The organism is Brevibacillus migulae (assembly GCF_004521915.1).
In the GTDB taxonomy this organism is placed as follows: Bacteria; Bacillota; Bacilli; order Brevibacillales; family Brevibacillaceae; genus Brevibacillus_F; species Brevibacillus_F migulae.
The window spans coordinates 56,113-113,783 of record NZ_SDKD01000004.1; the positions used below are offsets into that span (position 1 = coordinate 56,113).

Genomic DNA, 57,671 nt, shown 5'->3' on the forward strand with positions numbered 1-57,671 from the left:
TTTTGGTAGACAAGAATTTATAAAAATTCTTGTCTATATAAGTGCAACTAATGCTCCGCCAAAGGCTTGGCGAAGCCAAGTTTTCTAAATGCCATCATCTATAAGCATTCCTTATGATTGGCATAACTGATGCTAATTGCTCGTATTCGCCTATTTGTGAGATAGTTATAAAAAACTAAGTTGATCAAATTACTCGGAATAATTTGTCCTGTGCGAGGTGCATATCGTTGGTACTTAAGGTGACAGACAGTCCTTTCAGTCAGGAACAAGTGGAGCTCCTGAATCGGCTCTTGCCCACGCTGACAGAGGTGCAAAAGGTTTGGCTGAGCGGATATCTGGCGGCTCTTGCCAAAACGGAAACACCGGTGGCCGCTGCGCCACAAGCTGCGCCAGTCATTTCCAAAGAGGTGACGGTGCTTTTCGGTTCCCAATCCGGAAACAGCCAAAAGCTGGCCAAGAAGCTGTCCGGAAAGCTCCAGGAGCAGGGCTTCCAGGTAGCGCTCTCCTCCATGAGCGACTTTAAAACGAATACGTTGAAAAAGGTGCAAAACTTGGCTCTCGTGGTCAGTACACACGGGGAAGGCGAGCCGCCGGACAACGCTCTCTCATTCCATGAATTCCTGCACAGCAAAAGAGCGCCGCAATTGGAGGGGCTGCGTTTCTCCGTACTGGCTCTGGGAGATACCTCGTATGAATTTTTCTGTCAGACCGGAAAGGACTTCGACAAGCGGCTGGAAGATCTTGGCGGCAAGCGTCTAACTCCGCGTGTCGATTGTGATGTAGATTTCGAAGAGTCAGCTACAGAGTGGATGAATCAAGTCCTGGCTAGCCTCAGTGAAGCGTCGGCCTCACAGGTTCCTGCAAGCGTCGGAGGCTCGGCGATCGCAAGTGGTACGGAGACTGAATATTCACGCGCCAATCCGTTTCAAGCTACAGTGCTCGAAAACTTGAATCTGAACGGACGCGGGTCGGATCGGGAAACTCGTCACTTGGAACTCTCCTTGGAGGGATCCAATCTCTACTATGAACCAGGTGACTGTCTGGGAGTCTATCCCCAGAATCATCCCCGCCTCGTCCAAGAACTGATCGAAGCGATGGGCTGGAAACCGGAAGAGCTCGTACCGGTCAATAAGAACGGAGAAGAGCGGCCTTTAGAAGAGGCGCTTGCTAGCCATTATGAGATCACGGTTCTGACAAAGCCCCTCCTGGAACAAGCGGTGAAGCTTGCTACCGGAAACGGGCTACAGCCGTTGCTTGCAGAAGGACGGGAGCAGGAGCTTCGGGAGTATATCCGTAATCGGGATTTGCTGGATCTGGTGCAAGACTACGGTCTAAAAGGTGTATCTGCAAAAGAATTCGTTTCCATCCTCAGAAAGCTGCCGCCTCGTCTCTATTCGATTTCCAGCAGCTTGAAAGCCTACCCGGACGAGGTGCATCTGACCATTCGCAAGGTGCAATATGAGGCGCATGGACGTGAGCGGTACGGCGTCTGTTCGAGCTATGTCGCCGATCGTCTGGAAGCGGGGGATACGCTGCCGGTATTTGTCCAGCACAACCCGAACTTTAAGCTTCCACAGAACCCGGACACACCGCTGATCATGATCGGGCCGGGTACCGGTGTCGCTCCGTTCCGCTCCTTCCTGGGAGAACGTCAGGAGACTGGGGCGAGCGGCAAGACGTGGCTATTCTACGGCGATCAGCATTTCTCCACGGACTTCCTCTACCAGACCGAATGGCAGCGTTGGCTCAAAGAGGGTGTCCTGACACGCATGGATGTCGCCTTCTCTCGTGATACGGCGCAAAAAGTGTACGTCCAGCACCGGATGCTGGAGAAGAGCAAGGAGCTCTACCTATGGCTGCAGGACGGGGCACACGTATACGTATGCGGAGACGAGAAGAGAATGGCGCACGACGTTCACGCTGCACTGGTCACCATCCTCCAGCAAGAGGGCGGACTTGGCGCGGAGGAAGCGGTTGAGTATTTGAAACGGATGCAGCAGGAAAAACGTTACCAACGAGATGTCTACTGAGTTCAGATAAAGAAAAGCGAGAGGAGATAGAAGCATGTCCGAAAATCATTTGCTTTCGCCAAACAGTGCTCCTCACAGCGATGTAGAGGAGATTAAAAAACGAAGCAATTACCTGCGGGGAAGCTTGGCGGAGACACTGGAAGACCGGATTACGGGGTCCATCCCCGAGGACGATAACCGATTGATGAAATTCCATGGAAGCTACATGCAGGATGACCGGGATCTCCGCAATGAACGGAATAAACAGAAGCTGGAGCCGGCCTATCAATTCATGGTGCGTGTGCGGGCAGCCGGGGGGATCGTCACGCCGGAGCAATGGCTCACGATCGACCGCATCGCCCAGCAATTGGCCAATGGGACGATCCGCCTGACGACCCGTCAATCGTTCCAGCTGCACGGCGTGATCAAGTGGAATATGAAGAGTGTGATCCAGGAAGTAAACGAAGCCTTGCTATCCACACTGGCTGCTTGCGGGGACGTGAACCGCAACGTCATGTGCAACCCGAATCCGTATCAGTCGGAAGTCCATGAAGAGGTTTATGAATGGGCTAAAAAAGTAAGCAATCATCTTGATCCCCGGACCCGTGCCTATCATGAAATCTGGCTGGACGAAGAGAAGGTTGTCGACAGCCGGGACGGGATCGAGGAAGAACCGATCTACGGGCCTGTCTATCTGCCGCGCAAGTTCAAGATCGGCATCGCGGTACCGCCTGCCAATGAAGTAGACGTCTTCTCCCAGGACTTGGGGTTCATTGCCATCCATGAGGGCGGACGGCTATTGGGCTTCAATGTAGCCGTTGGCGGCGGAATGGGAATGAGCCACGGCGATCCGAAGACCTATCCTCAGGTGGGACGGGTGATTGGCTTCATCACGCCGGAGCAAATCGTGGATGTCGCCGAGAAGACGGTCACGATCCAGAGAGACTACGGAGATCGCGCAGTGAGGAAGCATGCCCGATTCAAATATACGATTGATGACCGCGGCATCGAATGGTTCATCGATGAGCTCGAGCAGCGTCTGGGCTGGAAGCTGCAGGAAACGCGTCCTTACCATTTCGATCATAATGGCGATCGCTACGGCTGGGTGAAAGGAAGCAACGATCAGTGGCATTATACGGTGTTTATCCAAAATGGCCGAGTGAAGGACGAGGATAATTACCCCCTGATGACAGGCTTACGGGAAATTGCCAAAGTGCATACGGGGGATTTCCGCCTGACGCCGAATCAGAACCTCATCATCGGGAATGTAACCAGTGAGAAGAAGCAGGAAATCGAACAACTCATTCAAGCATACGGGCTAAACGATGGAACCGCCTATTCCGCGCTGCGGAGAAACTCGATGGCCTGTGTGGCTTTGCCGACTTGCGGACTGGCGATGGCGGAGTCGGAACGTTACCTGCCTACGCTGCTGGATAAGATCGAGTTGATCTTGGATGAGGCGGGTCTGCGCGAAGAGGAGATCGTCATCCGGATGACAGGATGTCCAAATGGCTGCGCCCGACCAGCATTGGCGGAGATTGCGTTTATCGGGAAAGCGGTCGGCAAATACAACATGTATTTGGGCGGCGGCTTCGCGGGAAATCGCTTGAACAAGCTGTACCGTGAAAACATCGGCGAGGCAGAAATCCTGGAGGAGCTGCGGCCGATCTTGAACCGGTATGCCAAGGAACGTCAGGAAGGCGAACATTTCGGTGATTTCGTCATTCGCGCGGGGTATGTGAAAGAAGTTCGTTCGGGACTCGATTTTCACGAGTAGTTTGATATAGAAGATAGAGAGAAGGTCATCCCCTCCGGATGGCCTTTTTCATTCGGTTCGCTGTCCGGAGCAGCCATACACTCTTCCAGAAAAGTAGGATTTTGAGGTGCAGCTGGCAGTTCCCCGTCTGCATGCAAGCTGATTCGATACAGGTTGCGGTAAATCATGGAACCCTGCATACCTTTTAGGACATGCAGGTTCCTTCTCCATCCTTTCGTTGCCGATTCTCAACGGTTCTTTATACACACATGGTCGAAATCTACTGACTCTGTTTGCTAATAGGAAGGAATTCCTTGTAGAAGGATAAGAATACAGGGTGGTAGATTGGACTTATACAAAAAATGATTGAAAATGGAAAGCTATGGGTATTTATGCTTGAGCGATAGGCGGTTGTGAAATGCAAAGAAACGGGTTGAAGCCGGTGGAAAGACAAAATGTACACTTCCAAACGATTCTCAATGCGAGCCCTGATATTATCGTCCTCAAGGATGCTCAAGGCCGTTGGGTGGAGGCAAATAAAAGAACGCTTGAAATCTTTCAGATTGACGAAGAGGTGTATCGGGGAAAGACAGAATTGCAATTAGGGGAAATATACCCGCATTTTGAAATATATGTACCCTACTTTATAGAGTCTGATCGCCTGGCATGGGTAACGGGCGATCAGATTCAAGCCGAAGAGTATGTAATCATTGATGGGGAAGAACATGTTTTCAATGTAGTCAAGGTTCCAATCTATGATTCGAATGGGGAGCCAGATGCCCTTGTTGTGATCGGACGGGATATTACGGAAATAAGAAAAAGCGAACAAATCTACAAATCTATCTTTTCGGATCATCCGGAAGGCGTTTACTCCCTTGATAAAGAAGGGAATTTTTTGGACATCAACAAAGAGGCACAGAGGATCAGCGGCTACAGCAGGGAAGAATTGTTGCAAACCGATTTCCAAAAGCTGATTGCTCCCGACAAGCTTCCCGCCGTTCTCGAGCGCTTTGAGCAAGTGCTAAAAGGACAGCGGAAAGCACAGATAACCCAACTTGTTCGTAAAGATGGACAAGTACGGGATATACAACTTACCACGATTCCAGCAACTCTGAATGGCAAAGTGATCGGAATTCATGGTGTTGCCCAAGATGTAACGGAAACGAAAAGACTAGAGGTACTGCGGGAAAAGGAAACGTTTATTCTTGCAAAAATCGCGTCTGGGGACACTTTGGAGGAGGTAATCAATCACATTATCGAGATTGTGGAGAAGCTGTCGCAAGGGGTTTGCTCCATCATGTTCTATGAGAAAGAGCAAAATTGGCTGCGTTTTGGCTATGGACCCGGATTGAATCCCGAATTTGTCGAAAAGATTGATAAATTCCCAGTGGGGCCGGATCTCGCTTCTTGTGGGCATGCGGCATATGTCAAAGAATTGACGATCGTATCGGATATCGAAACGAACCCCGCTTGGGCAGAGTGGAGCGAGATCGCCCTCAGGCATGGAATGCGATCTTGTTGGTCGGTGCCTGTTCTTTCCGCGAGTGGGTCTCTGCTTGGCACTTTTGCCGTCTATTATCACGATTCCCGCGAACCCGACGACATTGAAATTAGCATGCTGAGAGTGTTTGCTTACGTAACGGGTCTTGCGATGGATCGAACTCAACACATACAGGAAATTCAGTATCTCGCGAATCACGATGTACTGACAAACCTGCCCAATCTGCGCTATTTGAAAGAGCTCTTTGAACAGTGGATCCAGGAAACAAATGAGCTGGCCGTCATGTTTTTGGACTTGGATCACTTTAAGACGCTCAACGATACGTTCGGTCACGATTTTGGGGATATACTGATTCAGGAAATAGCCGGCAGAATCCAAAAAACAATCGGGGAAGCGAACGTAGTTGCACGGATGGGTGGAGATGAGTTTGTAATTTTGATCAGAAACGTAACAGACCGGCAAATGGTACGCGAAGTGGCAGAACACATACTCACGTCGATCGAAAAGCCAATATTCATTATGGACCGTGACTTCCATGTGACCGCAAGCATCGGAATCAGCATGTATGGAGAGCATGGAAGCACAATTGAAGCTTTGATGAAAAATGCGGATGTGGCGATGTATTCGGTAAAAGATGCGGGAGGAAACGGTAGCAGGATTTACGACCCCGCGATGAATGAGAAGGCATACGAACTGTATATGCTGCAAGGAGAGTTTCGAAAAGCGTTGGAACAGGAGCAGTTTCAGCTTTATTACCAGCCTAAATATGACATCAGGACGGGGGCAATCACCGGTTTGGAAGCGTTGGTTCGCTGGATCCATCCGGAAAAAGGGGTGATCAGCCCGGCTACCTTTATTCCACTTGCAGAAGAAAGCGGCTTTATTATCGAGCTGGGCGCTTGGGTACTTCGCAGGGCATGCCAGCAGGTAAAGGAATGGAAAGACGAATCAAACATTGAGATGAGAGTGGCTGTCAACGTATCTGTCAAACAATTTATCAAACAGGACATAGCCGCTTATGTGAAAGCTACGCTGGATGAATTGAAACTCGATCCCGGCTGTCTGGAATTGGAAATCACAGAAAGCGTACTCAGCAGACATGAGTTTCTCATCCAAGAAACCGTTGGCGAACTGCAACGGATCGGAGTAAAAGTATCCATTGACGATTTTGGGACGGGATATGCTTCCTTAACGTACCTGAAGCAATTCAGAGCAAATACCATTAAAATTGACCGTTCCTTTATTCAATTGCTTCCCCAAAATGAGGAGGATTCCGCAATCGTGACAGCCATCATCACTCTTGCCAATCAGTTGAACATGAGTGTGATTGCGGAAGGGGTGGAAACTAAGGAGCAGCTGGATTTTTTACGGAGCAAAGGATGCAATGAAGTTCAGGGCTATTACTTCAGCCCGCCTCTCCCAGTTGAAAAGATGTATCACATGTTGAAAGAGAATCGTCTTTCAGGCGGTAATAAGGCGTAAAAATGAGTTCAACGATTAGATCGTTCCATGCTGAAAGAAGCGTCAACGGACAACACAATGTCCAATGGCGCTTCTTTTTTCATTTGTGTTTACATTAAACTCACTCTCTTCAAACATGAAGACAATGTCAAAACCTTTAAGCTTCATTTAAGGTTTCTCCCCTAAGATAGGAGCATGGAACGACGGAAACATGACAATACGGGAAAGGAGCTGCACCAAATGGCGATTGAAGTGTTCAACCGTTATGAAAACAAATACTTGCTGGATGATCAGGCATTTTACGCGTTCTACAACCGACTGCTTGCATATATGGAACCTGATGAATACAACAAACAGCACGGATTCTACTCCATCAGCAACATCTATTTCGACACGCCGCACGATACCTTGATCAGAACAAGCATTGCAAAGCCGAAGTACAAGGAAAAGCTCCGGCTAAGGGCCTATGGCGTCCCCAAGCATGATGCAAAGGTATACCTGGAGCTCAAGAAAAAGGTATTCGGCCTGGTTAACAAAAGAAGAACAGCGATTCACCTGCAGGAAGCTTACGACTATGTCAGCAAAGGCATACAACCAGCCACGCAGGACTTCATGAACAAACAGGTCAAGCAGGAAATCGACTACTTCCTGCAGCGCTATGACCTGGAGCCGAAGGTATACCTGGCGTATGAGAGAAAAGCGCTCTTTTGCAAAGGGAACCGGGATTTGCGCATCACTTTTGACACCAACATCCGCTCCCGGCGCTATGATCTCAGGCTCGAGCTCGGCGACCACGGCGAACCGCTGCTGGAGCAGGGACGATGGCTGATGGAGGTCAAAGCCGAAAACACCATCCCCATGTGGCTTGTCCGACTGCTGTCCGAGCATCACATGTTTCGCACCAGCTTCTCCAAGTATGGCAATGAATACAAAAAAATGATGAGAAGCCACAACCACAACCAACAAACAGTAAGGGAGAGTATCAAATATGCTTGAATCATTGCTAACCACCGTTACCAATACCGATCTGACGATGGCCCAGGCGCTTTTGACCATCGCTGTCTCCGTCGGATTAGGAGCCATCATCAGTTTCACTTATATGAAAACGAGCAATGCGCATGGATACACGCAAAACTTCATGCTCACCACGATCTTGCTGCCTGCCATCGTAGCCATCATCGTGCTGCTGATCGGCAACAACATCGCCCGAGCTTTCAGCCTTGCCGGTGCATTTTCGATCATCCGCTTCAGAAGCGCCGCCGGGGATCCAAAAGATATCGCGTTCGTCCTGTTCACCATGGCAGCCGGACTAGCCTGCGGGGTCGGGGCATTCGGGTACGGGGTGTTGTTCACCGCAGCGCTTTGCTTGCTGATGTTTATCCTGAAGGCAACCAATTTTGGCGCCAAAAAAGCAACGCAAAAAATCCTGAAAGTGACGGTTCCCGAGGATCTCGGCTACGAGGAAGCTTTTGAAGAAGTGTTTGCCCGATTCCAGATAGGTCACGAGCTGAAAAAAGTGAAAACTACCGAGCTGGGAAGTCTTTATGAAGTCGTCTATACCGTCACGATGGACCGCTCTATCAACCAAAAAGAATTCCTCGATGCGATCCGATGCCGAAATGGCAACCTGGATATCTCGTTGACGATGAGTCCGACTGCAACAGACTATATCTAAGAAAGAAAAGGAGAGATGAACATGAATAAGCATGCAAATAAATTGGTGGTATTCCTCTTGAGCATGTCCGTCTTGACGGCATGCAGCAGCGCGACGGCCTTACAGGCAAACACCTCGTCGACTACGGCAGCAGCCACGACCGAGTCCAGCTCGACGCCTGTAGATGATACGATTACGAAAATCAGTCAAATCGTGAAAGTTGAGGATAACGACAGCTATACGGACTTTAACACGGATTCGGCTAACCAGATTCAATTGAACGGCAATACAGCGAGCGTCCAAGGCTCAGGGGCGGAAGCGAAGGAGGGCTCCGTTACGATTCAAAAAGCAGGGACCTATGTCGTGAGCGGGTCGCTTGCGGACGGACAGATTGTGGTGGATGTGCCGGATAAGGGCGTGGTCCGCCTAGTGTTAAACGGAGTGAACATCCAAAACAGCGACAGCTCGCCGATTTACGTAAAGCAGGCAGGAAAAACGATCATTTCCTTGCCGGAAGGAACGGAGAACATCATCTCGGATGGAAAAACGTATGCGAAGTCTGATGCCTCGACCGATGTACCAAACGCGGCCATCTACAGTGACAATGATCTGACCTTTAACGGAACCGGAAAGCTCATCGTACGCGGGAATTACAACAACGGGATTACGAGTAAAGATGATTTGAAAATCATGGGCGGAACATACGAAGTGCATGCCATCGATGATGCGATCATGGGACGGGATCTGGTTGCGGTAAAAGACGGTACGATTACGGTGGAGGCCGGAGGAGACGGTATCAAAACAACATACGATACGGATACCGAAAAAGGATATGTAGCGCTTGAAGCGGGGACCTATACCATCACATCAGGCAGCGATGGCATCCAAGCCTCGCAATCAGTGCTGATTGACGGGGGGACCTATACGATTGTATCCGGTGGCGGCAGTCAAAACGGCGAGGTCAAACGAACGGACGACCGGGGCAGACCAGGGGAAATGGCAGCGGCACCATCCACTGCGGAGTCCAGCGAAACGGATACGAAAAGCGCGAAAGGCATAAAAGCAGCAGGGAATCTGATCGTCAACAACGGAACCTTCCAGATCGATTCCGCGGATGATTCCGTCCACAGTAACCATGGCATTACGATCAATGGCGGACAGTTTGCGATCATTTCCGGAGACGATGGCATTCACGCGGATACGGCCATTACGGTTGCAGGCGGCACCATCGATATCTCAAAGAGCTATGAAGGCATTGAAAGTGCAAATATCACGCTGGCGAATGGGGAGATTCACGTAACGGCCAGCGACGACGGCATCAATGTAGGGGGAGGCAATGACGGCTCCTCCATCAATGGACGACCGGGGCAAAATCAGTTTTCTACCGCTGACAGCGGCAACCGCAAGCTGACGATCACGGGCGGACATATAACGGTTGATTCTGAGGGTGACGGTTTGGATGCGAACGGCTCGATTGCGATGTCCGGTGGTACCGTCATCGTCAGTGGGCCGACTTCAAACGGCAACGGCGCGTTGGACTACGACAGCACCTTCCAAATGAGCGGAGGCACTCTGATTGCTGCAGGCAGTGCCGGCATGGCGCAAGGACCGTCCGAGGAATCCGCACAAAACGCGATTGTCATGACGTATCCGGAAACACAAAAGGCGGGAACCTTGGTTCACTTGCAAGACAGCACGGGCAAAACGATCGCTACTTTTGCACCTGCGAAGGATTATGAAACAGTCGTAATCAGCTTACCTGAACTGAAAAAGGATGCGACTTACACACTTTATTCCGGCGGTGCGGCAAACGGCAGCCCGGTAGATGGCCTCTATGACGGCGGTACCTATGAGGGAGGCACAAAGGTAGTAGAATTTACGACTTCGAGCAATGTCACGTGGGTGAATGAGTCCGGTGTTACCACGGCGAGAAGCGGTCACGGAGGGCCACCGAACGGACGTCCGTTTCCGGGAAAATAAATAGCTGATTGGAAGAAAGAATCGTAGGGCACTCTTGTTAAGAAGGGTGCCCTATCTTTTTAACTACATATGAAAGTTTGTAAACGGTTTAAAATCCCATATTGACATACATGTATATACAAGTTAAGATGAAAACGCAAACAAACATGTATATACAAGTTGTTTGAAAGCGTAATCATCTTTCATCTAGCAAAATAGATATCTCGTCATAGAGGGGGAGAAACATGAGCAAGTACACAGAAACTGCCCAAGACTTACTCAAGTACATTGGCAGCAGTGAAAACATCACCGTCGTTACCCATTGCGCAACGAGAATGCGTTTTGTATTGAAAGATCCCGGAAAAGCGGACGTAGAAAAAATTAAAGCGCTGAAATTGGTAAAGGGAACCTTTACACAAGCGGGTCAGTTCCAGGTCATCATCGGTAATGAAGTCTCTACGTTCTACAATGAATTTGTGAAAATCGCAGGTGTGAGTGACACCTCGAAGGAAGAGGCAAAAGAGGCTGCGAAGCAGAACATGAACGTCCTGCAGCGAATCATGGCCCACCTGGCGGACATTTTCACACCGCTGATTCCAGCGATCGTGGTCGGGGGTTTGATTCTCGGCTTCCGAAATATCATTGGCGATATTAAACTGCTAGAGGACGGTACGAAGACCATCATTGAAGTCTCTCAATTTTGGAAAGGCGTGCATTCCTTCCTCTGGTTGATCGGGGAAGCGATCTTCCACTTCCTGCCGGTCGGGATTACATGGGCGGTTGCGAGAAAGATGGGGGCAACTCAAATCCTCGGGATCGTGCTCGGGATCACCCTGGTGTCTCCGCAGCTGTTGAACGCTTATGCCGTAGCTAATGCGAAAGAGATTCCATTCTGGGATTTTGGCTTCGCACAGGTGCAGATGATCGGTTACCAGGCACAGGTGATTCCAGCGATCCTGGCAGGTCTCTTGCTGTCCTTCCTGGAGCTGAGATTGCGTAAAATCGTTCCGAATGCCATTTCCATGATCGTCGTGCCATTCCTGGCATTGGTTCCAACCGTATTGATCGCGCACACCATTCTCGGCCCACTCGGCTGGCAAATCGGTTCCTTCATCTCTCATGTCGTGCATTCCGGTTTGACATCCTCGTTTGGCTGGCTGTTTGCAGCGGTATTTGGCTTTGCCTACGCACCGCTGGTCATCACAGGCTTGCACCATATGACTAACGCGATCGACCTGCAGCTGATGAGCGAGCTCGGCGGCACCAACCTGTGGCCGATGATCGCCTTGTCCAATATCGCACAAGGGTCTGCCGTACTTGCGATGATCTACATCAACCGCAAAAATGAAGAGGAAAAGCAGATTTCCATTCCGGCTACCATCTCTTGCTACCTGGGTGTAACCGAGCCCGCGATGTTCGGGATCAATTTGAAATACGGCTATCCGTTCCTGGCAGCGATGATTGGCTCCATGGCAGCAGCCATCGTTTCCGTAGGCAGCGATGTGATGGCCAACTCGATCGGGGTAGGCGGATTGCCTGGCATCTTATCCATCCAACCGCAGCATATGGGCATGTTCGCGATCTCGATGCTGGTTGCGATCGTCGTGCCGATGATTTTGACCTTCGCCTTTGCAAAAGCAAACGTGGGGAATCTCTCACTGAAAAGAAAATAGGGCATGGGAACGAAAAGCGGGATAAAAGGCAAGGGGGACATAGGCTATGTCTCCTTTTCCTGTTAAAAGAAACACGCAACGTTCTGTGGAGAACAATCACAAGAAAGATGGTGGGGACATGGCACAACCATGGTGGAAGAAATCGACTGTTTATCAAATATATCCGAAGAGCTTCTATGATACGACCGGCAATGGGGTCGGCGATCTCCAGGGGATCATCGAGAAGTTGGATTATCTCAAGGAATTGGGGGTAGATGTGCTGTGGCTGACACCCATCTATGAATCCCCGCAAAAAGATAATGGCTATGATATCAGCGACTATTACAAGATCTATGAAGAATACGGAACCATGGAGGACTTTGAGCGCCTTCTCGAGGAAGCGCATGATCGGGATTTGAAAATCATCATGGACATCGTCGTGAATCACACGTCAACCGAACACGAGTGGTTCAAGCAGTCCCAGTCCTCCAAGGACAATCCGTACCGTGATTTCTATATTTGGAAAGACGGGCAGGATGGCGAGGAACCGACAAATTGGCAGTCGAAATTCGGGGGATCGGCATGGGCGTTTGATGAAAAAACCGGACAGTATTACTTGCACCTGTTTGATCTCACCCAAGCAGACTTGAACTGGGAAAACGAGCAAGTGCGAAGAGCAGTATACGACATGATGAAGTACTGGCTGGATAAAGGTGTAGACGGTTTCCGGCTGGATGTCATCAACCTGATTTCGAAGGATCAGCGCTTCCTGAGTGATGACGGTTCAATCGCTCCGGGAGACGGACGCAAATATTACACAGACGGCCCGCGAATCCATGAATTTTTGCAGGAAATGAACCAAGAGGTATTTTCCCGGTATGAGATGATGACAGTGGGCGAAATGTCATCTACTACGATTGACAATTGCATCAAGTATACAGAGCCAAGCCGAAAAGAATTGGATATGACGTTCAGCTTCCACCATTTGAAGGTCGATTATCCGAATGGAGAAAAGTGGGCCAAGGCCGATTTCGATTTTCTGCAATTGAAAAAAATCCTGTCGACGTGGCAGGTGGAAATGAACAAGGGCGGCGGCTGGAATGCCCTGTTCTGGTGCAACCATGATCAGCCCCGTGTCGTGTCCCGTTTTGGCGATGACGGTGAATTCCATAAAGAATCCGCCAAGATGCTGGCCACGACCATTCACATGATGCAAGGAACGCCTTATGTGTATCAGGGAGAGGAATTCGGCATGACGAATCCGCACTTTGACAAAATCGAGGATTACCGCGATGTGGAATCGTTGAACATGTATGAAATCATGAAGCAGCAGGGCAAGCAGGAAGCGGAGATTCTCGAGATCTTGAAGCAAAAATCAAGAGACAACTCGCGAACGCCTGTCCAATGGAACGCTTCTGCAAACGCCGGATTTACCGCAGGCACACCGTGGATCAAAACGGCGGATAACTATCCATCGATCAATGCAGAAAAAGCCTTGGCCGACAAGGATTCGATTTTCTATCATTACAAAAAACTGATCCAGCTGCGAAAAGACTACGACATCATTACGGATGGCCGATATGAATTGATTCTGCCAGAGCATGATGATATTTTTAGTTATATACGAGTCACGGAAAAGGAAAAGCTGCTCGTGGTGAATAATTTCCGGAAGAAAACAACGGTCTTTACGCTCCCCGACCAGGTAGATGTAGACGGCTTTTCCAGTGAGATTCTGCTCTCCAACTATCCGGACAGCGATGAGAATTTCCGCCAGTTTACCCTGCGCCCGTACGAATCCGTCGTATTCTATCTTACAAAATAAAGTGGAGTCTGCTTATGACCAACAAGTATTTAACGATCCATAATGACATCGTCCAGCAAATCGAAACAGGGGAGATCAAGCCAAACTCCTTGCTTCCTTCAGAGAATGAACTGAAGGATCGTTACAATACTTCCAGAGAGACGATCAGAAAGGCGCTGAATCTGCTTTCGCAAAACGGATATATCCAAAAGGTGCGTGGAAAAGGTTCGATTGTGATCAAAGGCGCAAAGCTGAATTTCCCCGTATCCGGTCTGGTCAGCTTTAAAGAGCTGGCGGACAAAATGGGGGAGAAGCCAATCACCATTGTCCATGAGCTGGAACTGTGGAAGCCCGATGAATATATCAGGCAGCAGCTGAACCTATCGAACAAGGATACCGTATGGAAAATTAGCAGAATCCGTGAATTTGGCGGAGAAAAGATCATCTTGGATAAAGATTATTTGAACACGAAGATCGTTCCGCATATCACCAAGGAAATCTGTGAATCCTCCATCTTTTATTATCTCGAACATGAGCTGAACCTATCGATCAGCTTCGCCAAAAAGGAGATTGTCATCGAAGAGCCGACGGAAGAAGACCGGGCCTTGCTGGACCTTGAAGGATTCCATAATGTCGTCAATATCAAAAACTACGTATATTTGGAGGATGCGACGCTCTTTCAATATACGGAATCGAGACACAGGCCGGACAAATTCCGTTTTGTTGACTTTGCCCGCAGAAATCCTCTGTAAGAGTAACCATTTGGAGTGGTTACTCTTTTTTTGGTCGATGAGAATTTATAGAATTCTTATCGACATAAGAGCAACTAAGCTCCGCCAAAGACTTGGCGTAGCCAGTTTTCTCTAATGCCGGGATCAGCCGTGAAACGAGAGATACGACCAAAATGTTTATTTGTAACCTATTTTTAATTTTTGCTCAATCAGAAAGTATTGATTTACCAAATGTTTTTCTGAGACATACATTTGTATTTACTAGAAAAACATATTACAATACAAGTAATTCTGAAAAGATATTACGGAGAAATGGCTGAAAAAGCAGCACGAGAAAGGAAGAGAACCAGAGTGGAAAACAAAGAGTTGAAGAGAGGCCTGGAAGCGCGTCATATTCAAATGATTGCTCTGGGCGGCACCATTGGAGTCGGGTTATTCATGGGTTCGGCGAGCACGATCAAATGGACAGGCCCATCCGTCATGCTTGCCTATGCAATTGTAGGAATTTTCATCTTTTTCATCATGCGGGCAATGGGAGAGATGCTGTATGTTGAGCCAAGCGCAGGTTCTTTTGCGACCTTTGGCCACAAATACATCCATCCGTTAGCGGGTTATCTGACGGCCTGGAGCAACTGGTTTCAGTGGGTTGTCGTCGGGATGGCAGAGATTATTGCGGTAGGAACCTATATGAAGTACTGGTTTCCCGATTTGCCGGCGTGGATACCGGGATTGATCGCCATGGTGATTCTCGGTGCAGCGAACTTGGTTTCGGTAAAATCATTTGGTGAATTTGAGTTTTGGTTTGCCATGATCAAGATCGTGACCATCGTATTGATGATCATCGCCGGGATCGGGCTGATCTTCTTCGGATTCGGCAATGGGGGAGCAGCGATCGGATTATCGAACCTGTGGGAACACGGGGGATTCTTTACCGGTGGCTGGACCGGGTTCTTCTTTGCCCTGTCATTGGTGATTGGAGCCTATCAAGGCGTGGAGCTGATTGGGATTACCGCCGGAGAGGCAAAAGATCCTCGCAAAACCTTAACGAGTGCGATTCAAAGCATCATTTGGCGGATATTGATCTTCTACATCGGTGCCATCTTTGTCATTGTGACGGTATATCCATGGGATCAGCTGCAAGCGATCGGCAGCCCGTTCGTTGCCACTTTTGCGAAAATTGGTATTACTGTGGCGGCGGGGTTGATCAACTTTGTCGTCATTACGGCCGCCATGTCTGGCTGCAACAGCGGGATTTATAGCGCCGGGCGCATGCTTTATACTTTGGGAGTAAACGGGCAAGCGCCGAAAATGTTTACGAAGCTTTCTCATAATGGTGTCCCATTGCTCGGAACGATTGGTGTGCTTGTGGGATTGGCTGTGGGCGTCATCTTGAGTTATATCGCGCCAGAAAATCTGTTTGTGTACGTATACAGTGCAAGTGTGCTTCCCGGCATGGTGCCTTGGTTTGTGATTCTGATCAGCCAAATCCGCTTCAGAAAAGCTAAAGCGGCCGAATTGGTGAACCATCCTTTTAAAATGCCGCTTGCCCCCGTGTCAAACTACGTTACCATCGCCTTTTTGATCATGGTACTGATCGGAATGTGGTTCAATGATGAAACGCGAGTCTCTCTCATTGCGGGGATCGTTTTCTTAGGTATCGTAGTCATGAGCTTTTATGCTTTTGGAGTGGGCAAGGGGTCTTCAACCGATTCGAATAGAAGGGTCTAAAACATAAAATCGTTTGAATAGGAGAGGAAAAAAGTATTCTTGAACAGGGACAATGGATAGACAATGTCCCTGTTTTGTATTTGTCTCAGCAGCTGAAGCCACGATACCATATCCGATGGTTGATTATTTGGAGATGCGGAGCAGGGATGTTTAAAGATGTAAAAAAGAGGGTATAAGTTCCTTATATTCTCTATAAAAAAGCGAGGAAAACAAATTAACAATGAATGAACTGCGCACGTTTGGTTGGTATGCTACTAGGATAACCCCACATTTACCGAAAGAAGCGTTTTCCCCGGCTCCATCACGGCTTTGGGGTGGTCTCCTATATCTGCTTGTTGCAACATTGGGCATTGTCGTCATAGGCATCCTTGCTTTACCCGTGTGGGCAAATGGATTGATCAGCTTGGTCATTGGCATTTGCTTCAGTGGAATGAGCTGCTTGGGGCACGAGATATTACACGGAACCGTCGTGAGAAAGCGATGGATTCGCAACTGGCTCGGCGCTATTGCTTTTATGCCATTAAGCGTAGGTCCGTATCTCTGGACGAAATGGCATAATCAGACACACCACATCCATACGCAAGTAGAGGAAAAGGATCCCGATCATTGGGCGACCTATGAACAATTGCTAGATAGACCGATTTTCCACCAGATGTACAAGCTCCCCTTGGTTGTCCGTTCTATTGTCCATTTTTGCTCGTTGCTCATTCTCTTTACGATCTTTTCTACGAAAATGTTTTTTAACTTCATAGGGGCTTTTAAAAGGAAAAAGCAACCGTTTGTCTATATGCAATTCATCATTCCATGGGCCATTTGGATTGGATTGCTGCTATGTATGGGACCCGTAAAATGGTTGTTTGCCTATTTGATTCCTTTGCTCATCACCAATTTCATCTTGATGTGCTATATATCAACCCAACACAATTTAAACCCGTTAGGTGATGTAAACGACCCGTTGGTGAACACGCTTTCCGTTACCGTTCCCAAATGGGTAGATTTCCTGCACTTTAACTTTTCCTACCATACGGAGCATCATATTTTTCCCGGCATGAGCTCGAAATACTATCCGTTGGTAAAGGAACAAATAAAGAGGATGTGGCCAGAGAGCTATCATGAATTGCCGTTTGGAAAGGCTCTTCTAGCAATCTTCAAGACTCCTCGCGTATACGCGGGAAACACGGAATTGATTGACCCCCATCAGAAGAAAGTGTACGGATTACTGGGACATGGTCTTGATCCTAGGAACATTCGGCCCAAAGAATACAAATAGCGCTCGTTTGTTGTGAAAGAGGCAATCCCTGCCAGAGGGATTGCCTTTTTGCATTAGGATGGCGTCGATATAAGGCAAACGGCTTGTCCAGATTTCGTATAGATTCCTTTGGTACAATTTTCCGCATTGCCCTAAACGCTGGAAGGGAGATTGGAGTGTGATAGATGAAAGCAGCCATCAGCAAAAAAGGCGTAGATTGATCGTAAGCGTAGCGATGTGGGTTTCTTTGCTGTCTGGCCTCTCTCTCATTGGCTATCCGTTTTACGACAGAGCAGTGCAGGAAAGAGAGCAAGCGATTTTGTTAAGCAAATGGCAAAGCATCAGCAGCAGACCAAGTGAACAGGCGCAAGTCGTTTACCCCGCATCAGCGAAGGCGTCAGACTCGATACATACCCCAAAAAAGATAAACGGGTTTGACATCATGGGGACCATCTCCATTCACAAGATTGGACTGGAAGAAGTGATCATCAATGGCGTTGGCGATAAAGAGCTGCGTCTGGGTATTGGCAGTCTGACACCGGAGCGAAGCCCGGGACAGCTTGGAAATGTTGCGCTAGCGGGCCATCGCAGCTGGACGTATGGGAAGCACTTCAGCCGTTTGGGAGAGCTAACGTTGGGAGATGAGGTCGACATTCAGACGGATTCCGGTACCTTCACGTATCGCGTGACGGATTCCTTCTTGGTCACCCCTGACCAAATCAGCGTGCTTGCCAACACGGACCAACGCGCGGAGTTGACGTTAATCACCTGCGAGCCAGCGAGAAACCCCACCCACCGACTTATTGTGAAGGCACAATTAGTCGATCAATAAAACGATTGGAGGGATACGGAATTTTTATGAGGTTCTTGAGAAGAGTACCCATGCTGCTGCTAGTGTTCTTACTTGTCGTACAGACAGTAACGCCCGGTATGGCAGCACTGGCAGCAGAAGAATTCATCCATCTACAGATGGTAGTGAATAAAGAGGAAGTAAAGCCAGGCGAAATATTTGAATACCAGATCAGCTATGATTCATCCGTTCGGGAAGAGCGCTTCACCGATTCCCAAATTACATTGAAGCTCCCTGAGCTGGTAGAGTACGTGGACGCTAGGTCGGATAGCCACACAGAGGTTACCTTCCACAGTGATACGCGTACGGTAGAGTTTACGTTCACTGACGGAATCTTGGAGGCAAACACCAGCGGTCAGCTGATTGTCCAAGCGAAATTCCCGGAAGATGCTACGACTGCTACAACTGCTACAGCAAGTAGTACGTTTAAGGGAACGATCGTAACGGAAACATCGGACGACGGGGGTACCGATGGCACGGACGGCGGTACCGATGGCACGGACGGGGGTACCGATGGCACGGACGGGGGTACCGATGGCACGGACGGGGGTACCGATGGCTCGGACGGCGGTACCGATGGCACGGACGGGGGTACCGATGGCACGGACGGCGGTACCGATGACACGGACGGCAGTACCGATGGCACGGATGGCAGTACCGATGGCACGGACGGCAGTACCGATGGCACGGACGGCAGTACCGATGGCACGGACGGCAGTACCGATGGCACGGACGGCAGTACCGATGGCACGGACGGCAGTACCGATGGCACGGACGGCAGTACCGATGGCACGGACGGCAGTACCGATGGCACGGACGGCAGTACCGATGGCACGGACGGCAGTACCGATGGCACGGACGGCAGTACCGATGGCACGGACGGCAGTACCGATGGCACGGACGGCAGTACCGATGGCACGGACGGCAGTACCGATGGCACGGACGGCAGTACCGATGGCACGGACGGCAGTACCGATGGCACGGACGGCAGTACCGATGGCACGGACGGCAGTACCGATGGCACGGACGGCAGTACCGATGGCACGGACGGCAGTACCGATGGCACGGACGGCAGTACCGATGGCACGGACGGCAGTACCGATGGCACGGACGGCAGTACCGATGGCACGGACGGCAGTACCGATGGCACGGACGGCAGTACCGATGGCACGGACGGCAGTACCGATGGCACGGACGGCAGTACCGATGGCACGGACGGCAGTACCGATGGCACGGACGGCAGTACCGATGGCACGGACGGCACGGACGGCAGCACGGATGGCAGTACCGACGGCTCAGACGGCAGCACGGACGGCTCAGATGGCAACACGGATGGCACGGACGGCAGCACGGACGCTCCAGACAGCAGCGCGACGGTTAACCAAGAAGACGCTGCGGACACCGAAGATCAGCCACAAAGCACCGAAGACTCCCAGAACACCACCCTTCACTCGCAAGAAATCACTCAAACCACCGAAGAAGCAACTCAGAGCTCAAATGAAGTAACCGTTTCCCTAATCACCGAAGATGCACCGACAGAACCAACTGACGAACTGATCATTTTACAATTAAAAACAGATAAAACAGAAGCAGAAGCTGGCGAAGTATTTACGTACAAGATCAGCTACAGCGCATCAAAGCTGGACTCTGATTTCACAGATCCGAAGCTCATACTCCCTCTGCCCGACGAAGTGGAGTATGTCGGCAATACGGACAGCAGTATCGCCACAGGCAGCTACGATCCAGCCACTCATACGATTACGTATACATTCAAAAATAATGTACTGCCTGCCGGTTCAACTGGGGAAATTACCGTAAAAGCCAAATTCCCGAACTACCGCACACCAAACGGTACGGAGGCAAAGGTTCATTGCTGGTTTGAAGCGGTCGTGAAACCAGGTGAGCCACCCGCAAAACAAGATTCCGACGAAATTACGGTCATATCCAAGGCCGAGGCCAAATGGAATCTGAAAAAAGAAAAGATACGCCCGATCCCCGATCCGGTGAAAGGCTCCGAAGTCGAGTACGAGATTACGCTGGAAAATACGCCGGCCGGCAACGGACAGTTGGGCATTAACGATGTCATCATTGTGGATACCTTGCCAGTTGGGGCCGAATTTGTTTCCGCTTCGAACGGAGGCACTTATGATGCCGGAACGGGAAAAGTTACTTGGGATCTGGGAGATAACATCACAGCTACCAAGAAAGTACGCATTAAGGTCAAGTATCCGGAAACCTTTGAAGGAACAGAAGCAACCAATACAGCCGATGTGACGTTCGTTCCAATCGGCGGAGTGGAGCTCACGGATACGGCTTCCATTACCCTTCCATTTGTAGAGGGGGGAGAAGACCAGGGGACGGATTCTCATATCTGGAAACGGGTGAACCAGTATAAAAATGAGGTTTCCCCGGGACAAACGGTCACTTTTTCAATCGGTGGCTTTGAGAACCGTACCAACAAGGTGCTCACGGATGCTGTCATTACGGATATGACTCCGCAAACGACAGCAAGTGGCAATCCGATTGACTTTGCATTGCAAGAAGTGCGTACCGCCACATTTACGGGTATCGATACGTATGAAGTCTGGTACACGGAGACGAATAATCCGAGCGAATCTGATTGGAGTAAGCTGACAGATGTTTCAGCCGGCTCGGCAATGGTCCTGACAAAGGATGACGACTTCTCCGGGAAGAATATTCACGGGCTTCAGTTCCGGTTCCCGACTGACTTGCCGATTAACTTTATCCAAACAGGCAACTTTTCCTTGACCTATCTGGTACCTGATGATTTTCCGCTTACAGAAGGATCCGATCAGGTTGAGCAGATCAATAATACCGCGACACTCACTTACAAGTTCGAGGGAAAAGACAAAGGGCCAATCAGCAAGTCTGCGACTATTGATATTGTAGCGAAACGCCCATTGATTCAACTCGAAAAGAAAGCAAACCGAACGTCGGCAAAACCGACAGACACCATCACCTATACGTTGCGGGTGAAAAACCACGAAAACAGCAGCGATGACTTGATCGCTCCTACGCTAACGGATGTACTTTCGGCAGACCTGGAATTCAAGGCGTGGAGATTCAAAGAGAATACAGCTGGCTTACCGGCTCCGCAATTCCTCAAGGAAGAGTTGGGCGATGGAACAACAAAGCTTACATGGTTCTGGGATGATCTCAATGTGAAGCTGCCGGTGAACCAAACGTTCTCGATCGAGCTGGATGCGATGGTGAAATCGGGTGTGGAATCAACCGCTATCGAGAATGCCATCGAGCTGACTTCGAAAAACGAGTACTTGAATAGCATCGATTTTCAAAACAAGAAGTGTGCAGATTGCACCCCTCCGGAAGATGGCTATTCGATTAAGAGCGGCAGCAGTGTGTCCATCACGTCAAGTGTCGACCTGCAATCGATCATGTGGGTAAAAGGAGAGCTTGACAGCGACTGGCACAAGTATCCGGAAGAAGGCGAAACCACGCCTGGAGGCAAGGTAGAATACAAGCTGCAAATTACGAACGTCGGCAATGTAAAGACCAAAAATCTGGTCATCGTGAACAAATTGCCGAGAATTGGCGACACCGGTGTTGTGTCCAGTTCGAGCCGAAACAGCCAGTGGGGTCCGATTTTGACCGGTCCCGTGGAAATAAATGCACCATCAGGGGTAGTCAAAGTACTCTACTCGACTACGCCGAACATCAAGATGAATGCGTTAACGGGCGAGGACACAGGTGACTGGGATGACAATCCGCCAAGCGATCTGACGAGCGTAACCGCGATCAAATTTGCCTTCGCGGATGAGTTTGTCTTGAAGCCGACGGATGAGTTTACTATGCAATGGCCTATGCGTGCGCCTGTTGGTGCGCCCACCAATGGGGAGGTAGCGTGGAACTCCTTTGGCTATGTCATGACGAAAGAGGGCGAGACAGATCCGCTCCTCCCGGCCGAACCGAATAAAGTAGGGATCAAGCTGGCCGAAAATCCCATGGCCGAGCTGGGCGACTATGTATGGCTGGATCTGAATGAAGATGGCATTCAGGATGCCGATGAAACAGGCGTAAATGGCGTGCGTATCGAGCTTTACACAGAAGATGGGAATTTGAAAGCGGAGACGCTTACCGGGGATAATTTCGACAACAAACCCGGCTACTATCTCTTCCCGAACCTGGAAGCGGGCAAGTATTATGTCAAGTTTACGGCCCCCCCTCAATATGAAGGACTTACGAGGACGGGGGCAGGAAGCGATCAGGAAAAAGATTCTGACGCCAATCCGCAGACAGGCCAGTCTGGCATCATCGAGATCCAGGATGGTGATAAAAATTACTCGATCGATGCCGGGTTAACACCAGGAAAGGCCATGATCGGAAATTATGTATGGCTGGATGCCAATGAAAACGGAATCCAGGATGCAGACGAAACAGGCATTAATGATGTAACCGTGGAACTGTACGACCAAAACCAGGTGCAGATTGCTTCCACCAAAACAGCAGAAGAAGCTGGGAAGCCTGGCTACTATTTGTTTGACCATCTCAAGGCAGGAAAGTATACCGTCAAATTTATTCTTCCATCGATCGCTTACAAGTTCACGAATAAGGGAGCGGGTTCGGCGGCCACCGATTCAAATGCAGATGCAACCGGTATGACCAATGAAATTACGCTTAACTGGGAAGAGCAGAATTTGACCATCGATGCGGGTATCGTCAAGCTTCCTCCTGCAGGACTGGGAGACTTTATCTGGCTTGATGTGAACCGAAATGGCGTTCAGGATGCAGGCGAGAGAGGGCTGAACAACTTTACGGTAGAGCTGTTCAATCAAAATAAAGAACGGCTCGCGGTAACGATGACAAAGGATCTCGGCGGTGTTCCCGGATACTATGCTTTTGATCCGCTAGACGCGGGGTACTACTATGTGAAATTTGTGATTCCTGCGACCTACGGGCTAACGAGCGGTTTGTCAGGGGGGGATGTCGAAAAAGACTCCGATGCCAACCCTGATGGCTTTACGAACCTGATCACGCTTCTGCCAGGGGTGAAGGACAACACGATTGACGCAGGTGTTTACTTATTACCACCGACCGCGCCAGGACCTTCCACAGCCAAGCTTGGAAACTATGTCTGGCTGGATGCCAACAAAAATGGCATACAAGACGCAGGGGAAACCGGAATCAATGGTGTCTTGGTCCAGTTATATTCCCAAGCGGGGGAACTGCTGGCGTCAGAGGAGACAGCCGATCACCAGAATCAACCAGGCTACTACCTGTTTGAAAATCTGGCAGCGGGTACGTATCAAGTGAAATTCTCTTTGCCTGCGCAGCACCAATTTACGGTGTCCCGGGCAGGGGGAGATCGTCTGGTGGATTCTGATGCGAGTCAAGAAGGATGGAGCTCGCTGGTGTCCCTTGGACAGAATGAAGAAAATCTGTCGATCGATGCGGGCGTCTATCCTGTAGACCCAACAGAAGATCCAAAAGCCAAGCTGGGTAATTTTATATGGGTGGATGCAAACAAAAACGGCGTCCAGGACAAACAGGAAGAAGGTCTAAATGGAGTCACTGTGAAACTGTACAGCGAATCCAATAAACTGCTGGGTACAACCAAGACGGCCGATCATGATGGCCAACCAGGCTACTACCTTTTCGATAACCTGACAGCAGGGACCTATATCGTCAAGTTTGAATTGACGAAAGAGTATACATTTACCAAACAGTACGCCAAAAATGACACGTTGACCGACTCCGATGCAGATGAAGAAGGATGGACAGATCCTGTTCAGCTGGCCGTTCGGGAAGAAAATCTATCGCTCGATGCTGGTGTTGTTAAGAAGAGAACATCAGGCGGCGGCGGTGGCGGCGGCGGCGGTGGCGGCGGCGGTGGCGACGATGACGACGATGACGACGATGACGACAACGACGACAACGACGACAACGACGACAACGACGACAACGACGACAACGACGACAACGACGACAACGACAACGACGACAACGACAACAACAACAACGACAACAACAACAACAACAACAACAACAACAACAACAACTCCGGCGGAACAACACCGGGCGGAACGACACCGGGTGGAACGACTCCAGGTGGAACAACACCAGGTGGTACTACTCCGGGTGGGACAAACCCTGTTGGGAACAGCGGAAGTGGAAACGCGGCTGGTGCACAATCCCCAGTATCGGGACAAGGCGGCACTATTAACCAGGCAGGCGTGAACCCAACGCAAACCGGACAAAATCAATCTAACAACGGAATAAACCCGACACAAAACCAAAACCAGGACGCACAATCGAATGCATCGAATGCTGGAAATCTGCCAAAAGGGCAAGTACAAGCAGGACAATCCGGCAGCGTGGCAGGCGGAGCGAATCAATTGGGCGGAAAAACACTTCCGAATACGGGCGAAACGATGCCGATCACACCTTTTGTCGGAGTGATTCTGTGCCTCTTTGCAGGCGTTCTCTACTTGCAGCGTCGAAAAGTATAAGTCTATACGTACAAGAAAAACTCCCTCATTTGCCGATATAAGGCGGAGGGAGTTTTCTTTGCGGGCTTAATCCTGCTTCCCTTTCAAAATAGGGTCCAACCATTCAAACACCCGGTGATTAAATTGCAGCAATGCCCCAAAGTGACAATGCTCCCCTGCACCTTCCTCTGCCGCAAACTTCATATAAGTCTTGGGACAAGTAAGGGCCTTGTATAACTGCTCCGGTTGTCCCGCAAAAAAATGATCCTCTTCCGCTTCACATACAAGCGTAGGGCACTTGATTTTGCCCGCGATCCCTTCCAGCGTGAAGGGTTCCGTCTTATCAACAAGTTCTTGGATGGAGGAGGCGTTAAAAGTGAACATGCCATTTTCGATCGCCCACCGGACATTGGTGCTCTTTTCCATCAGAGATTGAATCAATGCTTCCATCTTTTCCGAGTCATGCAGGATGAGATCCATTTTCCCGCGGGAAAGCTTTCGTCCCATATCACTGAAACGATTGGAGAATAACCCATCATTGGCGATGCAAGCGGCCAGCCGATGCTCGAAAGCTGCGGCACGTGGCGCCAGATAGCCGCCGAGACTGATGCCCATCAGCGCGATGCGTTCGGGATCCACCTCAGTGCGGGTAAGCAGGTAATCCACCACGGGAGTCACGACTTGCTCCCATTCATTGCGAAACGGGAGGTTTTGCTCCCGAATCACAGCGCCTTGGCCGGGTCCTTCAAAGGTAAGACAGTGATACCCCCGTTGCAGTGCAGCTGCAGCGACCTGAAGATACAACTCTTCCCCGATTGAATCGAATCCCCCGTGAACCAACAATGTCGGTCGGGGAGTATCGTCCACCCGATAGAAATAACCGGGCAGATACGTGTTTTCAAAGGGTATTTTTACGAAATCAACAGGTTTGTCCATTAATTTGGAGGCTTGCTGAAACGTGCTTCTGCTGTTCCCCCAGGTTTCCATGATCCGTGGATCGTCTATATTTCCATGCAAGAAGAACTCAGCTGTACGGTAATAGTTGGAGGCTCGGAGGAAAGCTTCGCGAGCGCTTACCAGCTGTCCGGCAGCTAGCGCCGATTCAGCCAATGCATGGATACGTTCAGCGGTGCGATTCCACTCCCGGTACCAGCTTTCAAAATCCCCCTCTTGAATACGACTGGCTGTGGTCAAGCATTCTCCAAGATCAGCACCTCCGTAAGGGGCGTAGCTCAGCGTACGAATCAGTTCAAAGGAAAAGGTTTGATCTTCAAAAATGAGTTTCATCATAATCACTCCCGGTTATGGTTGAACAGACATTCTAGATAGGTTAAAATTAACTTAATATCAACTTGTTCATATGTCAATATTAACCTATCTTAATTTTATCCCAGAAAGGTGAGAGCATGAGTTCTGTTAAACACGTTTTGCTGAGTTTGTTAGCCCGGGAGCCCCTTAGCGGTTATGAAATGAAGCAGCAGATCAACAATCGGATCGGTTTTTTTTATAAAATAAACAATAATCAGCTCTACCCCTCCTTGGCCAAGATGGAGGCGGAAAGCTTGATTGAGCTGCAATCGTTTGAGCAGGACTCGTACCGGCCGCCGCGCAAAGTTTATAAAATTACGGATAAAGGACTCGCGGAGTTAAAGGCTTGGATCCTTGACCCAAAGGATACGGAAGCGTTATCCGATGGCTTTATTCTGAAACAGTACAGCGCGTGGTTAATCGATCCGGATCTGTTGATACCGATTCTGGAGGAGAGAAAACGCGAACGCGAGGCATTGCTTCAGGAATATCAAGAGAAAGCCGCCCGGTTTCGCGAGCTTTACGGCCCGATCGCCTATGATAGCCCATGGTTCTCAACAGTTGCCGTGATTGAGAGAGGGGTCATCTTCGAGCGCGGATATATCGAGTGGTGCGAAAAGATGATTGGATGGTTAAAGCAAAAGCATTTGTAACTTGGAAGCCCGTAAACACACAAGTCGCGAATAAGTTCATTAGCACGTATAAAACTAGAAATTGAGAAAAGAGTCCCCGTCAGACAGGGGAAAACTGATGAATGCTGTCTATAGAAAGGTGATAGGAATGGCAAAATCGATCGTCGAAAAACTGAACCTGCACAAATACAAATCGTCAGCGGTTTTGAATCTTCCGGAAGGCATCGATTATTTCGCGGAGCTTTCAAATCATGCAAAAGAGCTCGTCTCCGGCCGATCCTACGACCTCATTTTCGCATTTGTCTTCGATATGGAGGCGTTAAAAGAGCTGGTAGATCAGGTGATCGAAAAAAACTACCTGAACCCAAACGGCTATCTGTATGTGGCCTATCCGAAAAAAGGAAACAAGGCGTACCCCACCTACATCCATCGCGACGAACTCTTCAGTGGGCTGGGCGCAGACGAGACTGGCTATATCGGGACAAGCACCATCAAATTTGCCCGCATGGTCGGCTTGGATGATGTCTTTACGGTTATCGGCCTGAAGGAAGAGTCGAAAATCACCAACCCTGCTTCAGCAAAAGCAAGCCAACGTGTAGATGACTATATCGCGCTGATCCCAGAAATTGAAAATGACTTGCAGGACACACCAGACCTGCTCGCATTCTACCAATCCCTCACTCCGGGATATCAAAAAGACTGGGCGCGGTATGTGTACAGTGCGAAACAGGAAGCGACTAGAGATAAGCGCCGTGAAGAAATGAAAATGATCCTGGGAGCGGGCTACAAGACGCGGGATTTGTATCGCAGTTCCAAGTGAAGCAAGGTCAACCAGCATTGGTATGTTGGTTCCAAAAGGAGTAACCTTGGTTGACAGAATCGACAGAGCATTGTAGACTGTAAAACGTAATTGAATTAAATAAGACCTCACTTAAAGCAGTGGGGTAGAGGCGCGGTATTTAACAGTCTGTGGCGGAGTTCGAGAAAACGATGATGCGATGGAGAAGGAAATATCGCCGAAGCTTGTAATATGCTCGGTATTACTTGCTGGGTCTGCAGTTAAGAGCTGCAGGACTGTCTCAATAGACTTTCCCGGTCTATTGAGTTGTGCTATCTCATCTGGGGAAAAGAGAGGTATTTAGGGCAGCGATGTATGTACTGCGACCTGAGACTTTCTCAGGTCGCTTTTTGCGTTTTTCACAGCCCTTACAATAATTCAAAAGGAGAGAAGATAAATGAAAAAACAGTCACCATTTATAGCATTGTTTCTATCAGCAGTTGTATTGCTAGCAGGTTGCGGAACGAGCACTGGCGGCACGCCTGATGCTGCAGCACCATCCGAAGACAAGACATTTAAAGTGGGGATGGAAGCGGGCTACGCTCCATTCAACTGGACACAGATGGATGAATCCAATGGCGCGGTGAAAATCGAAGGCAACGCGGAGTATGCAGGCGGTTACGATGTAGAAATCGCGAAAAAGATCGCAGCAGGCCTGGGCAAAGAATTAGTGATCGTGAAAACCGAATGGGATGGTCTTGTACCAGCTTTGACATCCGGCAAAATCGACGCCATCATCGCGGGGATGTCTCCTACCGCTGAGCGTAAGCAAACGATCGATTTCTCCGACAATTACTATAAATCGAATCTCGTGATGGTTGTGAAAAAAGGCGGAAAATATGAAGGCGCTACGTCGATCCAAGATTTCAAAGGCGCAAAAGTAACCGCACAGTTGAACACCTTCCACTACTCTGTGATCAACCAGATTCAAGGGGTTGTGCAAGAGCCAGCGATGGACAACTTCCCGGCCATGCGTGTGGCGCTGGAATCCGGCATCATTGACGGCTACGTGTCCGAGCGCCCTGAAGCGGTAAGTGCTTCTGCAGCTAACCCAAACTTTGTGATGGTAGAGTTTAAAGATGGCTTTACGACATCTGAAGATGATACAGCGATCGCGGTGGGTCTGCAAAAAGGCAGCGAATACACAGCAAAAATCAATGAAATTTTGAAAGGCATCTCTGAAGAAGAGCGCACCAGCATCATGGACGCTGCGATCAAAAATCAGCCAGCAGCAAAATAATCACATCGAGAGACCGGCTGCATCCTCATGCAGTCGGTTTTATGACTGTATCAGACTTGTCGCAGCCAAGTTTTTTCTAATTTGATACAGGCAGAATGGAGGTAAAAGATGAGCCTAGAGTGGATTATCAAAATCATTTCCGAAAACTGGCCCATGTTCCTTCGCGGAGCGGGGATGACGCTTTTGATCTCTTTAATCGGTACGATTTTGGGTGCGGCGATCGGTCTCTTGGCAGGGGTGATCCGTACGATTCCGATGCCAGAACGGGGAGCAAAAAGAGGGATTCTCAAAACGATTAATGCCATTTTCTCGATTTATATTGAATTCTTCCGGGGCACCCCGATGATCGTGCAAGCGATGGTGATCTATTATGGTTCGGCGTTAGCCTTTGGTTTCGATATGGACCGCCTGTTTGCCGCATTCTTTGTCGTATCGATCAATACGGGAGCATACATGGCGGAAATCGTCCGCGGCGGGATTGTCTCCATCGACAAAGGCCAATTTGAAGCGGCGCAAGCAATCGGGATGAACCATTTCCAAACCATGTGGAATGTCGTCCTGCCGCAGGTCATCCGCAATATTTTGCCGGCTACCGGGAATCAGTTTGTCATCAACATCAAAGATACGTCCGTACTCAACGTGATCTCGGTAACCGAATTGTATTTCACGACAAAATCGATTTCCGGAAACAACTTCCGCTACTTTGAATCGTTCTTTGTGGCCTGTGTGATTTACTTTATCCTGACGCTGATCGTCTCCAGACTATTGCGTTACCTCGAAAAGAAACTGGACGGACCGGACAACTATACAATGAGTAATCATTCCTGAGAAAAGGAGGAGAGCGCATGGAAACCATCATCGATATCCAACACTTAAGCAAATCGTACGGCACGCACGAAGTATTGAAAGACATAGATTTTTCCGTACACAAAGGGGAAGTCGTCTCGATCATCGGCTCCTCTGGCTCGGGCAAATCTACACTGCTTCGATGTATTAACCTGCTGGAAAAACCAAGCGGCGGCCAAATCATCTATCGCGGCGAAAACATCCTGGATGACAAGCATGACATTTTCGCCTATCGCCGTCATCTCGGCATGGTGTTCCAGCAGTTTAACCTGTTCAACAACCATAATGTACTCGGCAACTGCGTAGTCGGACAAGTAAAGGTGCTGAAACGTTCCAAGGAAGAGGCCGAGAAAGTCGCGATGAAATATTTGAAAGTCGTGGGGATGGACAAATACGTCAACGCGAAACCGAAGCAGCTGTCCGGTGGCCAAAAGCAGCGTGTGGCCATCGCCAGGGCACTTTCCATGGAACCGGATGTCATGCTGTTTGATGAACCGACATCGGCGCTCGACCCGGAAATGGTGGGCGAGGTGCTGAAGGTGATGAAGGAGCTTGCGGAGTCTGGACTGACCATGCTGATCGTGACACATGAGATGGAGTTTGCAAAGGAAGTATCCGATCGCGTGGTGTTCATGGACAAAGGTGTCATTGCCGAACAAGGCACGCCGGAGCAAATTTTCAATCATCCTGCACAAGAGCGCACAAGGGAATTCCTGAAACGTACGTTAAGAAACCAGTAACGATAGAAAGGCTAATTACTTTCGCATGATAAAGTGATTAGCCTTTTTTTCGTGGCAGCAAGATTTATGCTTTTCATTTTCTCTTTCCTTTGAGAAAATAGTAAGTAACTAAAAAAAGTTAAGCTTTAACACATGTCCTTTTTAAGGGAATGCTTTTTACATAGCATCGCCGAGAATGGAACCGAAAAAATGGGAGGAGTTTCACATGGAAATTGGAATTAGCACATTTGTAGAGACCACGCCGGACGTGCAAACCGGAGAAGTGATCAGTCATGCCCAGCGTTTGCGTGAAGTCGTGGAGGAAATCGTCCTCGCTGATCAGGTCGGGTTGGATGTGTATGGCGTAGGTGAGCATCATCGCAAAGATTACGCGGCTTCTTCTCCGGCAGTCCTGTTGGCGGCCGCAGCATCACAGACAAAACGGATCCGGTTGACCAGTGCGGTGACGGTGCTTTCTTCCGATGATCCAGTCCGTGTGTTTCAGGACTTTGCTACGCTTGACGGGATCTCCAACGGGCGGGCAGAGATCATGGCCGGCCGCGGTTCGTTTATCGAAAGTTTTCCGCTGTTCGGTTACGATCTGGAAGACTACGATGAGCTGTTTGATGAAAAGCTGGAGCTGCTGTTGAAAATACGTGATTCGGAAAAAGTGACTTGGAGCGGCAAGCATCGTCCGGCGATCAACAATCTCGGAGTGTACCCGAGACCCGTGCAGAATCCGTTGCCTGTCTGGATTGGCAGCGGTGGCAATTCGCAATCCGTCATCCGTGCCGGATTCCTCGGATTGCCGCTGGTGCTGGCGATTATCGGTGGCAGCCCCTTGCAGTTTGCGCCGCTTGTCCAGCTCTATAAAAGAGCCGCGGCTCAGGCAGGGCATGACGTATCGAAGCTGCCGGTGGCGTCGCATTCACACGGGTTCATCGCCGAGGACACGCAGACGGCTGCAGATAAATTTTTCCCTTCCACCCAGCAAGCGATGAACGTGCTTGGCCGGGAACGTGGTTGGGGGCATTATGACCGCAGAAGCTTTGATCACGCGAGGAGCTTTGAGGGAGCGCTGTACGTAGGCGATCCGGATACGGTTGCGGAGAAAATCATTCACCTGCGCAAGCATGTAGGGATCACCCGCTTTTTCCTGCATGTGCCGGTCGGAACCATGCCGCATGAAGATGTCATGAAAGCCATTGAGCTGTTAGGCACAAAGGTGGCCCCGCGCGTACGGAAGGAAATCGCCGAATGGGAAGCCACGCAGTGATACCATCTACATAAAAAGGGGAGCTATGTGTGTATCCAAGCTTTGATCTAACCGGGAAAATCGCAGTGATTACTGGCGCCAGCATGGGTATCGGCTTCGGACTGGCAAAAGCGCTGGCACATGCTGGCGCTACGGTTGTCGCGACGGCACGCAATCTGGATCTGCTCGAGCAGCTCTGCGAGGAGATTCGCCAAGAAGGGGGCAAGGCTTTTGCCGTAGCGCTGGATGTGAGAAATGTTCCCCAAATCAAAACGGTCATGCAGCGAATCGCGGAGGACCACGGACGCATCGATATTCTCGTCAATAATGCGGGGCTTGGCGCCAATCATCCAGCGACAGAAGTGACGGAAGAAGATTGGGACACGATGATGGACGTGAACCTGAAAGGCTTGTTCTTTTGCTGCCAGGCAGCAGGGACGATCATGCTCGAACAGGGCTACGGCCGGATCATCAACATGAGCTCGCAAGCCAGTGTGGTAGGGATTCGTGACCATGCCGTCTATTGTGCGACGAAGGGTGGGGTCAATCAGCTGACAAAGGTGCTGGCACTGGAATGGTCAGCGCGCGGAGTCAATGTGAATGCGGTTGGACCGACCTTCACATATACGCCGGGGACAGCGGAGCGGCTTGATAATCCTGAATATTTGCAAGGAGTGCTCAACCGGATTCCATCGGAAAGAGTCGCCAGTATCAAAGACGTAGCGGGGGCGGTTATTTATCTGGCATCCCCGGCTGGAGATATGGTGAACGGTACCATTCTTTTGGTGGATGGCGGCTGGACCGCTCAATAAAGCGCATAATAAAAAGTCGAATTTCTCTGCGGTTTGCAAAGGAATTCGACTTTTTTATTTCGTCAGGAAGGCTCGACGACTCAGTTACCTTATATCGCAAACTTGTTCAAAGCAGTCTCAGCTGCAAGCATGTCTGCGGTAAGCCCATTTTCACGGATATCGCGTGCCCTTCTGAAATACAGACAGCGCAGAAAATTCTTGCTGTTAACCCGGGCGATCACCTGATTGCGGCTTCTCGGCCAACTGGCGCAAAGGGCTAAGCTGCTGATCCAGTCAGCAATCATCTGCTGAGGCAGCAGCTCTTTTTCGATCATCGTATCTACGATGCTTGCGATCCGCTCATCTTCCTCATCGTGAAAAATATGATGGCCGTTATGCAGCATTCCCGCGATCGCGGCAAGGACCTCCAGCTGTACGCCTGTATTGCTCTCCGGGCATTGCACAAGCTCCATCAGGGCATCGGCACCATGAGCGGCGCTGTGTGCCCAGCCATCCTCGGACAGATAGCCGCGCAGATCTTTTTCCTCTCGATAATAGCGAAGCAAAGAATCCTTGAGCTGCTCGTAATCAGCTTGGTTCAAAAAGGGATTCTGCCTGTGGCGCCTTACAATCAGTGCAATGGGCAGAGATGAGAATGCCCTTGTAAATACCGAAGAGTCCCCTTCGCTGCCGATCTGATAAAACAAATGCTGCTCATCAAGCAAAGTGTATAGGAGGCTTCGTAATTCCGCCGCAGATAGCTTGGTCTCGTCATGAATCCATGCATAAAAGGCTGGGTAGATCAGCTCGTCCCGCAAAGCAGGGTCGGGATCACCGATATAGCGCAGCATCAGCGTCAGAACATCCTGAATCTGCTCACCTTCACGCAAAGTGTAATGCTCTGCTTCCATTCGCTTTAGTGTAAGCATGAATGAGGTCCGTGTATCGTTCATGTTTTATCTCCTTTATCTGATGCAGCCTCTTTTGAATATTGTTTATACTCTACCATATCCTGGGACAGAAAGAATCCCTGGTGCATCAAATCCTGCGATGGAGCTTTAGCGAATGAATCGGGTATGAAACAGGGATGATAACGGTATCAATTTCCAGAATGGAGAGCTTCCATGGATGTATTGATGACGGTACTGCTATTGCTGCTCTGTTTATTGATTTCAAATATCATCAGCCATTATATCCCGTCCATTCCTACCGCATTAACGCAAATCGCATTTGGCATTTTCCTTGCCCTTGTCTTCCAGGGGTTTTCTCTTGAGCTGGAGACCGAGTGGTTTTTACTGCTCTTTGTGGCTCCTCTTTTATACAACGACGGGAGACATTTTCCCCGGGGCGAATTATGGAGGATGAGAGCGCCGATTTTCGGGAATGCCATCGTGCTCGTGCTGTTAACCACCATCGGCGGCGGGTATTTCATTCATGGGTTGATACCGGATATCCCATTGGCGGCCGCATTTGCACTGGCAGCGATTTTATCGCCGACGGATCCTGTCGCGGTCAACGGGATTGCCAAACGCATTCATATTCCGGAGAAAGTGCTGCATCTGGTGCGGGGAGAATCATTGATTAATGACGCTTCCGGTCTTGTAGCTTTCAACTATGCAGTCGCAGCGGTGGTAACCGGTTATTTTTCGTTGAAGCGTGCCGTGATTGATTTTGGCTATATGCTTCTGGCAGGAGCTCTTCTAGGCCTGATTCTGGGACTGCTTGTTACCTGGATCCGGTTCATACTGCGCAAACAAGGGATCAATGATGTGACCTTTCACTCGCTGCTGCAGCTCTTGAGTCCGTTCATGATCTTTATCATTACCGAGGAGCTCTTGCACGCATCGGGAGTGATCGCCGTAGTAGTGGCGGGCATTGTACATGCCCTCATCAACGAAAAAACAGGAACCTGGCACGCCGAGGAGCAAGTGCTCACGGAAAACACATGGTCTCTTGTTTTATTTGTGTTGAACGGGATTGTCTTTCTGTTATTAGGGTTAAACATACCTTCCTCGATGATGGAAACGGTGGAAAATCCGAATATCAACAACTGGCTGCTCGTCGGTTACGTCATCGCCATCGGCACCGTCATATTGGCGATCCGCTTTTTGTGGTCGTTGATTTTTTCGTATTACGAATATCGCTTGGAGCAACCCGGCCGCGCCGCCAAGCCGCATGTCAAAACGGCTTTGCTGATCAGTGTAACGGGTGTCCGCGGGGCAGTCACCATGGCTGGGGTCCTTTCGATTCCGTTCGTGGTGATGTATGGTGAGGCCTTTCCCCAGCGCTCGCTCATTCTCTTCCTGGCAGCGGGCGTCATCCTTTTCACATTGCTTCTTGCCACTGTGCTCCTGCCTCTTTTAAGCAAAGGGGAGCCCGATCAAGATGTACCAGCGGATGTCATGGATTTGAATGAGGCGAGGCAACGATTATTGCTCGCTGCCATTAAAAAGATCAAGGCCGAAATGACAGAGGAAAATGCAGCCGCAGCTTTTCAATTAATCGACGAATATAAGCTGATGTTTGCCAGCTATCAACCGGAACAGGATGCAAAAGTAGAAAAGACGATTCACTACCAACAAAAAGCAAGAGAAATACGGTTGATGGCATTGAAAGCGGAGAGGCAATACATCCAGAAAGTAATGGATCGGGGCGGGATGGATCCAGACGTTTTTGAAATGCTTGAAAGGTCTCTAGATTATCGAGAGGAAGCCCTCTGCAATAATGCCCGCACGGGGGGCATGTATTTGCTCGGCAAAGCGACGAGGGCTTGGAAGCATCTGATCGGCAAATATGGCAAGGGAAGCCGATTCATTCCGCTGCAGCTCGGCAGGGATATCCAGCTAAACGCTTTGCAAGCGGCTCTTCAAAGATTGGGGGAATACGCGAAGCACGTCGGAAACGCGGAGATCGTCCAGTCTGTGATCCTTGATTACAAAAAGCTGATCGAACGCTTACACAGGCGTTCGATGACGCTCCATGAAAAAAGTGGCATCCAAAAAGAAGAGCTCCGGCTCAAAGTAATGGATGTCGAACGTTCCGAGATTCATCGGATGTATGAGTCAGGAGATATCAGCAGGGAACAAGCGAAGGAATTGAGGAGATTCATCAATGACATTGAAAGCATTACCCTGTACGAGCATGTGGAATAGGGAATCACACGGGGAAGCTGATCGCTTCTCCTTTTTACCTGTATCAGAAAGGATAAACGCCTGACTAATGGAGGCCTCCTTGCACTTTCCTTTTTTTGGTGAATCGGTTATATTTTTATTAGTTAGTCGAATAACTAACTACGAAGCACAAACAGGGGGAAGTGAGCGTAGTGGCAAAACCGAACGTCGTTTCCAAGCAAGATCTGATCGAAGCAGCCAAGTCCTGCATCGCGGAACATGGCATGGAAAAGCTGACGCTGAAGACAGTGGCAGAGAAGGCCAATGTGACACAGGGGACGGTGTACTACCATTTTCACACCAAAAATCAATTGATGCTGGACGTAGTAAAAGACGTGTGCCAAGGCTCCTGGAATGAGCTGTCCCAGACAACCGCGCATGATATTGACATCTCTGTGGCGCTGCAAGCAGCGAAAGAACGATGCGGCCCGGACTCGTTCTATCACCGGCTGTTTCTCTCTCTGGTGGTCAGCGGCTTTACCCATCAGGAGATCAGACAGGAGCTCGGTCAGTTGATTGCGTTTGAAAACAGCATGCTCTCCGAAAAGATACGGGAGCTGGTGGGAGATGGACCGGACAGTCGGGTAATGGGGATCTCCCCCGAGACGTGGGCGGTCATCATGAATGCCATCATCGACGGCTTGGCTGTGCAGAGCCTTGTTTCATCGGATTTTGACCGGGAAAGGACATTTGCAGAGCTGGCATTCTTTTTTCAGCAAGTATTGAAAAAGAAGCAGCCTGAATAACCAGCTGTAAAAGAAAAGAAAGGGGAATCTGCATGTTTTCAGAGAAACTGGGACTAACCTTGCTTTTTTCGCTCTTGATCTGGTTCGGGGCAACCGTATTTTTCGTTTGTTTTGGCAGCATGGTGCTGGTCAATCCGTTTGAGCAGAGCTTCCTTCTCCGATTTGTCCTGCTCGAAGCGGCAACCTGTGCGGTGCTGTATGGGGTATTTGTCGTCTTTCGCATGCTGGATTCGAGTCCTTACGCAGCGGTGAGACTGGGGCTGATCGGCAGCGCAGTGGGTTTGCTGATCGATGCTTGCGTGCTATGGAACCGGGACGTGATTTTTCCCCATTTGTCCAGTGAGCAGCTGATCGCCTTTACTATTTGGATGGCATTCGCCTATGGATTGTATTTGCTGATTCCATTGTTCATGGGAAAAGGCAAAAAGGGCGTATAGACCTCGTTGACATTACTACGAACTCGTATTAAAATGAGCGCATAAGGAAATTACTACGATATCGTACTAAAAAGGAGTCCGCCGGTATGCAGCAACTATACGACCTCTTTCTGAAAACCGGTTTGCGTCCATTTGCTTTGATGTCCGACATGCACCAGCTGGAAGAAAAAGTGACCCGTTCCGATCTGTCGACGCTGCTCATACTGCACTTGCGCGGTGACCTGACCATGTCCGAGCTTGCCTCGGAAATGGGGGCGCCTCTGAGCTCGATGACCAGCATCGCGAAGCGGCTTGAGCGGAAAGGATACATTGCGCGGGCAACATCTGCGCAAGACCAGCGGGTCAAATTGGTCACACTGACTCAGCAAGGCATGAATCTGGCGAAAGAGTCCGAGCAGATCATGCTGGCGATGCTGGGAAGACTGGAGGAGGCATTCACCCCGGAGGAAATGGAGCAATTCACCAGGCTGTTGATCAAAGCAGCCAAGGTGTTCCAGGATAGGGGAACAGGAAAGCCCCGCGAGGCCAAGGCGCGTCCAGTCAAAATCCAGATCGAGGAATAACCGGTTTCAAAGCCGGGTTCTTTTTTTGACAATTACTACGAAATCGTACTAAAAGGAGCGGTTCTTGATGAGAATCATCATCTTCACGGGTAAAGGCGGCGTAGGAAAAACGAGCGTAGCGGCGGCGACAGCAGTCAAGCTGGCGAGTGAAGGGAAGCGGACGCTGATACTCAGCACCGATGCGGCGCATAGTCTGTCCGATTCGCTGGCAGTACCGATCGGCCCGGATCCAGTCTTGATCAGCGAAAACTTGTGGGCGCAAGAGGTCAATAGCCTGCGGGAAACCGAGCGGAATTGGGGGACGGTTCAAGGCTGGCTGACAACGCTCCTGGACAAAGCGCAGCTCAAGGATATCACCACGGAGGAAATGCTGGTATTCCCCGGCATGGAGGAGCTGTTCAGCCTGCTGCAGATCAAGGAGCATGCGCAAAGCGGACGATACGATGTGCTGGTCGTGGATTGTGCTCCAACAGGGGAGACGCTGCGCTTGCTCAGTTATCCGAACGTATTGAATTGGTGGCTGGAGAAAATTTTCCCGACAGAGCGCAGGCTTATCAAGCTGGTTCGACCCGTGGCAAAGCTGGTTAACACGATAGAGCTGCCATCCGATGACGTCCTGGACAGTGTGGAGCAACTGGCACGCGGCTTGGAGGACATGCAGCGGATCGTCCTGAATCCGGAAATCACGTCCGTGAGGCTGGTTTTGAATCCGGAGAAAATGGTGCTGGCCGAAGCGAAGAGGTCCTTTACGTATTTGAATCTGTTTGGGTTCAATACGGACGCGGTGATCGTCAACCGGGTGCTTCCGGAAGAAGCGGGAACAGGGTTCTTTGCCCATTGGCGAGAGATGCAAAAGAAGTATGAGGAAGAAATCGTCGCCAACTTCCAACCGCTGCCCATCCTGAAAGCGCCCATGATGCAAAAAGAAGTGATCGGTGTGCCGATTCTGGAAGAATTGGCGGAAGCTGTTTATGGCACACAGGACCCATCGGCCATGCTTTATCGCGGCAGAACGGAAGTGATTCAGGAGAAGGATGGCGAGATGCAGTTGGAATTGATGCTTCCCTTTGTGAACAAGGAGTCCCTGGATTTGACGCAATCGGGCGATGAATTGACGGTAGATGCAGGAGCGTACAAGCGAAAGGTCATATTGCCAAGGATCTTGATGGGCCGACAGGTTACAGGGGCGAGGTATGCGGAAGATCGTTTACTGATTCGCTTTGGAAAGCGGCACATCGGCGAACAAGAAGGGAGGGGGAAACAGTGAGAGATGCCGGACTAGGGGTAGAGAGGATTCTGGAAAGACTCGCCCGATTGGAGCGATTGAGCCGGGCTCTGGAGCAACGGGAACCAGAGCGTCATGTCAAAAAAGCAATCAAAGAGTGGCTGCTTGCGTCTCGCTCGGTGATCGACAGTCTGATTGACACGCTGGAGGAAGAACAAGACCCGCCGTCTCCGCGGAAAATCAAGATATCGAGCGAGTAGGGAAAGCAAAAAAAAGAAGTGGGGGGAAGAGTGTATGGTACAGGGCATCAAGCGCCATATGGGAGTCGTTCTCATGATCACCGGGAGTCTGCACACCGCCATCGGGTTCTTCATATACGCACAGGAGCTTCAACTGATGGTGGCCAATGGCTACTGGAACACGGTTGGCGACAAGAGCGTTGCTACGGCGGCATTCTGGTTTATGATCACTGGCTTCTTGCTCATATTGCTTGGGCATACAGCTGATTGGCTCATGAAAAAACAAGGGGTCGCTCCTCCAGCCAGTTTTGGATGGACGCTTCTGCTGGTATGCTTGGCTGGGGCTATCGCCATGCCGGTGTCGGGCTTTTGGTTGGTCCTTCCGCAGGCCTGGATTTTATTGCGTAAGTGAAATCCGCCCTTCCATGTTCAAAAATCTCTGGTTGAGAGGGCTATGCGTTGCGGAGAAGAGGGTCCCGGACGCAAGGGTATGGTCATATCCGAATGTCCGGGACGTCCCTAGCTGGCCATACCTCAATGGCGCTAAAAGCGTATTACGGTTGGGAAGCCGACAGTCCATACTTCTCCAGCTTCCGATACAGACTCGCCCGATGCATCCCTAACAGACTGGCGGCTTTCACTTTATTTCCCCCTGCCCTCTGCAAAGCTGCCAGCAGCACCCTTTTCTCGGTTTTGGCCAATTCCGCCTCCAAATCCAGCGTGATATTCTCACCATTCACGACGACCTTGCGTTCCTGCAAATACGGTGGCAAATGCACAGGCTCCAGCTTGCCATGGTCTGCCACCTGTACCGCCCGTTCCAGGACATTCTGCAGCTCCCGTACATTTCCGGGCCAGCCGTGGGATAAAAGAATCGCCTCGACGCGGGGGCTCATTCCGGTAACCGCTGTGCAAAGCTCACTGTTCAGCTTTTGGATCAGATGATTGGCCATGGCGAGAATCGAGCTGCCCTGGACCCGGAGCGGCGGTATATGGATCGTGAAGACCTGCAGACGATAGTACAAATCCTCGCGAAAGGCTCCTTCTTTGATCAAGGTTTCAAGCGGGCGATGGGTGGCCGCAATCACACGGATGTCCACCTGAGTGGGACGAGTAGCTCCAATGCGTTCCACTTCTTTTTCCTGCAGCACCCGCAGCAGCTTGCTTTGCATTTCCAGCGGCATATCGCCGATCTCATCCAAAAACAGCGTGCCATTGTGCGCCAGCTCCACTTTGCCGGGCTTTCCGCCTTTTCTCGCCCCCGTAAAAGCCCCTTCCTCATAGCCAAACAGCTCCGCCTCCAGCAAATCCTTGGGGATGGCGGCGCAGTTCACGCGGATGAAAGGACCGTCCGCTCGCGGGCTGCTGGCGTGAATCGCATGGGCAAACAGCTCTTTTCCCGTCCCGCTTTCCCCCAATATCAGGATGGAGGAGCGCGAGGAGGCGACCTTTTTGGCCAGCTGAATCGCTTCTTTAATCAATGGATGATCGGCAAAAATCGAGTGGAAGGTGTATCTGGCGCCGACCACTCTTTTTAATTCCTGGCGATAGTAGTCCAGCTTGCTCTCCATGAGATTGTAGCGTTCTACCAGGTTGCGCAGCTCCCGCAGGTCATTAAAGATCACCTTTCCCAACGCACCGACGATCTTGTCGCCTTCACGCATGGGCATGCGGCTCACCAGAATGTCCCGGTTGCCCACTCTCATCAGATGGCCAAGCTCAGCGATGCCGGTTTCCATGACTTGTGGCATGCGCGTATTTTCGATGACCTCCGTAATGGGCTTGCCTATGGCTTCTTCCATGGTCGTTCCGAGAAAATCGCAATAGGCATGGTTGATCATCGTCACAATGCCGGCACGATCGCACATGACGATCCCGTCGTACAGCTGCTCGACCAACTCCCGAAACTGATGGAGCTCGCGTTCTTGCTCGGAAATGCGCTTGGAAGCATCGACATAGACCGTAATATCCTGAAACACGGAAATCCCGCCGATGATTGCTCCATCCAGCGGAAAAGGGACGCGATCGACGAGGAACATCTTGTCCCCATAGCTGATCTCCACTCGCAGGCTGGGTTTGCCCTCCTGGATCACTTGCAGGATGTCCGTGCCTGGGGCGATTCTCGTCACAGGAAGATGCTGCACTTCCGACAGTTTGAGACCAAGCAGCTGGCACCCTGCGGGATTGACGTAGAGAATGATCCCGTCCCGATCCACAAGCATCATGCCACTCGGCAGGGAGTCGAGAAAATGGAGGAGATGCGGGGGAAGAAAAGGGTGAACATCATGGGGGTGGAAATCCATCGGCGAACCTCCTTTATCACGATTGACAGACTGTTGCAAAGTTGCGGCATGTCGCAGCAGCGCAACAGAACAACGTCGTATTTTTGCAACAGGCACCTGATTTTTTCTAAAATTCCTACAACTCTACATTCGGTATGATTCTTGCTATTCCTATCAGACAACCGTAAACGCTTTCAAAAATAAGGAGGACAAGATGAAAAAAAGATGGACCTCGATTGCCATGGCGACCTTTCTGCTTTCCACTTTTGCGGCTTCCCCTTTTTCGGTGATGAATGTACAAGCCGCTTACTCACCGGTCATTCCCGGCGCCCATAGCGTCACCGTCACCAAGTTTGATGGCGAGAATGGCAACTGGCTGACCACCAAAAATCCCATCCAATATGCGGCGGCGATCCAAAATGGGAACATTGGGCTTGCTCCTTATGCATGGGGCTCTGCGGAGGACAAAACGGGCTGGTATCGGATGCATCAGCCAGCGGAAGTGCGCGGGACCCAAGTCAATGGCATGTTCGATGACGCCAAGTTTGTCATTCGCGTGCCTTCCAGATGGAATGGAAAGCTGGTGGTAGCGGGCATCCCAGCCACGCGCAATGAAACCTCTACCGACCTGCTGTTCAGCGATTATGTCTTGGAAAAAGGATATGCCTTTGCCGCGATTGACAAGGGGACACAGGGGGAAATCGATCCGGATGACCCGTATGCCAAGGTAAAAAACGCGCTGGTAGCGGAGGAAGACTCACTGGAGGAATGGAACCAGCGTTTCCGCCAGCTCACCAAAGCAGCGCAAGCCTATCTGCAGGTAAATTACAAATCCAGGCTGATCGATGAGGACGACCGGGATAATCCGGCCAGCAGGCTCGTTTCCAAAAATCATCCGATCCCTACGTATGCGGTCGGGATCTCCAATGGCGGATATGTGGTCCGCTATGCGCTCGAAAACGACAACCCGAAAAAGTCCAAGGAGCATCCGCTATACGATGGCGGTGTCGACTGGGAAGGGGTCTTGTGGCGCTCCAAGGAAGCCAACCTCATTTCTTCGTTGACCACTGTCGTGAACCATGCCGAGGATGCGGTGTTTGGATCGGGCGAAAAGCAGGAGCAGGCAGCAGAAGCGCTGTATGAAGCGGGCGTACCCAAAGGATCGGAAAAATTATGGCCCTATCATGATCAGGTCTACTGGTTTGTCACGCTCAACATTTATCGTGACGAGTTCGATCCGAAGGCTCCCAAGCGACTCGACTGGCAGGATTATCTGAAGTTTGACGAAAAAGGGCTACGCGACCGCAGCAAGGACGATCATTTCGAGGACTATGATTATTTTGATAGACCAGGCAGTGTGAAGAAAAACGTAGCCAAAATTGAAAATACGGGAGAGATCAATGTCCCGCTGATTTCGGTTGCAGGTACATGGGACGCCCTCATTTTCCCGGATCTGCATGCGAAGGGCTATCAAGAGCTGGTGAAAAAAGCCGGAAAGGAAGACCTGCACCGTCTCTACATGATCGAAAAAGGCAATCACGTCGATGGACTGGTATGGAGCAAATCCGATGCGGATCAAGAATTGCAGCCACTGCTCCCGTATGTTCACCAAAGCTTTGATCTTCTCGTCAAATGGGTCGAGGAAAAGGAACAAGCACCTGAGAGCAAAACCATCCAGGTACCAGAGGATCATACCAACGTGATTGATATCGAAACGGGCGAAGAGATTGAACCATATTAAGAGCGGCTGGCTTTCCTTGCTTCTCCATTTCCGTTATAGTGAAACCATTCGTGATAAATGGAGGAAATCAAGGAATGTCGAATTTACCAAGCTGTCCAAAATGCCAATCCGCGTACACCTATGAAGATGGAGATCTTTATATTTGCCCGGAGTGTGCGCATGAGTGGTCATCCAATGGGGAAACCGAGACGGGTGAAGAGCAGAAGGTTGTGAAAGATGCCAATGGCAATGTCTTGCAGGATGGTGATACCGTGACCATCATCAAAGACCTGAAAGTAAAGGGCAGCTCTTCTGTCTTAAAAGTGGGAACGAAGGTAAAAAACATTCGATTGGTAGAAGGCGATCATGATATTGATTGCAAAATCGAGGGATTTGGCGCGATGAAACTGAAGTCTGAGTTTGTGAAAAAGGTATAAATGGGGAGGCCTTCGCAAGCATTTACGGAGGCCTGCTTTTTTGTGCCACTAAGGCGCTGCCAAAGGCTTGGTAAAGTTATGTTTTTTAATCAGCATCAAAAGACGTTGACAATCGGAGTGCAATATTGTTATCTTATAAATAACAAATATCAGTATACAAAAACATGATAAGCCCAGACTTGGGCATTTATTTTTCGGTGTTAGTTTTATAATATGAATTAATTATTCGTATATATAAATATCCCCTTGGAATAGCAGGGCAGTGTAAGGAAGGAAAGAAAGGATGACATACCATGAATTCACCCATGATCTATGAGCTCCGCCGCCCACAACAGATCGTTCCGAATCAAACCTATCCAGCCTTGTTCGTCATGCATGGGATGGGCAGTAATGAACAAGATTTGCTGTCGCTGGTAGAGGAGCTGAAGGAGCAGGTCTACATTTTCAGCATTCGCGGTCATTTGGAGCAGCCGCCGGGTTATGCTTACTTTACGATTCAGGGATTGGGAAAACCGCATCGGGACGCATTTGACCTGGCTGTCGGGAAGATGACGAGTTTTATAGATTACGCGACCCAGCAGTATCCGATCGATCAAAATCGCTTGTACTTGCTCGGTTTTAGCCAGGGAGCGATCCTGTCGATGACGCTCGGGTTGGCATTAGGGGATCGGATTAAGGGCATCATTGCCCTTAGTGGATATATCCCCGCATTCGTCAAGGAAGATTACGCTGTGAAACCGGTCAACCACTTGTCGCTGTTTATTTCACACGGGGTATATGATCCAGTGCTGCCTTACGAGTGGGGCGTCGAGAACCAAGTGCATTTCAAAAAGCTGGGCGCCGCTGTATCCTTCCACACCTATCAGGAAGGCCATACGGTGTCGCTCCAAAACTATCAAGACTTCATGAAATGGATTCAAGAATCGTTGAAAAAATAACCATTATATCCATGCGAGGAGATGATTGTATGCTACCATCCTTTTTTATCGCCCACGGTGCACCGCTGATCGCCATCGAGAATAATGAATACACGCAGTTTTTGCATCACCTGGGCCAAACATTGCCCAGACCAAAAGCGATTGTGTTGTTTTCGGCTCACTGGGAATCGGCTGTTCAGCAGGTGAGCAACGTCGAGGAGTACCGCACCATTTACGATTTTGGCGGTTTTCCGGAAGCCTTGTACCAGATTCAATACCCGGCAAAGGGCAATGCAGACATCACGCGAGAGATTCAAGCATTGCTCGGGAATGAAGGTGTATCTTATGAGGTAGAACCGGCGCGGGGATTGGATCATGGTGCCTGGGTCGTGCTGCGATTGCTGTATCCGGATGCTGATATTCCCGTGATTGCGATGTCGGTCAATCCGCAGCTTTCACCGGAAGAGCAGTATAAGATTGGGAAAGCATTGGCAGGCTTACGAGAGAAGGACGTGTTAATCATTGGCAGCGGCGGGACCGTGCATAATCTTCGCGCATTAAATTGGGAAAAAGACAGCAGCGGGGAAATTGATGAATGGGCACTTTCTTTTGACGAGTGGCTGGCCCGTCATCTGAAAACGTGGGATCTGTCATCGCTGTTCCAATACGCTTCATTAGCGCCTACTGCTTCATTGGCCGTACCTCCGTATGGAAACGAGCACTTTGTACCGATTTTCTATGCGATGGGTGCAGCGGATGGTTCACCAAAAGCAGAGCTGGTGCACCGCAGTTACCGATATGGAAACCTCAGCCACAGTGTGTGGCAATTTGGCTGAATGGAATAAGGAGTAAGAGACAAGAAGCAGGGCGCCTCACAGCAAAGGGGGCCCTGCTTTTTTCGGTGAAAGTGCCAACCAAGGCTCCGCCCAAAGCTTGACGAAGCTCAGTATTTCCAACCCGTGTTTGAAAGGAACGGAGATTCTGAACATAAATGCTTACGCTGCAACATAATCATTTCTAGGATTTTCATTGGATACATTGCTAATGAGCTAGGGGAGGGGTACCATGGGAGCCCAACGCTTTTTGCCCACTTTGGACTTTGCCAGAGAACTGGATCAGGCAGACAGACTTCGGTCGTTTCGCAAAGAGTTCTATGTACAGCCTGATTCCATCTATATGGATGGAAACTCATTGGGGCTGCTCTCCAAGCGAGCGGAGCGCACACTCCTCGAGGCTTTGGATGATTGGAAACAGTATGGGATCGACGGCTGGACAAAAGGAAAGCACCCATGGTTCACTCTTTCTGAGAAATTGGGAGAAAGGATGGCCCCATTGGTGGGGGCTTCTGCTGAGGAAGTGATTGTGACGGCTTCCACGACCGTGAATCTTCATCAGCTGGTGGCGACTTTTTATCGACCACAGGATGAACGCACAAAAATCTTAGCGGATGAACTCACCTTCCCATCCGATCTGTATGCGCTGCAAAGCCAGCTGCGCATGCATGGTCATGACCCGGAGGAACATCTCATCCTCGTGAAAAGCCGGGACGGGCGCTTTTTGGAGGAGGACGATATCATCGCGGCAATGACCGAGGACATCGCGCTCATCATCCTGCCCACGGTGCTTTATCGCAGCGGGCAGATCATGGACATGAAGCGATTGACGGTGGAAGCGCATAAGCGGGGCATCCTGATCGGGTTTGACGGGTGTCATTCAGTCGGGGCCATCCCGCATGCTTTCCATGAATGGGAGGTAGACTTTGCCTATTGGTGCAATTATAAATACCTCAACGGAGGACCGGGAAGTGTCGGCGGATTGTATGTGAATCGGAAGCATTTCGGGACGGCACCTGGGTTAGCCGGTTGGTTCGGCTCCCGCAAGGATAAGCAATTTGACCTCGAGACCATCATGACTCCTGCGACAACAGCCGGGGCTTATCAGATAGGCACGCCGCATATATTCAGTCTCGCTCCCATTCTCGGTTCGTTGGAGCTGTTTGCGGAAGCGGGCATTGAGCAGATCCGCGAAAAATCACTCGCCCTCACGCAATATTTCATGGATTTGATTGACCATGAGCTGGTGGATATGGGCTTTGAGATTGGCAACCCGCGGGATGAACTGCGCCGTGGCGGACATATCGCGCTCGAGCATCGCGAGGCGGCGCGTATATGCAAGTCCTTGAAGGAAAAGGGGATCATCCCTGACTTCCGGGCGCCGCATATCATTCGTCTTGCCCCGGTTGCCCTTTATACGAGCTATGAAGAAGTCTGGCACGTGGTGCATACCTTGAAAGCCATCATGACCGAGAAGCACTATGAAAAGTTCACCAATGAACGCGAAATCGTGGCGTAGGGGAGGGGGACGCCAAATGAGCGAAGCCGATCGACATCCGGAAAGCCAGGGCGAGCATTTGGAGAAGGACATTCAGTTGGATTTTCAAAAGGAAATGTCCTACGGGGATTATCTGCATCTTGAGCAAATCCTGTCTAGCCAGCACAGACTTTCCCATCACCATGATGAAATGCTGTTTATCATCATCCATCAGACAAGCGAGCTATGGATGAAGCTGATCTTGCATGAGCTGCATGTCGCGATTCAGTGCATCCAGCGCAACGATCTGGAGCCCTCGTTTAAAATGCTGTCGCGCGTATCCCGCATCCAGCAGCAGTTAATCCAGTCATGGAGCGTCCTGACGACGTTGACGCCATCGGAATATATGGAATTCCGGGATAAACTGGGGCATTCCTCCGGCTTCCAATCTTATCAAAACCGGTTGATCGAATTCGCCCTCGGACAAAAGAATGCCCAATCCCTCGCAGTGTATCAGCATCAGACCGAGCTGTATGAGAGGATGGTAAAAGCCCTTCATGAGCCCAGCATTTATGACGCAGCGATCTCGGCGCTTGCCGCCCAAGGATTGCCAGTGGAGGAGAGGGCGCTGCAGAGGGATTGGGCAAAAAACTATGAACCCAATGAAAGTGTCGAAGAGGCATGGCTGACGGTCTATCGCAATACGGAGCAATACTGGGATTTATACGAGCTGGCCGAAAAGCTGGTGGATATCGGCAATCAACAGCGGCTGTGGCGCTTTAACCATTTGACTACCGTTGAACGGATCATTGGCTATAAAAAAGGCACAGGCGGGTCATCCGGAGTATCGTATTTAAGCAAGATCGTCGAGCAGCCCTTTTTCCCGGAACTGCTGAGTCTGCGAACGAAGCTGTAAGGAGGGCGAAAGCATGAACGCGTGGATCGATATATCACAGCGTCTGGACGGCAGCGTCGCAGTATGGCCGGGAGATACGCCGTTTACCTACCGAGTGAATTGGAGCAAGGAAGAAAGCGGCTCGGTCAATGTGGGGCGGATCTGCATGAGTACGCATACGGGAACGCATGTTGATGCACCGTTTCATTTTGACAATGAAGGGAAAAAGGTGATCGAGCTCGATCTGGAGCTGTATATCGGCAGGGCTCGGGTGATCCATATCCCTGAACCGAGCAGCATTGGAATCAAGGAAGTGTCTGCGCTGGAGCTGGATGGCGTGACAAGGCTGTTGATCCGCACCGATGCATGGCGAGATCGCAGCATCTTCCCGACTGCAATCCCTCCGATCGAACCGGAGCTGGCGGAATATATGGCAAGCCGGGGAATCCGGCTGCTCGGCCTGGATTTGCCGTCCGTCGATCCGATCGATAGCAAGGAGCTTTCTGCCCATCATATGCTCACGCGATTCGGCATTCATATTTTGGAGGGGCTCGTGCTGGATGATGTACAGCCAGGAGAGTATGAATTGGCCGCGCTTCCGCTTCCTTTGGCCGATGCAGATGGGAGCCCGGTTCGTGCTGTGTTGAAAAAAGCAGACAAAAAAGGCAGATAATATGAAAATTTGGTCATTTATAGTAAACTATGAGGTGTCTCGATCAAAAGAGAGCACCTTTTTGCTATTTCTTACGTCCGTAGAAGCGACCACAAGGAGAAACACACGACATGGAACTCGATCAAAATCCTGAGCAGATGCTTCGTCTCATTTTCGAATATACGGCGAAAATCGCCAATGAAAAAAGCTTGGATCGGTTGTTGCAGCTGATGGCGGATATGGGCAAAGAAATGATCGATGCGGATCGGTGTACGCTATGGATCTTGGATAAACAGCGAGCGGAAATATGGACAAGAGTAGCCCATGGCGTAAGCGAGCTGCGCATTCCAAGCCATACCGGACTGGTGGGATATTCGATTCGGTCGGGGGACGCTGTCATCGTGGATGATGCCTATCAAGATAGCCGATTCAACCAGGAAATCGATTTGAGTACGGGCTATCGCACCAAGGCGATTTTGGTCATTCCGATGAGAAACAACGATGGAGAAGTCATTGGGGCCTATCAGGCGATTAACAAACGTACAGCGGAACAGAAATTTTCCCACCGCGATCTGGAATATCTGACATTAGCCGCCTCCTATGCGGGCAAATCGCTTGAGGCAGCGCTGCTCCATATGGAAATCGAAGAAACGCAAAAGGAAATCATTTTCACCATGGGGGAAATCGGGGAAAGCCGGTCCAAGGAGACGGGCAACCATGTCAAACGCGTGGCGGAATACTCCAAATTGCTTGCACGCAACTACGGCATGTCGGAGGAAGAAGCTGAATTGCTGCGAATCGCTTCGCCGATGCACGATATCGGCAAGATCGCCATCCCTGATTCCATTTTGGGGAAAAACGGTCCGTTGACGGATGAAGAGTTTCATCAAATGAAAAAGCATACGGAAATAGGCTATCAATTGTTGAAAAACTCTACCCGCAAGATCATGCAGGCGGCAGCGGTCGTCGCCCATCAGCACCATGAAAAATGGAATGGCCAAGGCTACCCACAAGGACTGCGGGGGGAAGACATCCACATTTATGCCAGAATTACAGCCATTGCCGATGTTTTTGACGCGCTGGCAACAGAACGGGTGTACAAAAAGGCATGGGAGCTGGACCGAATCCTTGCCCTATTCAGACAGGAACGGGGAGAGCACTTCGATCCTCGCTTGGTTGATGTCTTCTTCGCTTCCATTGAGGAAATCTTGGCCATCAAGGAAAAGTATGAAGATATGTAAATGTTATTCGTTTATATCCAGACGAGCATGTTCGTCAATCCCCTCAGGCGGATTGATGATGACTTGCTCGTTTTTTTGCAATCCTTTCCGTATTTCCACGACTTCTTCACTTTCCAGAGCGGTCTCAATGGCTTGCTTTTGGGCGTAGCCGTCCACAGCCTTCCAGACATAGCGCGATCCATCTTTTTCATATCGCACGGCTTCCAGCGGGATCAGGAGGGCATGAGGAGCTTCCTCGGCGAAAATTTCAATATCGACGTTGTACCCCGGTTTCAAGGCGTGATCACGCTCGATCGGGACCAGCGTGACTTCCACCGTCGTTTTTTCGACCTGGTTGCTGCTGACTTTCGTATCCGCCACAGGGGCTATCTGCGTTACCTGCGCTTTCATAGATTTGCTGCCCATCACGCTGCCGGAAATCCGTGCCTCTTGACCGGTACGTATTTTCCAAGCGACGCTCTCATTCACATCTGCGGTGATTTTGACTTGTTCGACATCCCCGACGGTAAAGAGCTCGCTGCCGGGCTGGAGATACTGGCCGTTTTTTACCGCCGTGTGAATGATCGTTCCGTCGATCGGTGCAATGATTTTATCTTTGAGCAAATCACGTTCCATTTCGGCGATTTGCACCTCGATCTGTTTGATCCGCGCGGCGTTCGCGTGTATATCCTCTATCGGTGTTCCTTTCTTTTGGAGCACCAGCTGATGGGTCGCTTCTTTCAACGCAGACTGAGCCAAAAGGTATTGCTCCTCCTGCTTTGCCAATGCCTCTTTGGACAAACCGCCCGTGTGGAAGAGTTTTTGAGCTTGCTCCCATTCGCGTTTGGCCGTTTGCACGCGGAGCTCTTGCTGCAGACGGACTTCTTCATATTGCTTGATCAGGTCCTGATCGGTACCTTTTTGCAGCTTTGCGAGATTGGCTCGCTCGGCTTCAAGCTGTGCCTGAAGCTGGTTGACTTTGGACGTGATGTCCGATTTATCGATTCTGCCGACGACCTGCCCTTTGGCTACGACGCTTCCCACCTCTAGGGAATACTGGCTCAGAGTCCCGTTGCTCAACGCGAAGACCGTCTGATCAAGCTTCGTTGTTACCTTTCCGGTGGTCTGGATGGAGCTTGTCAGCCGATCCTGTGCGACGTATGCGGTCGTGACCTGTATGGTGTTGTATGATGATTGGAACCAGTAGCCGAGAATTCCGGCTCCCACGATCGCAACTCCCCAGAGCAGCGCCTTTTGTTTATGCAACGTAATCGATCCTCTCATTCGAGCCCTCTTTCTACCACTATCTTACCAATTGACTCTATCATTTTGTATGGCAAATTGACTATGGAGAGTGTGAAAAAATGATAAGATGAGAAAAAGTAGCGTCAAAAGTCCGATTGAGGTGTTTGGTGATGAGCATCGTCCTTCAAGAAGTGGGAAAAACGTTTCAGACCGGCGGTACGATTTTTTCCGCTTTGAAGTCTATCAATGTAACAATCAACATGGGGGAATTCGTGGCGATTGTAGGCAAGTCGGGAAGCGGCAAGTCTACTTTGGTCAATATGATGACAGGGATCGATACACCGACTTCCGGACGAATTCGAGTCATGGAAACAGACATTAGCCAGTTGCGATCAGGAGAAATGGCGAAGTGGAGAGGACGCAACATCGGGATCATCTTTCAGTTTTTTCAACTCATTCCGACGCTTACGCTGATGGAAAATGTCATGCTGCCGATGGACTTTTGCTCGATGTACACCCCAAAGGAACGAAAGAGACGAGCGGAGGAACTGCTCGATCAGGTAGGTTTGCTGGAGCATGCCCATAAGTTTCCCTCGCTTGTCTCGGGCGGTCAACAGCAGCGGGCTGCGATCGCCAGAGCCTTGGCCAACGACCCTCCGATCATCATAGCGGATGAACCTACCGGCAGCCTGGATTCCAAGACGGCGGATACGGTTTTTTCCCTGTTTGAAAAGCTGGCGCGCAATGGGAAAACGGTTGTCATGGTTACGCACGACAACGATTTGGCGAGAAGGGTGGACCGCACGATCGTCGTGGCAGATGGGGAGATCGTGAACCAGTATGTCGTACAGGCCTTTCCTTTCCTTGAGATCGAGCAGCTAGCAAGGTTGGAGTCAAACAAGAAGGTACTGTTTGCGCCAGGGACGGTCATCATCCGTGAAGGGGATGAGCCTGACTATGCCTACATCATCACCAGAGGCGAGGTCGAGATCCTGATGAACCAGCCAAATGGCAGTGAGTTCGTCGTGAGCACCTTAAAAAAGGGACAGTATTTTGGGGAAATTGCCTTGCTGCGAGGAGGGAAACGCACAACTACGGTGCGGGCTTCCGGACGAGAACCTGTCGAAGCCGTTCGGATCGGGCGTGAGATGTTTGGGGACATCGTCAGCAATTCGCAGGATACTCGGGAAGACATGCAAAGAGTGATTCAAAGGAGGCTCGAGGAGCTGGGTCAGAAGAAGGCGGAATATCCTTCATGATGGGGGTGCGATGGAGAAAAGTCATCCGTGATATTTTTGAAAATAAGGCCAAGTTCCTGCTCGTCGTCCTCTCAATTGCGATCGGCGTAGTGGCGGTAGGGAACCTGGAGCTTTCCAAGTACAAATCGGTGGTTGGTCTGCAGGAAAGCTATATGGCTGCGGCCCCTTCGAGTGCGACGCTTCTCACCACGCCTTTTGATGAGAGCTTGCTTGCGGAACTGAAACGAATGCCAGCGATTCGGGAAGCAGAAGGCAGAGCCGTTGCGACAGGCAGGATATCAGCGGGAACAAGGAACGGGCAATATTCTGCAGCGAATAGCGGGAGGGACTTGCAGCTGTTTTCCCTAAAAGACTATTCCACGATCCGGATGGATAAAATTTACCCGAAGGCCGGCAGTTGGCCGCCTGCAGGAGATGGGCTCTATCTCGATCAAACCTCTTTGGATTATCTCGGCTTATCATTGGGCGATCCCGTCTTCGTGGAATTAGCTAACGGCAAGACTGCCAACCTGCGCATTGCGGGGGTCATCGACGACCCGGGCCGCATGTCAGCGCAAATGTCCGGTAAGGTAAGCGCCTATGTTTTCTGGGGGATGCTCACCATGCTGGAAATCCCGCCAGATTACAACGCACTGCATTTCACCGTGAAAAACAATCAAGCCGATCTGCGCCAGATCGAAAAGGTAACGACTCAGGTAAAGGCGAGATTGCAGCAAAAGAATATAAGAGTATTGTCCACGTATATTCCGGAGCCGGGCAAACACTGGGGCTACGATATCATGGATTCCACCTTCACCATCTTTATCTATCTGGGGTGGCTGGCGTTGCTGATGGGAGCGGCGCTCGTGTTTAACAGCGTCCTCGCGATCCTGACCGGGCAAATCCGGCAAAGCGGGGTCATGCAGGTGCTGGGGGCACAGACGAAGGACCTGGTGAAGCTGAATCTTGCCTTCATCCTCGTATTTTGTCTGTGCGGATTGGCGATCGGGATTCCGCTGGCTGAGTGGGCTTCCAGCTGGGTCATGTCCTTTTCCGCATCGATTGGCAACTTTTCCAATCCAGGCGACGTATTTTCCCTGCGCGTACGGGCGATTGAGCTGGCAGCGGGCCTGCTCATCCCCATGCTTGCAGCCATGTATCCGATAGCAAAAGGTACCCGCATCACGATTCGAGAAGCGATCAACGACCATCGCAGAGGGAATGAATTTGGGGAAAGCCGGGTAGATCGCATCGTCGAACGAGTCCACTGGTTTTCACGGCCGGTGCTGCTGTCTATCCGCAATACGTTTCGGCAAAAGTTCAGACTTTTCCTCACCATCCTGACGCTAAGCGTCGGCGGAGCAATCGTGATCTCCTCCTACTGTATCTATTCTTCCATCAACTACACGGTCGAGCGGTCAATGAATTATGCGCAATACGATATCCGTATGGAGCTGGCACGACCATTCGATGAACAAGAGGCGATCCACCTAGCGAAAGAAGTTCCCGGTGTAGTGAAAGCCGAGGGCTGGTGGGAAAAGAGTGTCAATCGGGTTCGGGCGGACCGTACGGAGGGGGAAGACATGAAGATCTTGACGCTCCCTGCAGATTCCAGATTCATCACGCCGACAATCGTCAAAGGGAGATGGTTGACCCCACAGGATGAGAACGCCCTGGTCGTTGATACCTTTTTGCTGCGGAAGGAACCCGACATCGACATCGGGGACACGGTGCTGCTTAAAATTGGAGAGGAGATTCGCCCGTTTCAGGTAGTGGGTTTTGCTCGGAAAGTGCTCGGAGATACGGAATCGTATGTCAATGACAAAGCGCTGCCGCAGATGGAAGGAAACGAGGCGACGATCAATCTCCTGCATATCGTGACCGCCCAGCATGACTCGGCTTTTCAAGCGAAGACCAGCGAGCGGCTGCTGGCTCATTTCAAGGAAAAAGGGATCGAGGTGGGGTCGGTGACTTCCCAAAATGAGCTGAGGGAACATCTCGTCTCGCGTTTTGATTTGATCCAATCCTACCTGATCAGCACAGGGGTTTTATTGACCATCATGGCTGTGATCGGGTTAATCGGGACGATGAGCATAAATATCATGGAAAGGACGAGGGAGTTTGGAATCCTCCGCAGCATCGGGGCGTCTGATGCGGCCGTGTTTCGAATCGTCATGGTGGAAGGGGTAGTCATAGGTCTGATTTCCTGGGTGTTTGCGGTTGGATTGTCTCTGCCGATCAGCAAACAACTGAGCAATCAGATTGGGGTTTCCTTGACGCAAACACCGCTCGATTACCTCTTTCCGGTGGAGGGGGTTTTCCTCTGGCTGGCGGTCACCGTAGTATTGTCAGTGCTAGCGAGTCTCTTGCCGGCTTGGACAGCATCACGGCTCTCGATCAAGGATGTACTGCAATATGAGTAAGAAAAAAGTGGTGTGGCAGAATCAATCTTTTACCCACCACTTTTCTCTTTGCGACAAGCAAGCATGTCCCAAATTGGTTTTTACTTCGCTGCTGCAACGCGAAGCTGCTCGGTTTTCATCAGAAGAGCCGCAACTTGCAGCTTTGCGGAGCTTTTCGCAATTTTGCCACCGGTCTTTTTGTTGAAGCTAGGCGGGATTGGAAACATATCGATTTCCTCCTTTCCTCATATTGACAATGTTTCCATCAGCATAGCATTCCCGATTCTCTATCGTCAACGCACATCTTTGCTGATGGATAAGTAGGCCATCAGTTCTTCCAGGCTCGTAGCGTAGATATGCTCATGGCCATGATCCCCCTCGCGCTCGCCGATCACCCTTGTGAATTTAGCATAGAGTCGATTCAGGTAGGCATTTTCGGACAGGGCGTGAAAACGCACTTGTTTCACAGCCGGATTCTCTTTGTAGATCTGCTTGGTCAGATAGCGCAAGCCTCGCAGGAAAAGGAGGCTGTGGCGGCGATATGCCTTGGCTAAGATGACAGAGTTGATGAAGGCGATCTCTCCTTGTGAATCGGGTTCCTCATCGGCTCCGAGGTATTGATAATGGCCCCAGCCCACGACCTGATCCTGATTGCTGACAACCAAGATGATCCGTGAATCCTGCAAGGTCTGTAAAATATGCAGCAGGGTGTCATTCAGCGAAAAGCTCTGACTGAAATCCAGCCGGTTTTCAATAAAGAAGCGGGTGAATTGCACATAATCGTCATCCGTCAGGCAAGGTCTAAAATGGGCAGACAAGGATGGATACACCTCCCTTTATGATCTTCGTTCTTTCAAGGTGTCTCTGACATACGCGTCGATTTCCGGGTGCTTGGACAGGAGATACACCAGTACTTTGCGCTGCAGTGTCAAGCAGACGCAAGGCGTGAGGGCTGTCACTGTCGCCGTTCGTGGCACATTTTCCAGCAGTGCGATTTCTCCAAAATGATCGCCGTCCTCCAGTACAGCCAGTCGGATATGTCCGGCTTCCGCATCAGGAGACGCTTTGGTTACTTCCACCCTGCCCCGTGCGATCAGATAGAATTTTTCCCCCGGTTCTCCTTCATGAATGACGGCCTGACCGGCTTCAAAGGTCTCGGTATTGAAGAGGTGCGTGATTTCCTGCAGAACCTCCGTGTCGATCCCGCGGAAAAAAGGAAGGAGCGCCAGTCTTTGCGGATCGATGGCCGCATCTTTGCCGCTGTTTGAGAGGGACAGTCCGCTTTGCTTGTCCCACAGCATCTTGTAATAACCGCCTCTTTCCAGCATCTGTTCATGTCTGCCGCTGTCCACCAATTTTCCTCGGTCAAACACATAGATTTGATCCATGGCTGCAACGGCGGACAGTCGGTGAGTCACCGTAATGACAGTGCGGTCGCGAGAGAGCTCTGCAAAAGTCCGATTGATGGCTGCTTCGGAAATGGGATCCAAAGCGGATGTAGCTTCATCCAGCAAGAGCAGCGTCGGATTGCGTAAAATCGCACGGGCGATCGCGAGCCGCTGCCTCTGTCCGCCGGAAAAATTGTTCCCCTCGTCCTGGACCATCGTGTCGTAGCCATCGGGAAGGCTCATGATAAAATCATGGATTTCTGCCTGTCTCGCAGCGGTGACGACTTCCTCTCTGGCCGCGTGCGGTTTGCCCAAGCGGATATTTTCCAGCAATGTCCCATGGAACAAGAAATTATCCTGAAAGACAACCCCGATCTGATCGCGGTAGGAATCCCGATTCAGGGAGCGCATGTCAATGCCGTTTATTTCGATTTGGCCAGCAGCGGGCTCGTAAAAACCCAGCAGCAATTGCAGCAGGGTACTTTTCCCTGAGCCGCTGGAGCCGACAAAAGCAGCGGTTGTGCCAGCTGGAATCTTCAAGCTGATGTTTTCGAGCACCGCTCGGCTTTCTGAATAGCCAAATGTGACTTCTTTCACCGTTACATCAAGCGACCTTGTTTCCTGCAATACGATTGAGTTAGGTCTGCTGTACGCTTCTGGCGGCTCATCCAGCAATTGACCGATCCGATCCATGCTAACCTGTGCTTCCGCAAAGACAGGAAGGATGAAGGTCAGGCCGAACATCGCGTTGCCCATCGACGTGTACATGGTGAAGAAAGCCACGAGAGCCCCGACGGTGATGCGTCCAGTAAGGGCGAGATAGGAGCCGAACCCGATGATGGTAAAGTTGATGAGGAGTAAGCTGACCATGGGGATCCGTTCCAGTTGGGCACCCAAGATATTTTTCTTGTAGCTGCTAATGAAAAGCGATTGGAGCCGGCGGGTAAATTTGGCCATCATCGCATCCCGCAGGTTGAAACCCTTGATGACCTTTTGGGCTTTCATATTTTCGTGCAATTCGCTCGTCATCGCGGCCAGCTCATCACGATAGGCGGTATTGATGACTTGGGCACGTCTTGAAAGCAGATAAGGTCCGATAAAAATCACCAGTGCCCCCAACAAAATGAGTAGGGCCATGCTCCATTGCAAATAGAAGAGCAGGATTGCGCTGATGACGACGACCGTCAACGACTTGATGCCTGTCGTCAAGATCACGGCCATGGCGCCCTCGATGGCAGGCAGGTCTACCGAAAAGTAAGCGACCAGGTCACCAGAGCGGGATTTTTGATAAAAACCGAGGGGGAGTCGCTGCAGATGAGCAAACAGTTGTTTTCGCAAGTCGTCTTGCACGCGCGTGTTCAGCTTGGCAAGCGTGTAATCACTAAGGACGCCAGCGCCCAGACAGATTACGCCGGTAATCCCCAGCACCAGCATGATTTTGAGAAAGAAGGCCATATCCTTTGGCTCTACCGCTTTGTCGATAATGACTTGAAAGCTGAGGGGAGCAATGGATACAAAGGCAAGATCAAGCCCCAACGTGAGAAAAAAGAGAGCGGCAAGCCCTTTGTAAGGACGCATGTAGCCAAGCATAGATCTGAGGACGGTCAACATGTCAACGGCTCCTTCTAGGATGGAAAGAATGGTTCATGGCGAAATCTGCTTGCATAGGCCTGCCAAGCAGCGAAAGGCGCATGGTATTCATCGAGCGGGCCGAATGCGCTGTCCACTGACGACACACGATCCGCGATCTTCGAAAACAATCTGCGGAGAAGGACATCATCAGACGCCCAGAAGCGAACTTCCCTGACATCTTCCCCCATAAAGGTGATATATTCGGTCATAAATTGCAGGGCCATCAGGAAAACGCGGCTGCCCCGATATTCCTCTCGAATAAAGACGGCTTGTATTTGGACAACCTCTCTGTCTTCATACTGCATTTCGCCGGTTCCGAAAATATACGAAAACGCTCCGATTACTTCATGATCCTCGTTGAAGCATAAGAAAGATTCTCTTTCCATCAGGAGGGGACTCGCGATCAGGCTGAGTGTAAGGGGAAAAGGATAGGGGAGCCCAAGATCCTTGTAATTCTCCAATAAGAAAAGGATATGTTTTTGCTGATACATTTCCGTGGTGCATAC

Annotated in this window: 46 protein-coding genes and 1 riboswitch (1 of these 47 running past the window's edge); of the genes, 37 read left to right on the forward strand and 9 right to left on the reverse strand. The window is 50.4% G+C overall.

All coding sequences use genetic code 11. The features are described from left to right. The first annotated feature begins 227 nt into the window (after positions 1-227). Both EIZ37_RS05810 and cysI read left to right on the forward strand, forming a co-directional pair. Positions 228-2,030 carry an assimilatory sulfite reductase (NADPH) flavoprotein subunit gene (locus tag EIZ37_RS05810; RefSeq protein ID WP_134683639.1) on the forward strand — a complete coding sequence of 601 codons (1,803 nt, stop codon included), beginning with the start codon at positions 228-230 and terminating at the stop codon, positions 2,028-2,030. Positions 2,031-2,064: 34 nt separating this feature from the next. Then, positions 2,065-3,786 (forward strand): assimilatory sulfite reductase (NADPH) hemoprotein subunit, encoded by a 1,722-nt coding sequence (cysI, locus tag EIZ37_RS05815; protein WP_134683640.1) that lies wholly within the window; start codon positions 2,065-2,067, stop codon positions 3,784-3,786. On the opposite strand, the gene EIZ37_RS25860 is transcribed toward cysI, so the two are convergent. After that, positions 3,777-3,953, reverse strand: a complete 177-nt coding sequence (locus tag EIZ37_RS25860) for a hypothetical protein (RefSeq protein WP_167568689.1) — start codon at positions 3,951-3,953, stop codon at positions 3,777-3,779. The two genes, cysI and EIZ37_RS25860, sit on opposite strands and share 10 nt — an antisense overlap. Before the next feature lie 230 nt (positions 3,954-4,183). Between EIZ37_RS25860 and EIZ37_RS05820 the strand changes: the two genes are divergently transcribed. The 11 genes from EIZ37_RS05820 (at position 4,184) to EIZ37_RS05870 (ending at position 24,839) form a co-directional block, all read left to right on the forward strand. Then, positions 4,184-6,748: a sensor domain-containing protein gene (locus EIZ37_RS05820; protein WP_134683641.1), complete on the forward strand. Its 2,565-nt coding sequence runs from the start codon at positions 4,184-4,186 to the stop codon at positions 6,746-6,748. A gap of 219 nt (positions 6,749-6,967) precedes the next feature. Continuing rightward, positions 6,968-7,723, forward strand: coding sequence for a polyphosphate polymerase domain-containing protein (locus EIZ37_RS05825; protein ID WP_134683835.1), 756 nt, complete (start codon positions 6,968-6,970; stop codon positions 7,721-7,723). Continuing rightward, positions 7,716-8,402 (forward strand): DUF4956 domain-containing protein, encoded by a 687-nt coding sequence (locus EIZ37_RS05830; RefSeq protein WP_134683642.1) that lies wholly within the window; start codon positions 7,716-7,718, stop codon positions 8,400-8,402. Before EIZ37_RS05825 ends, EIZ37_RS05830 begins: the two co-directional genes overlap by 8 nt. A 21-nt stretch (positions 8,403-8,423) precedes the next feature. Further along, positions 8,424-10,361 carry a carbohydrate-binding domain-containing protein gene (locus EIZ37_RS05835; RefSeq protein WP_134683643.1) on the forward strand — a complete coding sequence of 646 codons (1,938 nt, stop codon included), beginning with the start codon at positions 8,424-8,426 and terminating at the stop codon, positions 10,359-10,361. Between the two features lie 224 nt (positions 10,362-10,585). Next, positions 10,586-12,013 (forward strand): PTS system trehalose-specific EIIBC component, encoded by a 1,428-nt coding sequence (treP, locus tag EIZ37_RS05840; protein WP_134683644.1) that lies wholly within the window; start codon positions 10,586-10,588, stop codon positions 12,011-12,013. Positions 12,014-12,131: 118 nt separating this feature from the next. Further along, complete coding sequence (gene treC / locus EIZ37_RS05845; protein WP_134683645.1) at positions 12,132-13,814, forward strand: alpha,alpha-phosphotrehalase; 1,683 nt, start codon at positions 12,132-12,134, stop codon at positions 13,812-13,814. 14 nt (positions 13,815-13,828) lie between these two features. Then, the gene (gene treR / locus EIZ37_RS05850) at positions 13,829-14,545 is read left to right on the forward strand and encodes a trehalose operon repressor (protein ID WP_134683646.1); all 717 of its coding nucleotides are present in this window, start codon (positions 13,829-13,831) and stop codon (positions 14,543-14,545) included. A 330-nt stretch (positions 14,546-14,875) separates the two neighbouring features. Continuing rightward, on the forward strand, positions 14,876-16,252 hold the full coding sequence (locus tag EIZ37_RS05855) for an amino acid permease (protein WP_134683647.1): 1,377 nt from the start codon (positions 14,876-14,878) through the stop codon (positions 16,250-16,252). Between the two features lie 220 nt (positions 16,253-16,472). Continuing rightward, positions 16,473-17,522 (forward strand): fatty acid desaturase family protein, encoded by a 1,050-nt coding sequence (locus EIZ37_RS05860; protein WP_134683648.1) that lies wholly within the window; start codon positions 16,473-16,475, stop codon positions 17,520-17,522. A 157-nt stretch (positions 17,523-17,679) separates the two neighbouring features. Further along, entirely contained in the window at positions 17,680-18,333 is a 654-nt protein-coding gene (locus tag EIZ37_RS05865; RefSeq protein ID WP_134683649.1) for a class D sortase, read from the forward strand. Between the two features lie 50 nt (positions 18,334-18,383). Next, positions 18,384-24,839, forward strand: a complete 6,456-nt coding sequence (locus tag EIZ37_RS05870) for an SdrD B-like domain-containing protein (protein ID WP_134683650.1) — start codon at positions 18,384-18,386, stop codon at positions 24,837-24,839. Between the two features lie 66 nt (positions 24,840-24,905). Here EIZ37_RS05870 and EIZ37_RS05875 read toward each other — a convergent pair whose 3' ends face one another. After that, positions 24,906-26,105, reverse strand: coding sequence for an alpha/beta hydrolase family protein (locus tag EIZ37_RS05875; protein ID WP_134683651.1), 1,200 nt, complete (start codon positions 26,103-26,105; stop codon positions 24,906-24,908). 119 nt (positions 26,106-26,224) lie between these two features. Between EIZ37_RS05875 and EIZ37_RS05880 the strand changes: the two genes are divergently transcribed. The 7 genes from EIZ37_RS05880 (at position 26,225) to EIZ37_RS05910 (ending at position 32,468) form a co-directional block, all read left to right on the forward strand. Further along, the gene (locus EIZ37_RS05880) at positions 26,225-26,779 is read left to right on the forward strand and encodes a PadR family transcriptional regulator (RefSeq protein WP_134683652.1); all 555 of its coding nucleotides are present in this window, start codon (positions 26,225-26,227) and stop codon (positions 26,777-26,779) included. A gap of 127 nt (positions 26,780-26,906) precedes the next feature. Beyond that, positions 26,907-27,578: a YdeI/OmpD-associated family protein gene (locus EIZ37_RS05885; protein ID WP_134683836.1), complete on the forward strand. Its 672-nt coding sequence runs from the start codon at positions 26,907-26,909 to the stop codon at positions 27,576-27,578. A gap of 117 nt (positions 27,579-27,695) precedes the next feature. Continuing rightward, positions 27,696-27,879, forward strand: a riboswitch (Lysine riboswitch). 114 nt (positions 27,880-27,993) lie between these two features. Beyond that, entirely contained in the window at positions 27,994-28,836 is an 843-nt protein-coding gene (locus EIZ37_RS05890; protein WP_134683653.1) for a transporter substrate-binding domain-containing protein, read from the forward strand. A 108-nt stretch (positions 28,837-28,944) separates the two neighbouring features. Next, positions 28,945-29,664 (forward strand): amino acid ABC transporter permease, encoded by a 720-nt coding sequence (locus EIZ37_RS05895; RefSeq protein ID WP_134683654.1) that lies wholly within the window; start codon positions 28,945-28,947, stop codon positions 29,662-29,664. 17 nt (positions 29,665-29,681) lie between these two features. Then, positions 29,682-30,422 carry an amino acid ABC transporter ATP-binding protein gene (locus EIZ37_RS05900; RefSeq protein ID WP_134683655.1) on the forward strand — a complete coding sequence of 247 codons (741 nt, stop codon included), beginning with the start codon at positions 29,682-29,684 and terminating at the stop codon, positions 30,420-30,422. 205 nt (positions 30,423-30,627) lie between these two features. Further along, on the forward strand, positions 30,628-31,677 hold the full coding sequence (locus EIZ37_RS05905) for an LLM class flavin-dependent oxidoreductase (protein ID WP_134683656.1): 1,050 nt from the start codon (positions 30,628-30,630) through the stop codon (positions 31,675-31,677). Positions 31,678-31,706: 29 nt separating this feature from the next. Further along, positions 31,707-32,468 carry an SDR family NAD(P)-dependent oxidoreductase gene (locus EIZ37_RS05910; protein WP_134683657.1) on the forward strand — a complete coding sequence of 254 codons (762 nt, stop codon included), beginning with the start codon at positions 31,707-31,709 and terminating at the stop codon, positions 32,466-32,468. Between the two features lie 89 nt (positions 32,469-32,557). On the opposite strand, the gene EIZ37_RS05915 is transcribed toward EIZ37_RS05910, so the two are convergent. Beyond that, positions 32,558-33,400 (reverse strand): DUF2785 domain-containing protein, encoded by an 843-nt coding sequence (locus tag EIZ37_RS05915; protein WP_134683658.1) that lies wholly within the window; start codon positions 33,398-33,400, stop codon positions 32,558-32,560. 171 nt (positions 33,401-33,571) lie between these two features. Between EIZ37_RS05915 and EIZ37_RS05920 the strand changes: the two genes are divergently transcribed. The 7 genes from EIZ37_RS05920 (at position 33,572) to EIZ37_RS05950 (ending at position 39,239) form a co-directional block, all read left to right on the forward strand. Beyond that, a complete protein-coding gene (locus tag EIZ37_RS05920; RefSeq protein ID WP_134683659.1) occupies positions 33,572-35,599 on the forward strand; it encodes a Na+/H+ antiporter in 2,028 nt (675 codons plus the stop codon). Between the two features lie 170 nt (positions 35,600-35,769). Further along, positions 35,770-36,363: a TetR/AcrR family transcriptional regulator gene (locus tag EIZ37_RS05925; protein WP_134683660.1), complete on the forward strand. Its 594-nt coding sequence runs from the start codon at positions 35,770-35,772 to the stop codon at positions 36,361-36,363. A gap of 32 nt (positions 36,364-36,395) precedes the next feature. Beyond that, positions 36,396-36,800, forward strand: coding sequence for a hypothetical protein (locus EIZ37_RS05930; RefSeq protein ID WP_205683789.1), 405 nt, complete (start codon positions 36,396-36,398; stop codon positions 36,798-36,800). A gap of 86 nt (positions 36,801-36,886) precedes the next feature. Continuing rightward, the gene (locus tag EIZ37_RS05935; protein ID WP_134683662.1) at positions 36,887-37,363 is read left to right on the forward strand and encodes a MarR family winged helix-turn-helix transcriptional regulator; all 477 of its coding nucleotides are present in this window, start codon (positions 36,887-36,889) and stop codon (positions 37,361-37,363) included. A 67-nt stretch (positions 37,364-37,430) separates the two neighbouring features. Further along, positions 37,431-38,630 carry an ArsA family ATPase gene (locus tag EIZ37_RS05940; RefSeq protein ID WP_134683663.1) on the forward strand — a complete coding sequence of 400 codons (1,200 nt, stop codon included), beginning with the start codon at positions 37,431-37,433 and terminating at the stop codon, positions 38,628-38,630. After that, positions 38,627-38,848 carry a hypothetical protein gene (locus tag EIZ37_RS05945; protein WP_235827898.1) on the forward strand — a complete coding sequence of 74 codons (222 nt, stop codon included), beginning with the start codon at positions 38,627-38,629 and terminating at the stop codon, positions 38,846-38,848. The genes EIZ37_RS05940 and EIZ37_RS05945 overlap by 4 nt, the downstream gene beginning before the upstream one ends. Positions 38,849-38,882: 34 nt before the next feature. Beyond that, positions 38,883-39,239 carry a DUF6463 family protein gene (locus EIZ37_RS05950; RefSeq protein ID WP_134683664.1) on the forward strand — a complete coding sequence of 119 codons (357 nt, stop codon included), beginning with the start codon at positions 38,883-38,885 and terminating at the stop codon, positions 39,237-39,239. Between the two features lie 142 nt (positions 39,240-39,381). Here EIZ37_RS05950 and EIZ37_RS05955 read toward each other — a convergent pair whose 3' ends face one another. Next, complete coding sequence (locus EIZ37_RS05955; protein ID WP_134683665.1) at positions 39,382-41,130, reverse strand: sigma 54-interacting transcriptional regulator; 1,749 nt, start codon at positions 41,128-41,130, stop codon at positions 39,382-39,384. Positions 41,131-41,398: 268 nt separating this feature from the next. Here EIZ37_RS05955 and EIZ37_RS05960 point away from each other — a divergent pair, with 268 nt between their 5' ends. The 8 genes from EIZ37_RS05960 to EIZ37_RS05995 all read left to right on the forward strand — a co-directional run bounded on the left by EIZ37_RS05960 (position 41,399) and on the right by EIZ37_RS05995 (position 49,281). Beyond that, positions 41,399-42,850 (forward strand): alpha/beta hydrolase domain-containing protein, encoded by a 1,452-nt coding sequence (locus EIZ37_RS05960; protein WP_134683838.1) that lies wholly within the window; start codon positions 41,399-41,401, stop codon positions 42,848-42,850. Positions 42,851-42,924: 74 nt separating this feature from the next. Beyond that, on the forward strand, positions 42,925-43,266 hold the full coding sequence (locus tag EIZ37_RS05965) for a zinc ribbon domain-containing protein YjdM (RefSeq protein ID WP_134683666.1): 342 nt from the start codon (positions 42,925-42,927) through the stop codon (positions 43,264-43,266). Between the two features lie 293 nt (positions 43,267-43,559). Continuing rightward, positions 43,560-44,204, forward strand: a complete 645-nt coding sequence (locus EIZ37_RS05970) for an alpha/beta hydrolase (RefSeq protein WP_134683667.1) — start codon at positions 43,560-43,562, stop codon at positions 44,202-44,204. A gap of 29 nt (positions 44,205-44,233) precedes the next feature. Further along, a complete protein-coding gene (locus EIZ37_RS05975) occupies positions 44,234-45,019 on the forward strand; it encodes a dioxygenase family protein (RefSeq protein WP_134683668.1) in 786 nt (261 codons plus the stop codon). A gap of 229 nt (positions 45,020-45,248) precedes the next feature. Further along, entirely contained in the window at positions 45,249-46,535 is a 1,287-nt protein-coding gene (gene kynU / locus EIZ37_RS05980) for a kynureninase (protein WP_134683669.1), read from the forward strand. Positions 46,536-46,551: 16 nt separating this feature from the next. Continuing rightward, a complete protein-coding gene (kynA, locus tag EIZ37_RS05985) occupies positions 46,552-47,409 on the forward strand; it encodes a tryptophan 2,3-dioxygenase (protein WP_134683670.1) in 858 nt (285 codons plus the stop codon). A 13-nt stretch (positions 47,410-47,422) separates the two neighbouring features. Next, positions 47,423-48,061, forward strand: a complete 639-nt coding sequence (gene kynB, locus EIZ37_RS05990) for an arylformamidase (RefSeq protein ID WP_134683671.1) — start codon at positions 47,423-47,425, stop codon at positions 48,059-48,061. A 110-nt stretch (positions 48,062-48,171) separates the two neighbouring features. Beyond that, complete coding sequence (locus EIZ37_RS05995; RefSeq protein WP_134683672.1) at positions 48,172-49,281, forward strand: HD-GYP domain-containing protein; 1,110 nt, start codon at positions 48,172-48,174, stop codon at positions 49,279-49,281. A 3-nt stretch (positions 49,282-49,284) separates the two neighbouring features. Here EIZ37_RS05995 and EIZ37_RS06000 read toward each other — a convergent pair whose 3' ends face one another. Continuing rightward, entirely contained in the window at positions 49,285-50,544 is a 1,260-nt protein-coding gene (locus tag EIZ37_RS06000) for an efflux RND transporter periplasmic adaptor subunit (RefSeq protein WP_134683673.1), read from the reverse strand. Positions 50,545-50,675: 131 nt separating this feature from the next. Between EIZ37_RS06000 and EIZ37_RS25865 the strand changes: the two genes are divergently transcribed. Both EIZ37_RS25865 and EIZ37_RS06010 read left to right on the forward strand, forming a co-directional pair. Then, positions 50,676-51,764 carry an ABC transporter ATP-binding protein gene (locus EIZ37_RS25865; RefSeq protein WP_167568691.1) on the forward strand — a complete coding sequence of 363 codons (1,089 nt, stop codon included), beginning with the start codon at positions 50,676-50,678 and terminating at the stop codon, positions 51,762-51,764. Beyond that, positions 51,761-54,166, forward strand: a complete 2,406-nt coding sequence (locus EIZ37_RS06010; RefSeq protein WP_134683674.1) for an ABC transporter permease — start codon at positions 51,761-51,763, stop codon at positions 54,164-54,166. Before EIZ37_RS25865 ends, EIZ37_RS06010 begins: the two co-directional genes overlap by 4 nt. An 80-nt stretch (positions 54,167-54,246) precedes the next feature. Here EIZ37_RS06010 and EIZ37_RS26520 read toward each other — a convergent pair whose 3' ends face one another. The 4 genes from EIZ37_RS26520 to EIZ37_RS06025 form a co-directional block, all read right to left on the reverse strand. Further along, on the reverse strand, positions 54,247-54,372 hold the full coding sequence (locus EIZ37_RS26520) for a hypothetical protein (RefSeq protein ID WP_268898735.1): 126 nt from the start codon (positions 54,370-54,372) through the stop codon (positions 54,247-54,249). A 66-nt stretch (positions 54,373-54,438) separates the two neighbouring features. Next, positions 54,439-54,963 (reverse strand): GNAT family N-acetyltransferase, encoded by a 525-nt coding sequence (locus tag EIZ37_RS06015; RefSeq protein ID WP_134683675.1) that lies wholly within the window; start codon positions 54,961-54,963, stop codon positions 54,439-54,441. An 18-nt stretch (positions 54,964-54,981) separates the two neighbouring features. Then, a complete protein-coding gene (locus EIZ37_RS06020) occupies positions 54,982-57,144 on the reverse strand; it encodes an ATP-binding cassette domain-containing protein (protein WP_134683676.1) in 2,163 nt (720 codons plus the stop codon). A gap of 14 nt (positions 57,145-57,158) precedes the next feature. After that, positions 57,159-57,671, reverse strand: partial view of a hypothetical protein gene (locus EIZ37_RS06025; RefSeq protein ID WP_134683677.1) — the 3' portion only. 18 nt of this gene lie beyond the right edge of the window; 513 of the gene's 531 nt are visible here — the last part of the coding sequence; its start codon lies beyond the right edge, outside the window; the stop codon is at positions 57,159-57,161.

Coding starts and splice junctions, on each gene's coding strand:
- EIZ37_RS05835 (WP_134683643.1), top strand. CDS start 8,424: ATGAATAAGCATGCAAATAAATTGGTGGTATTCCTCTTGAGCATGTCC.
- EIZ37_RS05860 (WP_134683648.1), top strand. CDS start 16,473: ATGAATGAACTGCGCACGTTTGGTTGGTATGCTACTAGGATAACCCCA.
- EIZ37_RS05965 (WP_134683666.1), top strand. CDS start 42,925: ATGTCGAATTTACCAAGCTGTCCAAAATGCCAATCCGCGTACACCTAT.
- EIZ37_RS05970 (WP_134683667.1), top strand. CDS start 43,560: ATGAATTCACCCATGATCTATGAGCTCCGCCGCCCACAACAGATCGTT.
- kynB (WP_134683671.1), top strand. CDS start 47,423: ATGAACGCGTGGATCGATATATCACAGCGTCTGGACGGCAGCGTCGCA.
- EIZ37_RS06010 (WP_134683674.1), top strand. CDS start 51,761: ATGATGGGGGTGCGATGGAGAAAAGTCATCCGTGATATTTTTGAAAAT.
- EIZ37_RS05975 (WP_134683668.1), top strand. CDS start 44,234: ATGCTACCATCCTTTTTTATCGCCCACGGTGCACCGCTGATCGCCATC.
- EIZ37_RS25865 (WP_167568691.1), top strand. CDS start 50,676: ATGAGCATCGTCCTTCAAGAAGTGGGAAAAACGTTTCAGACCGGCGGT.
- EIZ37_RS26520 (WP_268898735.1), bottom strand. CDS start 54,372: ATGTTTCCAATCCCGCCTAGCTTCAACAAAAAGACCGGTGGCAAAATT.
- EIZ37_RS05995 (WP_134683672.1), top strand. CDS start 48,172: ATGGAACTCGATCAAAATCCTGAGCAGATGCTTCGTCTCATTTTCGAA.
- EIZ37_RS25860 (WP_167568689.1), bottom strand. CDS start 3,953: ATGATTTACCGCAACCTGTATCGAATCAGCTTGCATGCAGACGGGGAA.
- EIZ37_RS05915 (WP_134683658.1), bottom strand. CDS start 33,400: ATGAACGATACACGGACCTCATTCATGCTTACACTAAAGCGAATGGAA.
- treC (WP_134683645.1), top strand. CDS start 12,132: ATGGCACAACCATGGTGGAAGAAATCGACTGTTTATCAAATATATCCG.
- EIZ37_RS05960 (WP_134683838.1), top strand. CDS start 41,399: ATGAATGTACAAGCCGCTTACTCACCGGTCATTCCCGGCGCCCATAGC.
- EIZ37_RS05885 (WP_134683836.1), top strand. CDS start 26,907: ATGGCAAAATCGATCGTCGAAAAACTGAACCTGCACAAATACAAATCG.
- EIZ37_RS05950 (WP_134683664.1), top strand. CDS start 38,883: ATGGTACAGGGCATCAAGCGCCATATGGGAGTCGTTCTCATGATCACC.
- EIZ37_RS05930 (WP_205683789.1), top strand. CDS start 36,396: ATGTTTTCAGAGAAACTGGGACTAACCTTGCTTTTTTCGCTCTTGATC.
- EIZ37_RS05820 (WP_134683641.1), top strand. CDS start 4,184: ATGCAAAGAAACGGGTTGAAGCCGGTGGAAAGACAAAATGTACACTTC.
- kynU (WP_134683669.1), top strand. CDS start 45,249: ATGGGAGCCCAACGCTTTTTGCCCACTTTGGACTTTGCCAGAGAACTG.
- treP (WP_134683644.1), top strand. CDS start 10,586: ATGAGCAAGTACACAGAAACTGCCCAAGACTTACTCAAGTACATTGGC.
- cysI (WP_134683640.1), top strand. CDS start 2,065: ATGTCCGAAAATCATTTGCTTTCGCCAAACAGTGCTCCTCACAGCGAT.
- EIZ37_RS05880 (WP_134683652.1), top strand. CDS start 26,225: ATGAGTTCTGTTAAACACGTTTTGCTGAGTTTGTTAGCCCGGGAGCCC.
- EIZ37_RS05870 (WP_134683650.1), top strand. CDS start 18,384: ATGCTGCTGCTAGTGTTCTTACTTGTCGTACAGACAGTAACGCCCGGT.
- EIZ37_RS06020 (WP_134683676.1), bottom strand. CDS start 57,144: ATGTTGACCGTCCTCAGATCTATGCTTGGCTACATGCGTCCTTACAAA.
- EIZ37_RS05830 (WP_134683642.1), top strand. CDS start 7,716: ATGCTTGAATCATTGCTAACCACCGTTACCAATACCGATCTGACGATG.
- EIZ37_RS05940 (WP_134683663.1), top strand. CDS start 37,431: ATGAGAATCATCATCTTCACGGGTAAAGGCGGCGTAGGAAAAACGAGC.
- EIZ37_RS06000 (WP_134683673.1), bottom strand. CDS start 50,544: ATGAGAGGATCGATTACGTTGCATAAACAAAAGGCGCTGCTCTGGGGA.
- EIZ37_RS05900 (WP_134683655.1), top strand. CDS start 29,682: ATGGAAACCATCATCGATATCCAACACTTAAGCAAATCGTACGGCACG.
- EIZ37_RS05825 (WP_134683835.1), top strand. CDS start 6,968: ATGGCGATTGAAGTGTTCAACCGTTATGAAAACAAATACTTGCTGGAT.
- EIZ37_RS05895 (WP_134683654.1), top strand. CDS start 28,945: ATGAGCCTAGAGTGGATTATCAAAATCATTTCCGAAAACTGGCCCATG.
- EIZ37_RS05875 (WP_134683651.1), bottom strand. CDS start 26,105: ATGAAACTCATTTTTGAAGATCAAACCTTTTCCTTTGAACTGATTCGT.
- EIZ37_RS05890 (WP_134683653.1), top strand. CDS start 27,994: ATGAAAAAACAGTCACCATTTATAGCATTGTTTCTATCAGCAGTTGTA.
- EIZ37_RS05955 (WP_134683665.1), bottom strand. CDS start 41,130: ATGGATTTCCACCCCCATGATGTTCACCCTTTTCTTCCCCCGCATCTC.
- treR (WP_134683646.1), top strand. CDS start 13,829: ATGACCAACAAGTATTTAACGATCCATAATGACATCGTCCAGCAAATC.
- EIZ37_RS05905 (WP_134683656.1), top strand. CDS start 30,628: ATGGAAATTGGAATTAGCACATTTGTAGAGACCACGCCGGACGTGCAA.
- kynA (WP_134683670.1), top strand. CDS start 46,552: ATGAGCGAAGCCGATCGACATCCGGAAAGCCAGGGCGAGCATTTGGAG.
- EIZ37_RS05935 (WP_134683662.1), top strand. CDS start 36,887: ATGCAGCAACTATACGACCTCTTTCTGAAAACCGGTTTGCGTCCATTT.
- EIZ37_RS05920 (WP_134683659.1), top strand. CDS start 33,572: ATGGATGTATTGATGACGGTACTGCTATTGCTGCTCTGTTTATTGATT.